Genomic DNA, 56,354 nt, shown 5'->3' on the forward strand with positions numbered 1-56,354 from the left:
GACCTGAAGCGCGACGGCGACTGGACCGGCTTTTCCGGCGGCGCCACCGTCAAGGACATTCCGGCCAAGGCCGCCGGGCGGGTGATGGTGGCGAATGGCACCACGACCATCGAACTCGCCTCCGGTCAGGCGACCGTGCAAGGCATCAAGGCGGCGATCGCGCAGGCCTCGACGGTCAGTATCGCCAACGGCACGACGAGCCTGGACAGGCTGGTGCTCAATCTCGGCGGCGGCACCGCGACTGTGACCGGCAAGGTCGGACAGGCGCTCGATATCAATGCCGCGCTGGCCAAGGTGCCGGCTTCGCTCGCCAACAGTTTTTCGCGCGGCCTCGATGCTGCAGGTTCCATCTCCGGTACGGTCAAGGTGACCGGCGCGCCGGCCAATCCGTCGGTTGCCTTCAAGATCGACGCCGGCGGCGTGCAGACCGCGCAGACGCGGAGCGCCGGCCTCGGCGGCATGAACATTTCCTCGTCGGGAACGTTCGCCGGCAAGAAACTCACCTTCGACGCCAACATCAGCGACGGCGCAGGGCTTGGCCTGAAGGGCGGCGGCTCGGTGACGACGGCGGGAACGCCGGCGCTGGTGCTCGACTTCTCCGGCAAGGTGCCGTTCTCCTTCCTTGCCGCCAAGCTCGCCGCGCAGGGCCTGTCGCTGAGCGGCACCGCCAACGTCAATGTCCAGGTGCGCGGCCCGGCGACTTCGCCGGTCATCGGCGGCACGGTCAGCACGTCGGGCGCCCGGCTGGTCGACGCGCGCTCCGGCCTTGCCGTCAACGATATCGCCGCCGACGTCTCGATCGGCTCCGGCGTGGCCAGGATCAATCGCCTGACCGGCACGCTGTCGACGCGCGGCAGCCTGTCGGCCAGCGGCACGGTCGGCATCAATCCGGCGCAAGGGTTCCCGGCCGATCTTTCGGTCAAGCTCACCGACGGCCGCTACACGGACGGCCGGGTGGTGACCGCCAATCTCGGCGGCGACCTGACCATCAAGGGGCCGCTCGTCTCGGCGCCGGTGGTCGCGGGCACCATCAACCTGGCCAAGACCGTCATCACCGTTCCCGAGAAGCTGCCGGGCTCGCTGGCGGCGCTCAACGTCAAGCACAAGGGCGCGCCGGCCGCGGTGCGCGCGCAGGACAAGGCGCTGCGCCCGGCGACGACGAGCGGCGGCGGAGGCGGCAGCGGCCTCACCCTGGACGTCACCGTCAACGCGCCGAACCAGATCTTCATCCAGGGGCGGGGCGTCGACGCCGAGCTTGGCGGCTCGCTCAAGCTGACCGGTCCGGCATCCTCGCCGCATGCGGTCGGCACCTTCACCTTGCAGCGCGGGCGGCTGTCGATCCTCGCCAAGCGGCTGACCTTCACCGAAGGCACGGTCGGCTTCTCCGGTTCGCTGGTGCCTTATCTCAACCTGACGGCGACCACGACGACGAGCAGCGCCACCGTCACCATCGTCGTGTCGGGCGAGGCGACCAACCCGAAATTCACCTTCTCCTCGGTTCCGGCGCTGCCGGAGGACGAGGTGCTGGCGCAGCTGATCTTCGGCCGCTCGATGTCGAACCTGTCGCCGCTGCAGATCGCGCAGTTGGCGGAGGCCGCCGCGCAACTGGCCGGCGTCGGCGGCTCGACCTCGCTGCTCGAAAACCTGCGCAGCGCGATCGGCGTCGACGACCTCGACGTGACCACCGACGAGAAGGGCGGCACCGCCGTCTCGGCGGGCAAATACCTCAACGACCGTACCTATGTGACGATCCAGAAGGGCGACAAGCCGGGTTCCGGCAAGGCGGCGATCGACCTCAATGTCGGGCGCGGCGTCAAGCTGCGTGGCGAGGCCACCGATGCCGGCGAAGCCAAGGGCGGCATCTTCTACGAGCGCGAATACTGAAGCCGGTCGCAGGAAGGGCAGGCTTTGGCGCTATCGCAACCGGCGGGCTGGCGCTGTCCTATGCCGCTTGAATGTCTCAGTTTATTCGTTTGCGCATATTCGAATGAAATCTGCGACGCAGTAGCAAATTTGCGTCAAGACTGTCGCTATCGCGCGAACCGGCCTCCTTCCAAAGTTGCACATTCGCCAACATGTTCCAGTCCAGACCGTCTTTGACATCACGGTCTGGATGCGGAATGTTACAAGGCGGAAAGCCAACAATGGGAGTTAATCATGGCAATCTACAAATCTAACGGTGACCGCGTTCCGGATCACATCCGGGCCATGGCCGAAGAAGCCAAGGCGGGCAAGGTGGACCGCCGCGAATTCCTGGCGCTCGCCAGCGTCTTCGGCGCGTCCACGGCGATGGCCTACGGCATGCTCGGTCTCGCCGATCCGACCCCGGCAAGGGCCGAGGACGTGCAGGGCAAGAAGGGCGGCACGCTGAAGGTCGCGCAGTGGGTCAAGGACCCGAAGGATCCGCGCAAGTCCGACTGGTCGGAAATCGCCAATGCCGAGCGCCAGGCGCTCGAGCCGCTGGTCAAGTACACCACCGAATATACGTTCCGTCCGTATCTGCTGGAAAGCTGGGACGTGAACGACGACGCCACCGAATACACGCTGCATGTGCGCAAGGGCGTGACCTGGTCGAACGGCGATGCCTTCACGGCGGACGACGTCATCTTCAACCTGAAGCGCTGGGCCGACAAGAAGGCCGAAGGCAATTCGATGCCTGGCCGTCTCGGCACCCTGGTCAAGGACGACAAGCTCGACGAGAGCGCCGTGACCAAGGTCGACGACATGACCGTCAAGCTGAAGCTCGGCAAGCCGGACATCGCGCTGATCCCGAACGTGTGCGACTATCCGAGTCTGCTGGTGCACAAGAGCTTCGACGAGAAGGGCGGCGACTTCAAGGCCTGCCCGATCGGCACCGGTCCGTTCGAGCTCGTCTCCTACGATGTCGGCCAGAAGGTGGTCTACAAGCGCCGCGAAGACAACAAGTGGTGGGACGGCGAGGTGTTCCTCGACGGCGTCGAGTTCATCGACTACGGCACCGACCCCGCCGCCATGGTCAGCGCCTTCGAGGCGGGTGAAGTGCACACCAATTTCGAGACCACGGCCGACTATGTGTCGATTCTCGACGGCATGGACCTGGTGAAGTCGGAGATCGTGACGGCGTCGACCATCGTGTGCCGCACCAACATCAACAACAAGCCTTACGACAACCAGAAGGTCCGCAACGCACTGCAGCTCGCGGTCGACAACAATGTCGTTCTCCAGCTTGGCTACGGCAATGCCGGCACGGTCGCCGAGAACCACCATGTCTGCCAGATCCATCCGGAATACTACGAACTGGCGAAGGTGGCTCGCGATCCAGCCAAGGCCAAGGCCCTGATGGCCGAAGCCGGCCAGGCCGACTTCGAACATGAGCTGATCACGGTCGACGAGGACTGGCACAAGAACACCGGCGATGCGATCGCCGCGCAGATGCGCGACGCCGGCATCAAGGTGAAGCGCACGGTGCTGCCGGGCTCGACCTTCTGGAACGACTGGACCAAATACCCTCTGTCCACGACGAACTGGAACATGCGTCCGCTGGGCGTCCAGGTGCTCGCGATCGGCTACCGCTCCGGCGAGGCCTGGAACGAGACGGGCTTTGCGAACGCCGACTGGGATGCCAAGCTCAATGCCGCGCTCGCCGTCGCCGACGCCGCCAAGCGCAAGGAGATGATGAAGGACATCGAGCAGATCCTGCAGGATTCCGGCGTCATCATCCAGCCGTACTGGCGCAAGCTCTACAGCCACTCGGTCAAGGCGGTGCAGAACTACAAGATGCACCCGACCTTCGAACGCGACTATGGCAAGGTCTGGCTCGACCAGGCGTGATCGGACCGATTGGGGAAGGGGCTTGCCCCTTCCCCTCACTCCCCGCACAATGCAGGAACCGGAAGCCGGCGCCTTGAGAAGGCGTGGATTCTTCCGGCAACGGCGTGCAACGAAAAACAGGGTTGATCGCATCCGAGGGTCCGTTTGAAAGGCAGCCCGGCCGCTAGTGGCCGATCTGGTTCGCAGACAGGCTCCAACCCCAACCAGACCGGCAGGGGGCCGCCATGCTTTCTTTCATCCTCAGGCGTCTTGGCACGATGGCATTGACGATGCTGTGCCTGACACTGATCGTCTTCTTCCTGATCAATCTCAACCCGAACCTGAAGAAGCTGGCGATCAGCCAGACCGAAATGCACACATCTGCCGAGCAGCTCGAGGACTGGCTGGTCAACCACGGCTACCGGCAGAATTTCTTCGCCCGCTATGGCCAGTGGCTGGGCCTGCTGCCCAAGCAGCCGGTGACCGACCCGGCGACGGGCAAGCCGACGCAGCGTTTCGCCTTCTGCAACGATCCGGTCGAGCCGACATTCTCCGGCGTGCTGCAGGGCGATTTCGGCTGTTCGACCAAGTTCAAGACGACCGTGGCCTCGAAGCTGTTCCCGGCGCTCAGCGCCACCGGCATCCTCATGTTATGCGTGCTTGCGGTGATGGTGCCGATCTCGCTCTTGATCGGCATCCTGGCTGGCATGCGCGAGGGCTCGCGCACCGACCGCACGCTGTCGGTCGCCTCGATCGCGTCGACGGCGACGCCGGAATATGTTTCCGGCGTCATCTTCACCGTCATCTTCGCGTCCTGGCTCGGCTGGCTGAACGGCTCCGCCGCTTCGGCGAGCCAGGGCATCACCTTCTATAATTTCACGCTGCCTGTGATGACGCTGGCGATCTACGGCATCGGTTACATTGCCCGCATGACCCGCGCCTCGATGGTCGAGGTGATGACGCAGCAATATATCCGCACGGCCCGCCTCAAGGGCCTCTCCTTCGGCAGCGTGGTGGTCAAGCACGCGCTGCGCAACGCGCTGATCGCGCCGTTCACCGTCATCATGCTGCAATTCCCCTGGCTGCTCACCGGCGTCGTCATCGTCGAGGTGATGTTCCGCTACCAGGGCTTCGGCTACACGCTGGTCGAGGCTGCCGGCAACAACGACATCGACCTTCTGCTCGGCTGTTCGCTGGTCTCGGTGTTCATCGTCTTGATCACGCAGCTCATCTCCGATGTCGGCTACGCGTTTCTCAATCCGCGCATCAGAGTTCAGTAGGGGGCGAAGCGGATGCAGCTCGAATATATCAGTGCCTTCAATGTCGTGCTCGGCGTCATCTCGCGGTTCTGGCCGGTCTGGATAGCGCTCGCCATCGTCCTGGGGGCGAGCTTCGTCTACAAGAAGAAGCTCGGCCTCTACGGCCAGCTCTTCGACAGCGGCGTCGGCATCGTGGGCGTCGGCATCTGCCTGTTCTGGCTGTTCACGGCGATCTTCGCTTCGACCATCTCGCCCTTCGATCCGCTGGCGCAGGTGCCGGTGATGAAGGACGCGCTGCCTGGCGCGATCGAGCCGACCTCGAAACTCATCTACTATTTCGGCGGCGACAAGCTCGCCCGCGACGTGTTCTCGCGCATGGTGTTCGGCAGCCAGATCGTGCTGATCATCGCGCCGGCGGCCACCGGCTTCGCGCTGATGGTCGGCATCACGCTCGGCCTGCCGGCCGGGTACTACGGCGGCAGGATCGACACATTCCTGTCCTTCCTCGCCAATCTGGTGCTCGCCTTCCCAGTGATCCTGCTGTTCTACCTGCTGGTGACGCCCGGCATCATGGACACGCCGATCCCCTATGCGATGGCCGGGCTGTTCTTCCTGTTCCCGATCATCTTCTTCAGCGTGCTGTTCTGGACCCGCTACAAGAACCGCCCCGATCGCCTCTATATCCTGCTCGGGCTGACGCTCGTCATCGGCGGCTGGATCTATGCCGGCCTTGTCTTCGACGCCGATCCGCTGAAGATCGTGCATATCGATCCCAACCAGCTCAACATCTTCGTGGCGGTGGTGTTCGCCTCCAGCCCCGGCGTGTTCCGCATCGTGCGCGGACTGACCATGGACATCAAGACGCGCGACTATGTGGCGGCGGCTCAGACGCGCGGTGAATCGCCGTGGTACATCATGCTGTGGGAAATCCTGCCCAATGCCCGCGGGCCGCTGATCGTCGATGCCTGCCTGCGCATCGGCTACACCACGATCCTGCTCGGCACGCTCGGCTATTTCGGCCTCGGGTTGGCGCCAGAGAGCCCGGACTGGGGCACGGCGATCAAGGACGCCAGCCGGCTGCTGCGATCCTTCATCCACCCGGCGCTGCCGCCGACGATCGCGCTGATGTCGTTCGTGCTGGGGCTGAACCTTCTGGCCGATTCCCTGCGCGAACAGTCGATGAAGGATTGATGGCGGGGTCGAAGGCCCCCAAGCATGATCCCGAAAAGTGGTACCCGGTTTTCGGATATGATCATGCTCAACTAGAGACCAAGGATTGGAGCGACCCATGAACGAGGCAGTTCGAAATCCCGGCAAGCCGACCCCTGGGCCGATCATCGAGATCGAGAACCTGTCGATCTCCTTCTTCACCCGCAAGGGCGAGATACCGGCCGTCATGGACTTTTCCTGCACGGTCATGCCCGGCGAGGCGATGGGCATCGTCGGCGAGTCCGGTTGCGGCAAGTCGACCGTGTCGCTCGGCATCATGCGCGACCTCTCCAACATCGGAAAGATCGTCGGCGGCAAGATCAAGTTCCAGGGCAAGGACATGGGCGAGTTGTCCGAGGATGAGCTGCGCGCCATCCGCGGCAACAAGATCGCCATGATCTACCAGGAGCCGATGGCGAGCCTTAACCCGGCGATGAAGATCGGCCAGCAGCTGATGGAAGTGCCGCTGATCCACGACAAGGTGTCGAAGGAGGAGGCCTACAGCAGAGCGCTGGAAATGGTGCGCGCGGTGAAGCTGCCGGATCCCGAGCGCATGATGCGCTCCTACCCGCACCAGCTCTCGGGCGGCCAGCAGCAGCGCATCGTCATTGCCATGGCGCTGTTGTCGAAGCCGGCGCTGCTTCTGCTCGACGAGCCGACCACGGCGCTCGACGTGACGGTGGAGGCGGGCATCGTCGACCTGGTCAAGGGGCTGGGCGAGAAGTTCGGCACCTCGATGATCTTCGTGTCGCACAATCTTGGCCTCATCCTGGAGACCTGCGACAAGATCACGGTGATGTATTCGGGCGAGGCGGTGGAGACCGGCAAGATCAAGGACGTGTTCGACCGGATGCGCCACCCCTATACGCAAGGCCTGTTCCGCTCGATCCCGCTGCCCGGTGCCGACAAGAATTCCCGGCCGCTGATCTCGATCCCCGGCCAGTTGCCGTTGCCGCACGAGCGGCCGAAGGGCTGCAACTTCGGCCCGCGCTGCCACCATTTCGTCGAGGGCGTCTGCAACGCCGCCGAAATCCCGATGATCGCAGTCGATGGCCATGAGGGCCATTTCTCGCGCTGCGTGCGCTTCAACGAGATCGACTGGGAGGCGCTGCCGCCGGGCGCCAAGAAGGTCAATGAGAAGGTCGAGCCCGGCGCGCCCGTGCTCAAGATCCAGGACCTCAAGAAATACTACAGGGTCGGCGGCAGCGAAGTGTTCGGCTCCAGCGAGGGCCGCGTCGTCAAGGCCAACGAGACGATCTCCTTCGAGGCGCGCGAATCCGAGACGGTGGCCATCGTCGGCGAATCCGGCTGCGGAAAGTCGACGCTGGCCAAGGTGCTGCTCGGCCTGGAGACCGCGAGCTCCGGCAGCGTGACGCTCGGCAACAAGGAGATCCAGTCGACCGGCATCGAGAGCCGCAACGTCGAGACGGTGTCGTCGATCCAGATGGTGTTCCAGAACCCGTTCGATACGCTGAACCCCAGCCACTCGGTCGGCTCGCAGATCATCCGCACGCTGGAAAAATTCAATGTCGGCAAGACGGTGGCCGAGCGCCGCAAGCGAATGCTGGAGCTGCTCGACCTGGTGAAGCTGCCGAGGGCCTTCGAGACCCGCAAGCCGCGCCAGCTTTCGGGCGGCCAAAAACAGCGCATCGGCGTGGCGCGCGCCTTTGCCGGTGACGCCAAGGTGGTGGTGGCCGACGAGCCGGTTTCGGCGCTCGACGTCTCGGTGCAGGCGGCGGTGACAGAGCTGCTGATGGACATCCAGCGCAAGAACAAGACGACGATGCTGTTCATCAGCCACGATCTGTCGGTGGTGCGCTACATCGCCGACCGCGTCGTCGTCATGTATCTCGGCTATATCGTCGAGCAGGGGACGACCGACCAGATCTTCTCGCCGCCCTACCATCCCTATACCGAGGCGCTGCTATCGGCGATCCCGATCGCCGATACCAGCGTGGTCAAGAAGCACATCGTGCTCGAGGGCGACATTCCGTCGGCGATGAACCCGCCGACCGGATGTCCGTTCCAGACGCGCTGCGGCTACAAGAAGCTGGTGCCGGACAATCTGTGCGAGACCAAGGTGCCGCCGGTGAAGAACCTCGGCGACGGCCATATGAGCCTGTGCTGGCTTGCCGATGACGTGCTGGCGAAGATGGATCAGGTGATCAAGTTCGACAAGGAGCACGCCGCGCATGAGGGCGTGCCGGAAGATGTGCACGGCGCGGGGCCGGGTTTGACAGGAACGGCTCCCAACCGGCCGCGTGGCAAATCGTCGACTCCCGAAGCGGACCAGATCGGCGAGGCCGTGGAGCAGGACCAGGCTGGAATGCGAGCCCGTCGCAACAAAGTGCGCGACGAGACTTCCGAAACCGGTGCCAAAAAGCCGAAAGATACGACAAGGCGGCACTAATACCGGAAGGGGCTAGTTTCCACATTGCCGTAGCTGCGCCGCATAGTCCCGCGCCATCTTCTCGGTGGCGCGGGCGTAGTTTTGCACGCCGGCATCGCCGCGATTGCCGCGACCGTACGCCGTCCAGCCAAGATAATAGGCGAGATAAAGATTGTAGGTGTCGGTGCGGGCGACGCCGTAGGTGTCGGCGGTCTTGGAATGATACCAGCCGACGAAGTCGACCGCGTCGGCAAAGCGGGTGCGGCGCGCCGCCCAGTTGCCGGTCTCGCTCTGGTACTGCGACCAGGTGCCGTCGAGCGCCTGCGAGAAGCCCGTGGCCGACGAGACGTGTTTCCACGGAATGAAGCCGAGCAGCTTGGTGCGTGGCGGCCTGGCGTTGCTCTTGAAGCCGGATTCCTTGCGCACCGTCGCCATCAGCACCGGCAACGGCACGCCATATTTCTGCTCGGCGCGCTCGGCCGCCGCCTGCCAGTTGTCGAACCAGCCGTCATTCTGGTCGAAGACGGCGCAGACGTCGTTGATATGGCTCGGCGGCGTCGCGCAGGCCGAAAGCGCCAACGCCAGCAGCACGGTGACGGCTACAATTTTACTAAAACTCGACCTACGCATCGGCAGACGAATAGGCCGAAAACATAAAGGGATTCTTGCGGCGTTTCTTAACGGCTGGCGAGCCACCGTCGCCGCTCCGCCCCGGTATTATGATTTCGACTCTCGATGTCGCTTTTGTCGCAATGGAATATCAGAAATGCCGCCTTGGCTAAAATCACGCCCGCAAATGGCGGATTTCTGACAGCCACGCTTTCGTGCCGGCGCTCTGATGTGCGGCATGACCGAACCAAGACGCAAGCGCGGCACTGAGCGAACCAGCAACCGGGGGCCGTCCGTCATCCCGCAATTGCCGGCAAGGCGGGTGACCAACCCCTATCCGCCGATGGCGCTGCTCTCGGCCGACCAGATCGAGGCGATCCATGAAGCCTCGATGCACATCCTTGAAAATTTCGGCATCGAGGTGATGAGCCCGCGGGCGCTGGCGCTGTTCGAAAAGGCGGGTGCCAGCGTCGATCAGGCGTCGATGAATGTCCGCATCGATCGCGGCATGGTCGCCGAGGCACTGAAGACGACGCGTGCCAGCTACGCGCTTACCCCACGCAACTCGGCCCACGCCATCCATCTCGGCGGCAACACGATCAATTTCACGCTCGTCGCCGGGCCGCCCAACGTGCACGACATGGAGCGTGGCCGCCGCGCCGGCAATTTGCGCGACTATCAGGACCTCGTGCGGCTGGCGCAGCATTTCAACTGCGTCCACATGCTCGGCAACCAGGTTTGCGCGCCGATCGAACTGCCGGCCAATTCGCGCCATCTCGACACCTACTTCACCAACCTGACGCTGACCGACAAATGCTTCCATGTCTCGGCGATCGGCCGAGGCAGGGCGCTCGACGGCATCGAGATGATGGCGATCGCGCGCGGGCTGACGCTTGATCAGATGCGCGACGACCCGGGCATCGCCACCATCATCTCGGTCAACTCGCCGCGCCGCTTCGACGAGATGATGGCCGAGGGTCTGATGACCATGGCCGAGTTCGGCCAGTCGGTGGCGGTGACGCCGTTCACGCTGATGGGGGCGATGAGCCCGGTGACGCTGGCCGGCGCGCTGGCGCAGCAGAACGCCGAGGCGCTGTTCGGCGTTGTGCTGACGCAGCTCGTCCGGCCCGGCGCGCCGGTCATGTATGGCGCCTTCACCTCCAATGTCGACATGAAGTCGGGGGCGCCGGCCTTCGGCACGCCGGAAAACACCAAGGCCAATATCGCCTCCGGGCAATTGGCGCGGCGCTATGATTTGCCGTACCGGACGACGCCGGGTTCGGCCTCCAATGCCGCCGACGCGCAAGGCGCCTACGAGACGCTGATGGCGCTATGGGGCGCGGTGCTCGGCCACGGCAACCTCGTCTACCACGCCGCCGGCTGGCAGGAGGGCGGGCTGACCGCATCGTTCGAGAAATTCATCATCGACGTCGAGATGATCCAGCACATGATGGAGTTTCTGCGCCCGATCGTTGTCGACGAAGGGGAGCTCGCGGTCGAGGCATTGGGCGCGGTGCCGACCGGCGGCCATTTCTTCGGCGAGCCGCACACGCTGGAGCGCTACGCCACCGCCTTCTACCAGCCGATGCTTTCCAACTGGCAGAATTACGAAGCCTGGCAGGAAGCCGGTGGCCTCGACGCGACCGCGCGCGCAACGCGGCTGTGGAAGAAGGCGCTGGAGGAGTATGCCGAGCCGGCGATGGATCCTGCCGTGCGCGAGGCGCTCGAAGCCTATATGGCGCGCCGCAAGGAAGCGATCGGGCAGGGCGAGCCGTGAGTTCCTTGGCGTCGGCGCGAGGCGCTGCCTTTCCGATTCGTCTTATCTTCCCAACTCACTGAAATAACGAGAAAACCCCATGAAATCGCATGCAAAGGTCGTGGTCATTGGCGGCGGTGTCGTCGGATGCTCGGTGCTGTTCCATCTGGCCCGGCACGGCTGGACCGATGTCGTGCTGCTGGAGCGCGACGAGCTGACCTCCGGCTCGACCTGGCACGCGGCCGGCGGCATGCACACCATCAATGGCGATCCCAACGTCGCCAAGCTGCAGAAATATACGATCTCGCTCTACAAGGAGATCGAGGAACTGTCCGGCCAGGCGACCGGCGTGCACCTGACCGGCGGCGTGCTCTTGGCTGCGACCGAGGCGCGGCTCGACTGGCTGCGCGGCGTGGTCGCCAAGGGCCGCTATCTCGGCATCGACCTTGAGGAGATCTCGCCCAATGAGGCGGCGGAACTGATGCCGCTGCTCGATCCAAAGCAGTTCGTCGGCGCGGTGCGCAACAAGGAGGATGGCCATCTCGATCCGTCCGGCGTGACGCATGCCTATGCCAAGGCGGCCCGGAAACTGGGTGCGGAGGTCGAGCGCTTCACCAAGGTCGAGGACATCGTGCGCCGGCCCGACGGCTCATGGCGCGTCATCACCAACAAGGGCGAGGTGGTAGCCGAGCATGTCGTCAATGCCGGCGGCCTGTGGGCGCGCGAGGTCGGCCGCATGGTCGGCCTCGAATTGCCGGTGCTCGCCATGGAGCACATGTACCTGATCACCGAGGACATGCCCGAGGTCGCCGCCTGGAACCAGAAGACCGGCACCGAGATCATCCATGCGGTCGATTTCGACGGCGAGCTCTATCTGCGCCAGGAGCGCGGCGGCATGCTGATGGGCACCTACGAGAAGGCCAACAAGCCGTGGTCCGAGTTCCAGACCCCGTGGAATTTCGGCCATGAACTGCTGGAGCCGGACATCGATCGCATCGCGCCGTCGCTGGAAGTCGGCTTTCGGCATTTCCCCGCCTTCCAGAACACCGGCATCAAGCAGATCATCAACGGCCCCTTCACCTTCGCGCCGGATGGCAATCCGCTGGTCGGGCCTGTGCGCGGCCTGCCGGGCTTCTGGGTCGCCTGCGGCGTCATGGCTGGTTTCTCGCAGGGTGGCGGCGTGGGACTGGCGCTGTCCAACTGGATGATCGAAGGCGATCCCGGCGCCGACATCTGGGCCATGGATGTCGCGCGCTACGGCGACTGGGCGACGATGGCCTACACCAATGCCAAGGTGCGCGAGAATTATTCGCGGCGCTTCTCGATCCGCTTCCCCAACGAGGAACTGCCGGCCGGACGGCCGCTGAAGACGACGCCGGTTTATGACGCCCTCTCGGCCAAGGGCGCGCAATGGGGCGTGTCCTACGGGCTGGAGGTGCCGCTCTGGTATGCCCCTGACGGCGTCAGGGACGAGTTCTCGTGGCGGCGCTCGAGCGATTTCGACCATGTCGCGAAGGAAGTGGCGGCGGTGCGCGGCGGCGTCGGCCTGGCGGAGATTTCCAACTTCGCCAAATATGCGGTGACGGGCGAGGGCGCAGCTGGCTGGCTCGACCGCATGCTGGCCTGCAAGCTGCCGAAGCGCGGCCGCATGACGCTGGCGCCGATGCTGAAGGATGACGGCAGGCTGATCGGCGATTTCACGCTGGCCAACATCGACGACGGCGAGTGGTTCATCGCCGGCTCCGGCATCGCCGAGCAATACCATATGCGCTGGTTCGAGGCGCATCTGCCGAAGAACGGTTCGGTGCGCATCGAGGCGCTGGGACAGAAGCTGGCCGGGCTGGCGATCGCCGGACCGAAGGCGCGGGATGTTCTGGCGAAAGTGACGCGCGCGGATGTCTCCAACGCCGCATTCCCCTTCATGGCGGTGGCCAGGATGGACATCGGCATGGCGCCGTGCCTGGTCGGCCGCGTCAGCTATACGGGCGATCTCGGCTACGAGATCTGGGTGGCGCCGGAGTATCAGCGCGCCGCCTTCGGGGCGTTGATGGCGGCGGGCGAGGAATTCGGCATCGGCCTGTTCGGGTCGCGCGCGCTCAATGCGCTGCGGCTGGAGAAAAACTATGGCTCATGGGCGCGCGAGTACCGGCCGACCTACGGGCCGCTGGAGGCCGGCCTCGACCGCTTCGTGGCCTACGGCAAGGAGGCGGACTTCATTGGCAAGGCGGCGGCACTGGCCGAACGCAAGCAGGGCGGCAAGCTACGACTGCGCGCCTTCATCGTCGAGGCGGATGATGCCGACGTCATCGGCGACGAGCCGATCTGGTTCGACGGCGCCGTGCGCGGCTGGGTCACCTCGGGCGGCTACGCGCATCACGCGAAAAGGTCGGTCGCCATGGGCTATGTGCCGAAGGAGATCGCCGACGAGGCCGACGGCTTCGAGATCGAGATTCTGGGCAAGCGCCATGGCGCGCGCATCCAATCGGCGCCGCTGTTCGACGCCAATTTCGAGCGGATGCGCGCCTGAAACCGTGTGGCAGGCTCACGCGTTGCGGCGGTTGTCCAGCGCGAAGGCGCCGGCGCCGGCAAACACCAGATAGAGGAAGATGAAGCAGAACGAGATCGCCGAGTCGCCGCCATTGTTGACCGGGAAGAAGTCGCGCGGCGCATGCGCCATGAAATAGGCGATCGCCATCTCGCCAGCCAGAAGGAACGCCACCGGCCTGGTGAACAACCCCAGGGCCAGAAGGATGCCGCCGGCGAATTCAAGGATGCCGGCAGCCAGAGGCAACCCGCTCAAGGCGCCGGCGTGCTCGCCGACGGGGAAATTGAACAGTTTCTGGGTGCCATGCTCGATGAATTGCAGCGCAGTCACGATGCGCAGCACGCCGAGCGCCTGTGGCCGGTACTGGGAAAGACCTTCGAAAAGCTTCATCTAAAACTCCATTTTGCCTCCCCGCCTGGCCATAAAATATCGCCCGGCAATGGACCACTCACTTCCGATGCCCTGCCTTCAACAATCGGTGAGTGAAAATGGTTTCATCTCCCAAAAATGTTTCCCTTCATGGTTGCATAAGTATCGCTATGGTTGTATTGATGCGGGTATGCCAACCATCCGAGTTCCCTTTGCCATGAAAACAATCGTCATCAGCCTGTTCGCAATCCTTGCAGGCACCAGCTTCGCCATGGCCGCCGACGGCGGCTGTGATGCCTTCAAATGGCCGGTGGCACGCGAGCAGGCATTGTTTGCGGCAGCGCCGGCCGCGCAGTCCGGCGCTGCCCTGACGGTCGGCCAGGCGATGGATTTCACGCTCGCAGCGGTCGACACGGTCAGCTTTGAAGTGCCACCGGACCGTGCCCCGGCAGCCGGCACGTTCGGCGCGACCGCAAGCATCGTCGTGCCGCCTGAAGGAGAGCTCCAGGTCAGCCTGTCGGATGAGGCCTGGATCGATATCGTGCAGGACGGCCATGCCGTGAAGTCGGCTGGGTTCAGCGGCGTGAAGACCTGCCCGGGCATTCGCAAGAGCGTGCGCTTCAAGCTGTCGGCCGGCCCGGCCACCGTTCAGCTCAGCGGCAGCAAGAAGGCCGACCTCAAAGTCGCCGTTCTGACGCCGGAGTAACGCACTAGGGTGAGGTCGGCGGGACGGCGCCCTCTCTGTCTTGCCCGTCCTCCGCAGTAGTTGCGGAGGAGGGCCGGACAATCCGCCCAAGCGGGAGATCGGCTGTTGCTGCCGCTTTCACCAATCGCAATGCGGTGGTTTTACCGCATCGGCGCGATGAGCGCGAAATGCGCGCCTTGCGGATCCGTGCATTGCACGATCCAATCGCCGCCGGGCACCTCCATTGGACCCATGATAGCCTTGCCGCCATTGTCGGTCACGCGCTTGGCCGCCGCGTCGATGGCGGCGACGTTGAAGTAGAACTGCCAGACCGGCACCGGGATCTGTTCGGGCTTGTTCATCATGCCGCCGACGGGCTCGCCGCCAAAAGCGAAGACCTGGTAGGTGCCCATCGCCGGACCCATGTCGAAGTCGCCGGCCTTTGTCCAGCCGAACTGCTCGGCATAGAAATCGAAGGCTGCCGTCCAGTCCGTCGTGTAGAGCTCATGCCAGCCGATGTGGCCTGGCGTTCGCGCCGGCACCGGCGGCTGATCGGGCTGGTTCGGCTGCAGGAACATGAAGGTCGCGCCTTGCGGATCGGCAACGACGGCGAAGCGCCCGACGCCCGGAATGTCGTCGGGTGCGCGGTGCACGGTGCCGCCCGCGTCCTTGAGCGACGCGGTCGCGCCATCGGCATCCTTGCTATGGATATAGCCGAGCCAGGCGGGCGGCATGCCCATCTTGGCGGCATCCTCGGGCAGCGTCATCAAGCCTGCGACGCCGCGCTCGCCGACATTCATGACGATGTAGCGCGGCATGCCGGGCGAGGTATCGAAGGGTTGCCCCTTCCAGCCGACAATGGCTGTGTAGAAGGCCTCGGCGGCGTCGAGGTCGGTGGTCATCAACTCGTACCAGAAGAACGGCATCGGGGATTTCGGCATCGTCATGCTCCTTCGGTTTCCTCGGTTGATCGTCTCGTGACCGATCTTAGGATGATCCGGCGACAGGAATCCGACATGGGCCGGAAATCGACGGCGGCAAGGCGCTGTGCCTGCAATCTTGCGCGCCATGCGGTTTTCGCCTTTGCTTGTCCGTCAATGAGGGGATCACCATCCATGCGGCAGATGTCGCTCACGCCGGAGCTTGTGGCGCTCTGTCATCGGGAGGAAGCCGATCCAGGTCCGGACGGCAGCTGGACGCAATTGAACGACGATGATTTCCGCGCGCTTGCCGAGCGTCTATCAGGCGAAGCCGACGAAGGGCCGCTGTGGGTGTTCGCCTATGGCTCGCTGATCTGGAAGCCGGCCTTCGATTCCGTCGAGCAGCAGCGCGCCTCGGCCCATGGCTGGCATCGGTCGTTCTGCCTCGACATGGTTCGCTGGCGCGGCAGCGCCGCGCAGCCCGGGCTGATGATGGCGCTGGAACGGGGCGGCCGCTGCGACGGCGTCATCTATCGCCTGCCGGACGGCGACAAGCCGGCCCAGATCGAAAGGCTGCTGCGGCGCGAGATCGATGATCACGAAAGCGTCGCCTCGGTCCGATGGGTGCCGGTGCGCACCGCGCAAGGGCCGCGCAAGGCGCTGGGCTTCTGGGTCGGGGTGACCGGCAGGGGTACCTCGCTCGGCCAGCCGCTGGAGAAGGTGGCGCATGTGCTGGCCCGTGCCTGCGGCCATGTCGGCTCCGGCGCCGAATATCTCTACAACACCGTCAGTCATCTCGAGACGTTCGGCATCCACGACCGCAATCTGTGGCGGCTCCAGGAACTGGTCGCGGAGGAGATCAGGTCGATCCATGGCCCGGGCAGCGAAAGCGCCGGGTCATTCGAGCCCTCCGTGCTTGCCATAACATGAGTATAATTATCATGTTTTTATAGAGCCTTTTCAGCGACTTGGCCGAAAATTGACCAATTGATAAAAAAATAAAACGTGCTAGCCTTCCCCAAAACAAAACAAGGGGAACCGGAATGGCGACTGGTCATTTCAAAGAGGGCATAGCCGGCGGCCGGCTGTCGTCCGAACAGTATGCCGACAATTTTTCCGATCTGCATCCACCGCTCGACCATCACGAGGCGCTGGTCGAAAGCGATCGCTGCTATTTCTGCTACGACGCGCCGTGCATGAATGCGTGCCCGACCTCGATCGACATCCCGCTGTTCATCCGCCAGATCTCGACCGGCAATCCCCTCGGCTCGGCCAAGACCATTTTCGACCAGAACATCCTTGGCGGCATGTGCGCCCGCGTCTGCCCGACCGAGACGCTGTGCGAGGAAGTCTGCGTGCGCGAGGTGGCCGAGGGCAAGCCGGTGCAGATCGGCCGGCTGCAGCGCTACGCCACCGATGTCGCAATGAGCGAGGACAAGCAGTTCTATGCGCGCGCCGAACCGACCGGAAAATCCGTCGCGGTGGTCGGCGCCGGGCCGGCCGGGCTTGCCGCCGCCCATCGGCTTGCCCGCCATGGCCATGACGTGACCATCCTTGAGGCGCGGCCGAAGGCCGGGGGCCTCAACGAATACGGCATCGCCGCCTACAAGAGCGTCGACAATTTCGCCCAGGCCGAGGTCGACTACGTCACCTCGATCGGCGGCATCGACATCCAGAACGGCAAGGCGCTCGGCCGCGACTACCAGCTCTCCGACCTGATCCGGAATTACGATGCCGTGTTCCTCGGCATGGGGCTCGGCGGCGTCAACGCGCTGCGCGCCGACGGCGAGGGCAGCGATGGCGTCACCAACGCGGTGGAGTTCATCGCGGAACTGCGTCAGGCCAGCGATCTTTCCGGCCTGCCGGTCGGCCGGCGCGTCGTCGTCATCGGCGGCGGCATGACGGCGATCGACGCCGCGGTGCAGTCGAAGCTGCTCGGCGCCGAGGAGGTGACGATCTGCTACCGGCGCGGCCAGGAGCACATGAATGCCTCCGGCTTCGAGCAGGATCTGGCCGCCGCCAACGGCGTCACCATCCGCCACTGGCTGCAGCCCAAGCGGGTCATCGCCGAGAACGGCAAGGTGTCGGCGATCGAGCTCGAATATACGGCGATGGACGGCGACAAGCTGGCCGGCACCGGCGAGCGGCTCACGCTCGCGGCCGACCAGGTGTTCAAGGCGATCGGCCAGAGCTTTGTTACGGCCGCGCTGAACGGCAGCGGCGCCGAGATCGAACTCGAAGGCGGCCGCATCAAGGTCGATGCCGAGGGCCGCACCTCGCTGGCCAAGGTTTGGGCCGGCGGCGACTGCATCTTCGGCGGCGACGACCTAACCGTTTCGGCGGTGGCGCAAGGCCGCGACGCGGCCGAAAGCATCAACCGGGCACTGACCTCTAACGGGAGGGCATGAGCATGGCAGATATCAGGAACAATTTCGTCGGCATCAAGTCGCCAAATCCGTTCTGGCTGGCCTCGGCGCCGCCGACCGACAAGGCCTACAACGTCATCCGCGCCTTCCAGGCGGGCTGGGGCGGCGTGGTCTGGAAGACGCTCGGCGAGGAGGGGCCGCCGGTGGTCAACGTCAACGGCCCGCGCTACGGCGCGATCTGGGGCGCCGACCGCCGCCTGCTCGGCCTCAACAACATCGAGCTGATCACCGACCGCGAGCTGCAGACCAATCTGCGCGAGATCAAGCAGGTCAAGCAGGACTGGCCGGACCGCGCCGTCGTCGTCTCGCTGATGGTGCCCTGCGTCGAGGAAAGCTGGAAGGCGATCCTGCCGGTGGTCGAGGAGACCGGAGCCGATGGTATCGAGCTCAATTTCGGCTGCCCGCACGGTATGTCGGAACGCGGCATGGGCTCGGCGGTCGGCCAGGTGCCGGAATATATCGAAATGGTGGTGCGCTGGTGCAAGGCAAACACCCGCATGCCGGTCATCACCAAGCTGACGCCCAACATCACCGACATCCGCAAGCCGGCGCGCGCGGCACATGCCGGCGGCACCGACGCGGTGTCGCTGATCAACACCATCAATTCGATCACGGGCGTCGATCTCGACAGTTTCGCGCCGCAGCCGACCATCGACGGCAAGGGCTCGCATGGCGGCTATTGCGGCCCGGCGGTGAAGCCGATCGCCATGAACATGGTGGCCGAGATCGCGCGCGATGCCGAGACACGCGGCCTGCCGATCTCCGGCATCGGCGGCATCACCACATGGCGCGACGCGGCGGAATTCATGGCGCTCGGCGCCGGCAATGTGCAGGTCTGCACGGCGGCGATGACCTACGGCTTCAAGATCGTGCAGGAGATGATCGCGGGCCTCGAGAACTGGATGGACGAGAAGGGCCACGCCTCGCTCGCCGACATCGTCGGCCGCGCCACGCCCAACGTCACCGACTGGCAGTATCTCAACCTCAACTATGTGGCCAAGGCGCATATCGACCAGGACGCCTGTATCAAATGCGGCCGCTGCCACATTGCCTGCGAGGACACCTCGCACCAGGCGATCACTGCCATGGTCGACGGCGTCAGGCATTTCGAGGTGATCGAGGCCGAGTGCGTCGGCTGCAATCTGTGCGTCAATGTCTGCCCGGTCGAGGGCTGCATCACCATGGAGCCGCTGGCCGTCGGCGCAATGGACGAGCGCACCGGCAAGCCGGTGTCGCCGGTCTATGCCAACTGGACGACGCACCCGAACAATCCGATGGCCAAGGCGGCTGCGGAATAGGGAAGGTACGCGACGAAAAGCGGCGTCTTCGGACGCCGTTTTTCATTTTGGTATTGCAGATAAAAAATATCCACGATAAAAGATATCCATGAACTGGAGCGTGGCATCATGAAACTGGGAGAAGGCATCGAGGCGGCGATCCACTGCGCCGCGATGCTCGCCGGGGTGGATGGCGCCGCGACCATGCCGGGCGCCGCCCTGGCGGAGGCCTTCGGTGTGTCGCCGAGCTATTTGCTCAAGCATCTCAACATGCTGACGGCCGCGGGCATTCTGGAATCGGTGCCGGGACCGGCCGGCGGCTACCGTCTGGCGAAGCCGTGCGAGCGCATCACGCTGCTCGACATCGTGCTCGCCGTCGAGGGCAGGGAACCTGCCTTCCGCTGCGGCGAGATCCGCCAGCGCGGCCCTGTGCGGCTCGATGCTTCGGCCTATGTGAAGCCATGCGGCATCAATGCCGCGATGCTCAAGGCCGAGCGCGCCTACCGGGCGGCTCTCGCCGAGGTCAGGCTGTCGGCGATCGTGGCTGACTATGTCAGCGAGGCCGATCCGCGCTCGGTCGCGGCGGGATGCGCCTTCGTTGCCCGCTATCAGCGGCCGCAGAAAGTTCATCCAAACCAAGTTCCCCCAAGCAAGAGTGAAAGGTAAGAACCATGAAACAGAGGCTGCAATTCTTCGCCAAGGCGCCCGAGATCATGAAGGCGGTGTCGGCGCTCAACAAGGCGGTCGACGAATGCGGGCTGGAGGTGAGCCTGCTGCATCTGATCAAGCTCAGGGCCTCGCAGATCAACGGCTGCTCCTTCTGCGTCGACATGCACAGCCGCGAAGCGCGGCAGGACGGCGAGAGCGAGCAGCGGCTCTATCTTGTCGCCGCCTGGAAGGAATCGCCGCTGTTTTCCGAACGCGAGCGTGCCGCGCTCGCCTGGACCGAAGCGGTGACGAAGATTTCCGAGAACGGCGTCTCGGAAGAACTCTATGCCCGTACGCTCGCGCATTTCTCGGAGGAGGAACTGGTCAAGCTGTCGGTCGCGATCGGCATGATCAACACCTGGAACCGGCTTTGCGTCCCGTTCCAGGCCATTCATCCGACGCAGGCGGCGAAAGCCGCTTGATCGGAAGGAGGACCGCGCGGGTCCGAGAGCGGACCCGCGCCTTTTTGTTTTAGGATCAATCACATGTTTGCAAATTTTCAGAACGAGATTCTGCTTGCCGCACGACTGCTGCTCGGTGGCGCCTTTGTCTTTGCCGGCTTGCGCAACATCCGGAACAGGGCGTTCCTGACCCAATTGATGACCGAACGCGGCGTGCCGCAGGCGGGGCTGGCGCTGTGGCTCGGCATCCTCCTGCAGGTCGTCGCCGGCGGCCTGATCGTGGCGGGCGTCTGGGCGGCACTTGGCGCTGCTTGCCTTATCCTGTTTCTGGTCGTCGCAACGATCATGTTCGACAATTTCTGGGATCATCAGGGGCCGGAGCGAGCGGCGCGGATCAACGGCTTTGTCGCCAATGTTGCGCTGGCCGGAGGGTTCCTGGCGCTGATGGCGCAGCCGCTTTGAGCGCGGCTGCGATTGTCTCCGTCACGCGGCGTATCGCAGGCCACCGTCGCAGGTCAGCACCTGGCCGGTCATGAAGCCGTTGGAGACCAGGAAAGCGATCGCGTCGGCGACGTCCTCGGCGCGGCCGATACGGCCGACGGGCGTCTTGCCGGCATATTCGGCAAAGACCGCTTGCCGCTGGTCCTCCGGCAGGAAATCCCACCACGGCGTGTCGATGACACCCGGAGCGACGACATTGACGCGCAGCGGCTTCAGCTCCACGGCGAGGATCGGCGCAACGGTCAGAAGCATGCCGTTGATGGCGCCGATGCCGGCGATGCCGGGCGCGGCGAGCTGCGCCGAAACGGCCGAAATGAAGGTCACTGATCCGTGTTTGCTCAACGTCGGCAGGGCCGCCTGCAGGCAGGAGAGCTGCGGCCGGATCTTTTCGTCGACGCCGCTGCCTATGTCGGCGAGGTCGAGGGTCGCGAACGGTCCAAGCCCCTTGCCGCCGCTGGCGGCCAGGACGAGGTGATCGAAATGCCCGAGGCCGTCGAAGAAATGCCGGACCTCATCGGGCCTGGTCGCGTCGAAGGCGGCCTTGCCGACGCTGCCGCCAAGGGTCCTCCAGGCGTCCTTGAGCTTGTCCTCGTTGCGGCCGGTGATCGTGACTTTCATGGCGGGACCGACCAGCCGCCTGGCCGTGGCCAAGCCGATGCCGGATGAGCCGCCGATAATGACGCAATGCTCGATTTTCTCACTCATGACTGTCTTTCCCTGGTTGTGGCTGAGGCGCGCTCGATCAGTCCGAGGCTCAATGAGTGCAACTGCCGGCGGACCTTTTCGTCGTAGGCCTGGGCGTCGGCGCGGGATTCGCGCTGGCCGTCGAAATAGAGGCCACTGCGGCCCTCGAGCGCCGGCGACGTCGCAAGATTGAGGATGGCCTCGGCGCCGGTCTCGACCGAGCTCCACGGCGTGACGCCCGCCTGCCGGACCATGGTCGTGTCCATGTAGCTTGCCGGATGCAGCGCGTTGACGGTGACGCCGCTGCCTTTCAGCTCTCCGGCCAGATCGACGCTGAACAGGATCTGCGCCAGCTTGCTCTGGCAGTAGGCGCGCACGCCGCTGTAGCCTTGGGTCAGCATGACGTCGTCGAAATCGATCGCCTGCTGGCCGGCCGAGGCGACATTGACGATGCGCGCCGGCGCGCTCGCCCTGAGCAGCGGCAGCAGCTCAGAGGTCAGCAGGAAGCCGGCGAGATAATTGACGGCGAAGCGCAGCTCGTAGCCGTCGGCGCTGACCTGCCTTTTCGACGCTTCGCCGGCAGTGCCGATACCGGCATTGTTGATCAAAATGTCGAGCCGGTTTGTTCTGGCGCGCACGGCTTCGGCGAGGCGCCTGACCTCGGCAAGCGACGAGAGATCGGCGACGACAAGCTCGGCCTTGCCGCCCGCGGCCTCGATGGCGGAAGCGACTGTCTTGCCTCGGCCTTCATCGCGGCCGTGCACCAGCACGCGGGCGCCGCTTGCGCCGAGCCTCTCCGCGACGACGCGGCCGACGCCGTCGGTCGATCCGGTGATGAGGACGGTCTTGTCTTTCAAATCCATGTTCAGAGCCTCCATCTTTTGCCCTGAACGCAAGATGGGGCGCGGCGCGCATCCCAAACAGTTCAAACTTTATCCTGGTATCAATACTGCTATAATAAGCCCCATGGATACGATCTCCCATTCGCCGGAAGACAGCCGCCGGCGTGAGCTTGGCGCCTTCCTGCGCTCGCGCCGTGAAAGGCTTTCACCCGGGACCGCCGGCATCGCCTGCGGCGCGCGCCGGCGCACGCCGGGGCTGCGGCGCGAGGAGGTAGCGATGATCGCGGGCGTCGGCACGACCTGGTACACCTGGCTTGAACAGGGCAGGGACGTCCGCCCCTCGGTGGAAGTGCTGACGGCGCTGTCGGAGGCGTTGCGCCTCGATGCAGTCGAGAAGCGTCATCTGTTCATCCTTGCCGGCCGCCAGCAGCCGGAGCGGCGCATTGTGGTGCCGGAAAAGATCGACGGCGCGCTTCTGCACATGCTGCAAAGCCTCGTCCTGCAGCCGGCCTATGTCGTCGGCCGGCGCTGGGACGTGCTGGCCTGGAACCCGGCGGCGGTGGCCGTGTTCGGTGATTATGGCCTGCTGGAGGGCGATGCCCGCAACATCGTCCACATGGTGTTCACCAGCCCGCATCATCGCCGCCTGTTGGTCGACTGGGAGGAACTCGCACGCGTGGTGCTGGCTTCGTTTCGGGCGGAGAGCGCCAAATATGTCGGCGATCCGGATTTCGACCGGCTGATCGCGTTGATGATGCGCTCAAGCCCCGAGTTCCGCGACTGGTGGCCGCGGCGCGACGTGGCGCGAAAGCTGACCGGCGTGAAGCACGTCCGGCATCCGACCGCGGGCGCGATGGTGTTCGAGCATATGAGCCTGTCGATCGATGACGGTTCCGACATGCGGCTGATCGTCTACACGCCGCTTGCCGAGCAGAACTCGATCGCCAAGCTGCAAGAGCTGCTCGACGCACTCCCGGCCGAACGGCGCAGCGCCTGACGCCATCCGACGTTCAGCCCTTCGGCTTCAGCCCATCGATGAACAATTGCTCGAGGAACCGGGCGGCATCTTCGAAGCGGCCGTCGCCGCCGCGGTCGGGGCCGAGCACGGCGCGCACCTGGACGTCGAAATCGGCATAGTGCTGCGTCGTCGCCCAGATCGAGAAGATCAGGTGCCAGGGGTCGGTGCGGGCGATCTTGCCGGCGCGCATCCAGCCCTTGATGACGGCGGCCTTCTCGTCGACCAGCGTTTTCAGCTCGCCTTCCAGCAGGGGCATGATGCGCGGCGCGCCCTGCAGGATCTCGTTGGCGAAGAGCCGGCTTTCGCGCGGGAAATCGCGCGCCATTTCGAGCTTGCGCCTGATGTAGCTGCGCAGCTCGGTGAGAGGGTCGCCGATGTCGTCGAGTTCCCTGAGCGGCGCCAGCCACGTCTCGAGCAGCCGCTCCATCAGCGTTTCGTGAATGTCTTCCTTGCGGCGGAAGTAGTAGAGCAGGTTCGGCTTCGACATGCCGGCCGCTTCGGCGATCTGGTCGATGGTCGAGCCGCGAAAGCCGTTGGTGGAGAAGACCTCGAGCGCTGCTTCCAGGATCAGCTCGCGCTTTTCCTGCTGGATGCGGGTGCGGCGGGGGGCGGAACCTTCCATGGCGGCCGTCACCCCTGCAAACCTTCGCCGCGAGCGCCATCTGGACCAATTCTCTGGACCAGTTTTTCCTTGGCCTGTGGAGCGCGCTTCGGATGCGGCATTTCCGTTAGTAATCCCTTGACCGCCGACATGGCGGTGCTAACGTTTGTCCAATCGGTCAAAATTTGCGTAGCACGAAAACGCAGCTGAGACCAAGTGCTGGGAAGACCAAGCGTTAGCCGCACCGAAACAGGTTACAAGGGGAAGTCTTGGTCATGTCCAACCGGCTGAAAGTCACGCCGAACGATCTCAGCGCATTCTGGATGCCGTTCACGGCGAACCGGCAGTTCAAGCAAGCGCCTCGCATGTTCGTGTCCGCCAAGGACATGCATTACACGACCAGCGACGGCCGCAAGGTGCTCGACGGCACCGCCGGTCTCTGGTGCGTCAATGCCGGCCACTGCCGGCCGAAGATCACCGAAGCGATCCAGCACCAGGCGGCCGAGCTCGACTATGCGCCGGCCTTCCAGATGGGCCACCCGATCGTCTTCGAACTGGCGAACCGCCTGGTCGACATCGCACCGAAGGGCATGGACCATGTCTTCTTCACCAATTCGGGTTCGGAATCGGTCGATACCGCGCTGAAGATGGCGATCGCCTACCACCGCGCCAGGGGCGAAGGCTCGCGCACCCGCCTGATCGGCCGCGAGCGCGGCTATCACGGCGTCAATTTCGGCGGCATCTCGGTCGGCGGCATCGTCAACAACCGCAAGATGTTCGGCACGCTGCTCGGCGGCGTCGACCATATGCCGCACACGCATCTGCCGGAAAAGAACGCCTTCTCGAAGGGCGTGCCGGAACACGGCGCGGAACTCGCCAACGAGTTGGAGCGCATCGTCGCGCTGCACGACGCCTCGACCATCGCGGCCGTCATCGTCGAGCCGGTGGCCGGCTCGACCGGCGTCATCCTGCCGCCGAAGGGCTATCTGCAGAAGCTGCGCGAGATCTGCACCAAGCACGGCATCCTGTTGATCTTCGACGAGGTCATCACCGGCTTCGGACGCCTCGGCACGCCGTTCGCCGCCGACTATTTCGGTGTGACGCCTGACATCATGACGACCGCCAAGGGCGTCTCCAACGGCGTCATCCCGATGGGCGCGGTATTCGTGACGAAGGAGATTCACGACGCCTTCATGACCGGACCCGATCACATGATCGAGTTCTTCCACGGCTACACCTATTCGGGCAATCCGATCGCCTGTGCCGCCGCGCTCGGCACGCTCGACACCTACAAGGAAGAGGGCCTGTTGACCCGCGGCGAAGAACTGGCGCCTTACTGGGAAGACGCGCTGCATTCGCTGAAGGGCGAGCCGAACGTGATCGACGTCAGGAACATCGGCCTGATCGGTGCGATCGAGCTGGCGCCGATCGCCGGGCAGCCGACGAAGCGGGCCTTCTCGGCCTTCGTCAAGGCGTTCGAGCACGGCTTGCTGATCCGCACCACCGGCGACATCATCGCACTGTCGCCGCCGCTGATCATCACCAAGGGCCAGATCAACGAATTGATCGACCATCTGCGGGATGTGCTGAGGTCGATCGACTAGACCTGCTTTGTCCGGTGTGGCGGCGTCGGGAACCGCCGCCCCACCGGGTAGTGAAATGAGAGGACTTTGAATGGCCGCCCCCGGCGAGAATCTGCGAATCAATTCAGACCGTTTGTGGGATTCCATCATGGAGATGGCGAAGATCGGCCCCGGCATTGCCGGCGGCAACAATCGCCAGACCGTGACCGACGAGGATGGCGAGGGCCGGCATCTGTTCAAGCGCTGGTGCGAGGCCGCCGGCCTCGAAATGGGGCTCGACGAGATGGGCACCATGTTTGCCCGCCGTGAGGGCACCGATCCCAGTCTGCCGCCAGTCTATGTGGGCAGCCATCTCGACACCCAGCCGACCGGCGGCAAGTATGACGGCGTGCTCGGCGTGCTCGGCGGGCTGGAAGTCGTGCGCTCGCTCAACGATCTCGGCATCAAGACCAAACACCCGATCGTCGTCACCAACTGGACGAACGAGGAAGGCGCGCGCTTCGCGCCGGCGATGATGGCGTCCGGCGTCTTTGCCGGCGTGCTCGACCAGGCCGATGTCTACGAACATGTCGACAAGGACGGCAAGAAGTTCGGCGAGGAATTGGAGCGCATCGGCTGGAAAGGCGCCGAGAAGATCGGCGAGCGCAAGATCCACGCCTTCTTCGAACTGCATATCGAGCAGGGGCCCATTCTTGAAGATGAAGGCATCGACATCGGGGTTGTCACCCACGGCCAGGGCCTGAAGTGGCTGCAGGTGACGCTGACCGGCAAGGAGGCGCATACCGGTTCGACGCCGATGCCGAAGCGACGCAATGCCGGCCTCGGCATGGCGCGGGTGATCGAGCTGGTACACGAGATCGCCATGGACTACCAGCCGGACGCGGTCGGCGCGGTCGGCCACATGCAGGCCTATCCGAACTCGCGCAACATCATTGCCGGGCGCACCGTCTTCACCATCGACATCCGCTCACCGGAAAAGGAGGTGCTCGACGCCATGGACGCGCGCGTGCGCGAAGGCATCGACACGATCTGCGATGCGCTCGACATCAAATACCAGATCGAGCAGGTCGGCCATTTCGATCCGGTGACCTTCGACAAGAACTGCGTCAAGGCGATCCGCGATGCCGCCGAACGGTTGGGCTACACGCATCGCAACATCGTCTCGGGTGCCGGCCACGACGCCTGCTGGATCAACCGCGTTGCCCCTACGGCGATGGTGATGTGCCCCTGCGTCGACGGGCTCAGCCACAACGAGGCTGAGGAGATATCCAAGGAATGGGCGGGCGCCGGCGCCGACGTTTTGTTCCATGCGGTGGTGGAGACGGCTGTCATCGTCGAGTGAGGTCCGGAATCTAGAATTCAACGCTGCTCGCAAAGAAGCGCGATTAGAACAGGGGAACATGAAAATGACCAAAGTCATCAGGAACGGCACGATCGTCACGGCCGACCGCACCTGGAAGGCCGACGTGCTGATGCAGCACGGCAAGATCGTCGCCATCGGCTCGAACCTGCACGGCGACCATGAGTTCGACGCCACCGGCTGCTACGTCATGCCGGGCGGCATCGATCCGCACACCCATCTCGAAATGCCGTTCATGGGCACCTATTCGGCCGACGATTTCGAATCCGGCACCCGCGCGGCACTTTCCGGCGGAACGACGATGGTGGTCGATTTCTGCCTGCCGGCGCCGAAACAGTCGCTGCTCGAAGCGTTGCAGATGTGGGACAACAAGACCTCGAAGGCGGCCTGCGACTATTCATTCCACATGGCGGTCACCTGGTGGGGAAAGCAGGTGTTCGACGAGATGGCGACCGTCGTCGACAGGGGCATCACCTCGTTCAAGCACTTCATGGCCTACAAGGGCGCCCTGATGGTCGACGACGACGAGATGTACGCGTCGTTCCAGCGCTGCGCCGATCTCGGCGCTCTGCCGCTGGTGCATGCCGAGAATGGCGACGTGGTTGCAGCCCTTTCTCAGAAGCTGCTCGCCGCCGGCAACAACGGCCCCGAGGGGCATGCCTATTCGCGGCCGCCGGAAGTGGAAGGCGAGGCGACCAACCGCGCCATCATGATCGCCGACATGGCCGGCGTGCCGCTCTATGTCGTGCATGTCTCCTGCGAGCAGGCGCATGAGGCCATCCGCCGCGCGCGCCAGAAGGGCATGCGGGTGTTCGGCGAGCCGCTGATCCAGCATTTGACGCTCGACGAGAGCGAATATTTCAACAAGGACTGGGACCACGCCGCGCGCCGCGTGATGAGCCCGCCCTTCCGCAACAAGCTGCACCAGGATTCGCTGTGGGCGGGCCTGCAGGCGGGATCGCTGCAAGTGGTGGCGACCGACCATTGCTCGTTCACCACCCAGCAAAAGCGCAACGGCGTCGGCGACTTCACCAAGATTCCGAACGGCACGGGCGGGCTCGAGGACCGGCTGCCGGTGCTGTGGACGACCGGCGTCAACACCGGACGGCTGACGATGAACGAATTCGTCGCGGTGACCTCGACCAACATCGCCAAGATCCTCAACATGTACCCGAAGAAGGGCGCCATCGTCGAAGGCGCGGACGCCGACATCCTGGTCTGGGATCCGAAGCGCAAGAAGACGATCACCTCGAAGAAGCAGCAGTCGGTGATCGACTACAATGTGTTCGAAGGCTTCGAGGTGACCGGCCTGCCGCGCTTCGTCTTCTCGCGCGGCGAATTGTCGATCGAGGAGGCGGAGGTCAAGGCCAAGGTCGGCCATGGCGAATTCGTCGCCCGCGAGCCGAACGCCGCGGTCAACCGGGCGCTGTCGACCTGGAAGGAGATCAGCGCGCCGCGCAAGGTGGAACGCACCGGCATTCCGGCGACCGGGGTCTGAGCGTGCGCGTTTCTCATTTTGCGTTTGCGGCCGCAGCGCTGCTCGTCGCCGGTCAGGCTTCCGCGGCTGCGATCGACCTGTCGAAACCCTATGGCAACAAATCCGGCTGCATCAACAAGAACGGCCAGGAAATCTATGCCGAGGACATGCTGCTGTTGACCGACGAGGCATTCGTCACGGTGGCGAGTGCCTGCACCTTTACCGAAAAGAAGGCACAGGCCGACGGCTCGCTGCTGGTCAAGGCGCAATGCCAGGCGGAAGGCGAGGAGGGTGAGTCACCCGCCCAGTTCACCATCAAGCGCAGCGCCAAGAACGCCAAAAAGCTGGTGATCGCCGACGAGGACGGCAATGTCATGGGAGAAGTCTCCCGGTGCAAATGACGCTTGGAGTTTTTCCTTCGGTTCCGAAGCAAGACAGCATTTGTGCGACGCCAAGCGATCCCGCTTGGCTGCAAAATGCCTTAGGCAACCAGCGCATCCAGTTCCGGCAGCAGGACGACGCTTTCCTGCTCGTTGGGGTCGGTGCGGGCGATGACCGCCGACGAGGGCGCGCCGCTCAGATTGGCGGGCAGATGCGGCACGCCGGCGGGGATATAGAACAGGTCGCCGGCCTTGACGACGATGTGATGCTCAAGGCGGTCGCCATACCAGGTGTGGACCTCGCCGGAGAGCACGTAGATCGCCGTCTCATGGTTCTCATGCATATGCGCCTTGGCGCGGGCACCGGGCGGCATGGTGAGCACGTGCATGCAGATGCCGGACGAGCCGACCGACTCGGTGGCAATGCCGGCGAAATAGGTCAAACCCTGCTTGCCTTCATAAGTGCTTTCGGGGCGGATAAGATGACAAGTCGGTTTGAGCGACATCGGGGAAACTCCGGGCGTCGGGCTGGCGGGACAAGGCCAATGGGGCAGGGTGAGTGGAAAACAACGTCGCGATAAAAGCAATCGGAATCCAGCCGGCGCCGCAGGCACGGGAACGGGCAGGCGCCAGCCAATGACCGGACAGTCGCCAGCCGTCGTTTCGGCAAGCAAGCTAGGCCTCACCTTCCAGACCAATGACGGTCCGGTGCAGGCGCTGTCCAATGTCGACCTCACCATCGGCAAGGGCGAATTCGTCTCCTTCATCGGCCCGTCTGGTTGCGGCAAGACGACCTTGCTCAGGGTCATCGCCGACCTGGAGAAGCCGACATCGGGGACCATTTCGGTCAACGGCCTGACGCCGGAGCAGGCGCGCGAGAAACGCGCCTATGGCTATGTCTTCCAGGCGGCCGCCCTTTTCCCGTGGCGCACGATCGAGCGCAATGTGGCGCTGCCCCTGGAGATCATCGGCCTCTCAAAGGCAGAGCAGGCGGAGCGCATCAAGCGCACGCTGGAACTGGTCAACCTCGCCGGCTTCGAGAAGAAATATCCCTGGCAGCTTTCCGGCGGCATGCAGCAGCGCGCCTCGATCGCCCGTGCGCTCGCTTTCGACGCCGACTTGCTCCTGATGGACGAACCGTTCGGCGCGCTCGACGAGATCGTGCGCGACCATTTGAATGAACAGCTTCTGGAATTGTGGGAGCGGACCAACAAGACGATCTGCTTCGTCACCCACTCCATTCCCGAGGCGGTGTACCTCTCGACGCGCATCGTCGTGATGTCGCCGCGGCCGGGCCGCGTCAGCGACGTTATCGAATCGACGCTGCCAAGAAAGCGGCCGCTCGACATCCGCGAGACGCCGGAGTTTTTGGCGATCGCCGCGCGCGTGCGCGACGGCCTCCGGGCAGGGCACAGCTATGATGATTGAGCGCCGTCAGGAGCGAGCGCCTGCCCGCGCCTTCGTCATCCCAGGGCGAGGCGCCCGCGATGCGGCGTGCGTGAAGGGAGCGGCCAACCACGCCTTCGGCCTTCGCTTCGCTCCGGCTACCCTCCCCCCGGCGGGAAGAGGAGAGGGGCAGCGCTGATGGACTCCTTCCGCTCGAAAATCATCCCCGTCACAACCATCCTCGCAGCCGTGGTGGTCGCCTGGTATGTCTTTGCCGTTGTCCTCAACGCGCCGTTCCAGCGCGATCTCGACCAACGCGCCAATGAGACGCCCGGCACCGCCGAATTCATCGGCAAGACGCTGTCGCAGCCGAAGCCGACGCTGCCGGCGCCGCATCAGGTGGCGGTGAATTTCTTCGAGAACACCTTCCTGCGGTCAGTCACCTCGAACCGCAGCCTGGTCTACAACGCCTGGGTGACGCTGTCCTCGACGCTGCTCGGCTTTGCCTTCGGCACCGCGCTCGGCATCGTCATTGCCGTCGGCATCGTGCATGTCGCGACGCTCGACCGTAGCCTGATGCCGTGGGTCATTGCCTCGCAGACGATCCCCATCCTGGCCGTTGCGCCTATGATCATCGTGGTGCTGGCGGCGGTCGGCATCACCGGGCTGATCCCGAAGGCGCTGATCTCGACCTACCTGTCGTTCTTCCCGGTGACTGTCGGCATGGTGAAGGGGCTGCGCTCGCCCGAGCTTATGCATCTCGACCTGATGCATACCTACAATGCCAGCCGTGCGCAGACTTTCTGGAAGCTGAGGGTGCCGGCATCGGTGCCGTTCCTGTTCACCTCGATGAAGGTGGCGGTGGCGGCGAGCCTGGTTGGCGCCATCGTCGGCGAACTGCCGACCGGCGCTGTCGCCGGCATCGGCGCCAAGCTGCTGGCGGGCGCCTACTACAGCCAGTCCATCGATATCTGGTCGGCGCTGGTCGCCGGTTCGGTCGTGGCAGCACTTCTGGTGATGGTGGTCGGCGTTGCCGGCCGCCTCGTCGACCGCGCCATGGGCGGGAGGCCGGCATGAGTTGGCTAAAACCATCCTGGCAAGGGCTGCTGGCGATCCTGCTATGCCTGATCGCCTTGGCACTCGGCGCGATGTCGAAGCCGGAAGCGGCGGCGCTGGCGCAACCTGAAGCGTCTTTCGACTATCCCTACCTTGCGACGAAGGGGCTGATGTTCGGCCTGCTGCTGCTGGCAACTCTTGCCTCGATGGCCAGGCTGTCCACGATCGTCGAAGCCCTGGTGCTATTCATCGGCGCGCATCTCGCCGCCTGGCTGCTGATCACGGGCATAAACGGCTATGAAGGCACGGCGCTGGCGCCATTCTTCCTGCTGCTCGCCGCCGCCTGGCTGCTGGGATGGCGCTGCGTGGCGGTGCTGTCTTCGCTGCGCCCGGTGGCGAACTGGGTGCGGACCGCCCTGCGGCTGATTATCCCGGCGATCTTCGGCGCCTGGATCCTGATCATCTGGGAAGCGGTGACCCGGGGAGCCGGCATTCCCTTCATCCTGTTGCCGCCGCCAAGCGCCATCGGCGCGCGCATCGCCGGTTCGCTGCCGGTACTCGGCGCCGATGTCCGGCAGACCATCTTCAAGGCGGTGATCTTCGGCTATGTTGTCGGCAGCGGCGCCGGCTTCCTCGCGGCGATCGCGGCCGACCGCGTGCCGTTCCTCAGGCGCGGGCTCTTGCCGATCGGCAACATGGTCTCGGCGCTGCCGATCATCGGCGTGGCGCCGATCATGGTGATGTGGTTCGGCTTCGACTGGCAGTCAAAGGCGGCGGTCGTCATCATCATGACCTTCTTCCCGATGCTGGTGAACACGGTCGCCGGGCTTGCCGCTTCCGGCCATATGGAGCGCGACTTGATGCGCACCTATGCGTCGGGCTATTGGCCGACGCTCATCAAGCTCAGGTTGCCCGCCGCCGCTCCCTTCATCTTCAACGCGCTGAAGATCAACTCGACGCTGGCGCTGATCGGCGCCATCGTCGCGGAGTTCTTCGGCACGCCCGTCGTCGGCATGGGATTCCGCATTTCGACCGAGGTCGGGCGGATGAACATCGACATGGTCTGGGCCGAAATCGCAGTTGCAGCACTGGCGGGTTCGGTCTTTTATGGCGTGGTCGCTCTTGTCGAAAGAGCCGTCACGTTTTGGCATCCCTCTGTCCGTGGTGGATAGGGGCGGTGGGTTTAAGGGTGCTAACTTCAGAGGGTAAAAACATGAAAAGACTGATTATTCCTGTCCTGGCCGGCGCGATGTCGCTGGCCGCTTTCCAGGCGATGGCCGCCGACAAGGTGACGCTGCAGCTGAAGTGGGTCACGCAGGCCCAGTTCGCCGGCTACTATGTCGCCAAGGCCAAGGGCTTCTACGAAGCCGAGGGCCTCGACGTCGACATCAAGCCGGGCGGCCCCGATATCGCGCCCGAGCAGGTGATCGCCGGCGGCGGCGCCGACGTCATCGTCGACTGGATGGGCGGCGCGCTTGCCGCGCGCGAGAAGGGCGTGCCGCTGGTCAACATCGCCCAGCCGTTCAAGAAGGCCGGCATGGAGTTGGTCTGCCCGAAGGATGGCCCGATCAAGACCGAAGCCGACTTCAAGGGCCACACGCTCGGCGTCTGGTTCTTCGGCAACGAGTATCCGTTCTACGCCTGGATGAACAAGCTCGGCCTCAAGACCGAGGGCGGCCCGGACGGCGTCACCGTGCTGAAGCAGAGCTTCGACGTGCAGCCGCTGATCCAGAAGCAGGCGGACTGCATCTCGGTCATGACCTACAACGAGTACTGGCAGCTGATCGACGCCGGCTACAAGCCGGAACAGCTCACCGTGTTCAACTACTCGGCCATGGGCAACGATTTGCTCGAAGACGGGCTCTATGCGTTGGGAGACAAGCTCAAGGATCCGGCCTTCGAGGACAAGATGGTGCGTTTCGTGCGCGCTTCGATGAAGGGCTGGAAATATGCCGTGGACAACTCCGACGAGGCAGCCGGCATCGTCATGGACAATGGCGGCCAGGACGAGAACCACCAGAAGCGGATGATGGGCGAAGTCGCCAAGCTGATCGACAATGCCGATGGCAAGCTGATTCCGGAAGCCTATGAGCGCACCGCCAAGGCGCTGCTCGACCAGAAGATCATCACCAAGCAGCCGGAAGGCGCGTACACCACGGCGATCACCGACAAGGCGATCAAGTAGGCCGGCTGAACGCTGACATGCTGATCTGGGAACGGCGCCTCAGAGGCGCCGTTCCTTTATGGTGTTCATGACGAAGCTGGTCTCGATCGAGGCGACGCATTTCAGCCGCGCGATCTTTTCCTTGATGAAGCGCTCGTACTGCTCGAGGCTTCCTGCCACCACCTTCAGCACATAGTCGCGCGAACCGGTGACGAGGTGGCATTCCAGCACCTCTTCCCAGCCGCGGATCGCCTCCTCGAACATGACGATCTCGTCCTCGTTCTGGCGGCTGAGCCTGATGGTGGCGATGGCGACCATGCCCCAGCCGAACGCGGCCGGATCGACCAAGGCGGTATAGCCTCTGATGACGCCGGCTTCCTCCAAACGCCGCACGCGCCGCAGGCAGGGCGACGGCGACAGACCGATCCGCTCGGCAAGCTCGTTGTTGGTGATGCGGGCGTCGGCTTGCAGTTCACGCAGGATCTTGCGGTCGAAATCGTCGGCTATCTTCTGCTGCACTTTTGGGCTCTCCAGGCAATTCATTGCGGGAACGCAGCCATGGGAGCCCAAAAATAGCAAGGACTGCATGATGGGGATGGCATAAATTGCGAGGCAACACTCCTCGAAAAGCAGGAAAAAGCCATGACCGCGCCGCGCCCGTCGAAAACCCACATCGGCAACCACAAGCTCCATCCGGAGACGCTGATGCTGAGCTATGGCTTCGATCCGCAGCTTTCGGAGGGCGCGGTCAAGCCGCCGGTGTTCCTCACCTCGACCTTCGTGTTCAAATCGGCGGAAGAGGGACGCGACTTCTTCGACTACACCTCCGGTCGCAAGGAACCTCCGAGCGGCACGGCTTCCGGTCTCGTCTATTCGCGCTTCAACCATCCCAACAGCGAGATCGTCGAGGACCGGCTGGCGGTCTATGAGGGCACGGACGCCTGTATCCTGTTCTCGTCCGGCATGTCGGCGATCGCAACGACCCTTCTCGCCTATGCCCGCCCGGGTGACGTCATCCTGCATTCGCAGCCGCTCTATGGCGGCACCGAGACGCTCCTGACGCGCACGCTCGCCGGCTTCGGCATAGAGGCCGTCGGCTTCGCGGACGGCGTCGACGAGGTGGCGGTTCGCGCGGCTGCCAATGCTGCCACGGCCAAGGGCCGCGTGTCGGTCATCCTGATCGAGACGCCGTCAAATCCCACCAACAGCCTTGTCGACATCGCGCTGATGCGCAGGATCGCCGACGAAATCGGCGCCGGGCAAGGGACGAAGCCGATCATCGTCTGCGACAACACGCTGCTCGGTCCGGTGTTCCAGCGGCCGATCGAACACGGCGCCGATGTCTCCGTCTATTCGCTGACCAAATATGTCGGCGGCCATTCCGACCTGATCGCCGGCGCGGCGATGGGCAGCAAGGCGGTCACCAAGCCGATCAAGGCGCTGCGCGGCGCGATCGGCACGCAGCTCGACCCGCATTCCTGCTGGATGCTCGGCCGCTCGCTGGAGACGCTGTCGATCCGCATGGAACGCGCAAACGACAATGCGCGCCTGGTCGCCGAATTCCTGCGCGACCATGCCAAGGTCGAGAAGGTGCATTATCTGCCGTTCCTGGGCGAGGGTACGCCTTCGGGCCGCACCTATCGCGCGCAGTGCAGTGGCGCCGGCTCGACCTTCTCCTTCGACATTCGCGGCGGGCAGAAGGCGGCGTTCGCCTTTCTCAACGCCCTGCAGATCTTCAAGCTGGCGGTAAGCCTCGGCGGAACGGAATCGCTCGCCAGCCACCCGGCGGCCATGACCCATTCGGGCATTCCCTTCGAGGTGCGCCAGCGCATCGGCGTGCTCGAGACCACGGTCAGGCTGTCGATCGGCGTCGAGCATCCGGACGACCTGATCGCCGACCTGACGCAGGCGTTGGCAGCCGTCTGATCACCGCCTTCGTGGACTCCAAAAAGGGGCGGGTAACCGCCCCTTTTCGGCGCGATGTCAAATCGGCGTTACCGGGCGGAAACATCGGCTCCTCAAGCCGTTGTGCCGGTGCATCCATTTCGGGATGTCACAACGGAGGTTTCCATGCGCATTCAACCCCTCGCGCCGATGCTCTCGGCGCTGGCCATTTCCGCGTCGGTCCTGCTTGCCTTTCCTGCCTTGGCCGAAACGGTGAAATACACGGCGACGCTCGATGGCAGCCAGCAGAGCCCGCCTGTCACCACCAAGGGCAAGGGAACCGCCACATTCACCTTCGACACCGCCAAGAAGAAGCTGAGCTGGAACGTCAAATATTCCGGCCTCAGCGGACCGGCGATTGCGGCCCACATCCACGGCCCGGCTGCGATGGGCGCGAATGCGGGACCCGTCATCCCGTTCAAGAAGCTCAAGAGCCCGATCAAGGGATCGGCGACGCTGACCGATGCGCAGGCGGCCGATCTGGAAGCCGGCAAATACTATGTCAACGTCCACACCGCCGCCAACAAGGACGGCGAGATCCGCGGCCAGATCGAGAAGGCGATGTAAGGCGCAAAGGGGCGGTTCATCGCCCCTTTGTCGCCAGCCGACAGAAAGGGCGGTTTGCCGCCCTTTCGCAGTTGAGCGCAGAAAGGCAGGAGGCTGCCTTTCGCCTTAGCTCTTGTCGCGGATCTGCGTCAGCGTGCGGGTCGGCGTGATCGCCTCGGGATCGAGCCTTATCTCGACGATAGCCGGCCTGCCGCTGGCGCGCGCGCGCTCGAAGGCCGGCGCGAAGTCGGCGGTCTTCTCGACCATCTCGCCATGGCCGCCATAGGAACGGGCAAGGGCGGCGAAGTCCGGGTTTTTCAGACTGGTGGCGACGACGCGGCTCGGGTATTCGCGCTCCTGATGCATGCGGATCGTGCCGTAAATGCCGTTGTTGACGACGATGACGATGATCGGCAGATCGTACTGGACTGCGGTGGCGAACTCCTGCCCGTTCATCAGGAAGCAGCCGTCGCCGGCGAAGGCGATGACTTCGCGGTTCGGGTGCAGCGCCTTGGCGGCGACGGCCGCCGGCGTGCCGTAGCCCATCGAACCTGAGGTCGGTGCCGCCTGCGTGCCGAAGCGGCGGGAGCGGTAGAAGCGATGCACCCAGGTGGCGTAGTTGCCGGCGCCGTTGGTGAGGATGGCGTCTTCCGGCAAGACCTTTCCGAGATGCTCGATGATCGGCCCCATCTGAACTGAGCCCGGGCCGGTCTGCGGCGGCGTCGACCATTCGAGATAGGCGGCATGCGCCTTTTCCGTCTCGGCCGCCCAGGAGGGCTTGGCCGAAGGCTTGCGCCTGGCGAAAGCCTCGACGAAGGCGGCGGGCGAAGCGTTGATGGCTATGGTCGGCCGGTAGACGCGGCCGAGCTCGCCGGCATCGGCGTGGACGTGCACCAGCGCCTGGTCGGGGTAGGGGCTTTTCAGCAACGTGTAGTCGGAGGACGGCATCTCACCCAGGCGGCCGCCAAGCATGAGCACGACATCGGCTGCCTTGATCTGCGCCGCCAGCTTCGGATTGATGCCGATCCCGACATCGCCGGCGTAGTTCGGATGCAAATGGTCGAACAGCATCTGGCGGCGGAAGGAGCATCCTACGGGCAATGACCATGCCTCGGCGATGGCGTGCATCCGCGCCACCGCTTGCTCGTCCCAGCGCGTGCCTCCGAGGATGACGAACGGGCGCTTGGCGCCGGCGAGAAGCTTTTCCAGCGCGTCGAGCTCAACCTCGCCGGGGCGTGACTCGACCGGCGTGTGGGGCAGTGCTGCAGGCGCCTCGACGACACTGGTCAGCATGTCCTCGGGCAGCGAGATGACGACCGGGCCGGGACGGCCGGACGTCGCCACCGCGAAGGCGCGGGTGACGAATTCGGGAATGCGCGAGGCATCGTCGATCTCGACCACCCATTTGGCAATGTCGCCGAAGAAACGCTTGTAATCGACCTCCTGGAAGGCCTCGCGCTCCTTGGCATGGCTGGCGACCTGGCCGATGAACAGGATCACCGGGACCGAATCCTGCATGGCGATGTGGATGCCGGCCGAGGCGTTGGTGGCGCCGGGGCCGCGGGTAACGAAACAGATGCCGGGCTTGCCGGTCAGGCGGCCCTGGCAGTCGGCCATCATCGCGGCGCCGCCTTCCTGGCGGCAGACGATGGTGCGGATCGGCGAGTCATGCAGCGCGTCGAGCACCGCGAGATAGGATTCGCCGGGCACGCAGAAGATGCGGTCGGTGCCGTTGGCTTCAAGCGCCTCGACGATCAGTTGTCCGCCGGTTTTCATTTCGCTGATCTCTCCAGTTCGGCCAGGATTTCCTCGGTGTGTTCGCCAAGACGCGGCGAGGGGCGCTCATAGACGAGCGGCGTGCCGGACATCACCATCGGCGCGCGCACCGAGGGCAGGCGATTGCCGTGGCCGTCGTCGAGATCGAGCCGCATGCCGCGCGCGATGGTCTGCGGATCATCGAACATCTGGCCGATCGTGTTGATCGGGCTCGCCGGCACGCTTGCCGCTTCGAGCTTCGCCAGCAGCGGATCGCGATCAAAGGTCTTGAGCGCCTCGATGATGCGCTCGCGCAGTCTCGCGCGGTTGGCGACGCGAGCAGGATTGGTGGCGAAGTCGGGATTCGACGGCAGATCGTCGAGGCCGACCGCCGCGCAGAATTTTTGGAACTGGCCGTCATTGCCGACCGCCAGGATGATGTGGCCGTCCTTCACCGGCAGCACCTCATAGGGCGCAATGTTCATATGCGCGTTGCCCATCTGTACCGGCGACCTGCCGGAAACCAGATAGTTGAGGTTCTGGTTGCTGAGCGCCGAGATCTGGCTGTCGTAGAGCGCCATGTCGATGTGCTGGCCCTCGCCGGTCGTTTCGGCATGGCGAAGCGCGGCCTGGATGGCGATCACCGAATAGAGGCCGGTGAACAGGTCGGAAATGGCGACCCCGGCCTTCTGCGGCTCGCGGCCGGCCTCGCCGGTGATCGACATCATGCCAGCCATGGCCTGGATGATGAAATCATAGCCCGCGCGTGGCGCGTAGGGTCCGTCCTGGCCGAAACCAGTGATCGAGCAATAGACGAGACGCGGGTTGATCTTCTTCAGGCTCTCGTAGTCGAGCCCGTATTTCTTCAGCCCGCCGAGCTTGAAGTTCTCGATCAGCACGTCGGCGTTGGCGACCAGCCGGCGCAGCGTATCGGCGCCCTCGGGCTTTGAGAAGTCGATGGCGATGGAGCGTTTGCCGCGATTGCAGGAGTGATAATAGGCGGCGGACAGGTTCTCGCCGTCATGGCTCATGACGAAGGGAGGACCCCATTTGCGGGTGTCATCGCCGCCGTCCGGGCTCTCGACCTTGATGACATCGGCGCCGAGATCGGCGAGCAACTGCCCCGCCCAGGGCCCGGCGAGGATGCGGGCGAGTTCGATAACGCGTATGCCTTTCAGCGGAGGCTCGGCCATGGATCACCGTGTTGGGTCGAAAGCGCAGCCTCTATCAATCCCCGCCGCTGCTGTCACGGCCCTTGCGATGGGCCAACCGCCTCACGCTTTGAGAACTTTGTCCGCCCATGCGGCAAAATCGGCCATGACGATGTCCCGGTTCACCTCGTTCAGGCTTTCGTGGCGGGTCTCCGGGTAAACCTTTGAAACCAGATTCGAAAAGCCCATCCCCCGCATGCGCCCGGCGAGGTGGTTGACCGCCTTGCCGTAATCCGAGGCGGGATCTTTCTCGCCGCCGAGCAGATTGATGGGAAGGGTGCGGCGCACGCCGGAAAAATTGCCGTCGCTGCCGCCGTAGATCGCCATCTTGACGACGTCCCGCCACATCGACACCGAGGCATCCCAGCCGCAGAGCGGATCGGCGACGTATTTCGCGACCTCGTCCTCGTCGCGCGACAGCCAGTCGAACAGCGTCTTGTGGTTGGGCACGGCCTTGCCCCAGGCCTGGAAGGTCAGCCTCGGCAGCAGCCTTGACGGCACGTCGGAACCCAGCCGCATCCTTTCCCAGCCGAGGATGGCGAGCGCCAGCTGGCCTAGCAGGCCTTGGGAGAAATTGCCGTTCCAGATCGCGGCGGCATGGACGCGCGCCGAATGACGCAGAAGGAAGTTCAGCGCCACCGACGCGCCCATCGAATGGCCGACGAGGATGACCGGCAGGCCCGGCTGCTCGCCGGCGATCAGGTCATGAATGGCGGCGACATCGGCGATGACCTTGGCGCCGCCATCCGCATCGGCGAACTTGCCGAGCGGTGCGTCGGGCGCTCTGGTCGCGCCATGGCCACGGTGGTCATGCACGTAGACATGAAAGCCGCGCTCGGCGAGGAAATCGGCGAAGCGGGCATAGCGCGCCGCGTGCTCGGCCAGTCCGTGGTTGATCTGGACGACGGCGCGCGGCTGGGCGGTCGCCTGCTTCACATAGAGGTTGAGGTCGGCGCCGGTCGGCGACTTGACCATGCGCTGCTGGCCGAATGGCATTTCGCTTCGTCCCCCCGACGCCCTTCTCGTGCTCACGAGAGTGTTGTTTGCGCTGGCGCCGGTTTTAGGTCAATGCGGCCCGGCTGATTTGGCGCTGTGGGCTTCTTCTCCTGCGGCGCGAGCCATCGCAATTCTGACATGGAGACAGCGGCAGTGTGTGCCGCGACATTTTGAGCCGAGGTGCGGGGAATGCGGACAGGTTTTGCTTTTTTGTTGGCTGCAGCCGTCACGGCGCTCGCCGGAGCAGCGCGGGCCGATGTGAAGATGAGCGGCAGCTTCGTGGCCGATGCCGCCTGTCCGGCGACGCAGGCGATCAAGAGCGGCAAGAACCCCGGGAACATATCGACCGCGGCCGGGCAAAGCTACCAGCTGCTGGCGGGCAACAAGGACGAGCCGACGCATTACCTCATCCTCTTGCCGGGCGCCGATCCGGACCGCCGCTGGGTGAAGATCGGCTGCGGCCATGTCACCGGCGGCAGTGCTGCGGCGACGCCGGCGCCCGCCGAGCAGAACAAGCCGGCGCAGCCTGGCTCCGGCAAGCCGGAATATGTCTTCGCGCTGAGCTGGCAACCTGCCTTCTGCGAGACCAAGTCCAGCAAGCCCGAATGCCAGGCGCAGTCGAAGGCCGGTTTCGACGCCAGGCATTTCACCTTGCATGGGCTGTGGCCGCAGCCGAACGGCAACTTCTATTGCCAGGTGTCGGCAAGCGACAAGGCGAACGACAATCCCGCTCATTGGCAGGACCTGCCGAAGGTCGACCTCGATGCGAGTACCCGTGCCGAGCTCGATCAGGTGATGCCGGGCACCGCCTCCAAGCTGGAGCGCCATGAATGGATCAAGCACGGCACCTGCTACGGCAAGAGCCAGCAAGAGTATTTCTCGGATGCGTTGAACCTGATGCGGGCGGTGAACGCGTCGCCGGTGCGCGATCTCTTCACCAAGCATATCGGCAAGCAGCTGACGTCGGATCAGATCCGCAATGCTTTCGACAGCGCCTTCGGCGCCGGCGCCGGCAACCGGGTCCGCGTCTCCTGCCTGGTCGACCCCTCGAGCGGCAGGCGCATGATCGGCGAGCTGACGCTCGGGCTGTCGGGCACTATCGGCCCCGACAGCACGCTGGGCAGCCTGATGCTGGCTGCCGCGCCGACCTCCAAGGCGGGCTGCCCGAAGGGCACAGTCGACCCGACCGGTTTCCAGTAAGCCTGGCGGGGACGCTTCGCTCCGCCACCGGCGCCTTACGCCGATCTCGTCCAGATGCCGGGATTTTCGGCCTCGTCGTCGCCCAGTTCGCCGATGACGCGGTCGCGCCCCGCCGATTTGGCCTTGTAGAGACGTTCGTCGGCCAGCGCGAAGATATCGGCCAGCGAGTTGCTGGCATCGCCAAGGGTGCAAACGCCGACGCTGACGGTCAGCTCGAACCTGCTGGTGCTGGCGGATGCCTTGACCGCGTGCCTGATGCTTTCGCCGAGCAGCCTTGCGACGGCATGCGGCTGCTCGGTCAGGATGGCGAATTCCTCGCCGCCTATCCGGAATACCTTTTGCTCGGCGCCGGCGACCTCGGTCAGCACGGTGGCGATCGACTTCAGCACCTTGTCGCCCTCGGCATGGCCGAAGCGATCGTTGATCGATTTGAAATGGTCGACGTCGACGATCAGCAAGCTGAGCGGCTTTAAGGTGCTCCGGCTGCGGGCGACCGCGGTCTGGCCGTCGGTCTCGAAGCTGCCGCGATGCAGCAGGCCGGTCAGGCCGTCGCGTCCCACATGCTTGACCAGCGCTTCGTAACGCTCGCGATAGGTCAGCGTGTCGAAAATGTCCGAGAGGCCGCGCGGCAGCGCAATGTCGTGGTCCTCGACCCATCTGAGATAGGCGACGAGCATGCCGCTATAGGCCAGCGCCGCCGCCATCTTGGCGAACCAGCCGCCGAAGAAGACCTCGATCGGCGCGCCGGCGACGAAATGGAGTGCGGTAAAGAAGCCGGCCTGATCGAAGGTCAGGACGCAGGCGACAGACACCAGGATGCGGGCGAAGGGTCGAGCGCGAAGATAGCGGCCGAGCTTTTCGTAGAGCAGGATGATCAGAATGGCGTCGATGAAAAGCAGCGACGTGCCCCACACCATCAGCCAGCCCATCTGGTCGATGAAACCGATGTCGGGAAGCTTGCCGTCGGGAAGCGGCGAGATCGAATGCAAGCGCAGGATCAACACCAGACCGATCATCAGGCTATTGCCGAGCAGCAGGCCATAGATCGGCTGGCGCACCGTCGCCGCGTCTTCCTTGATGTAAAGCAGGAGCAGCATCACCAGCTTGCCCGAGAACAGCACCGCCGAGCCCGGCGAGACCATGCCGAAGGGCAGGGCGACATAGAAGACGCTGGCAAGATAGGTTTCCAGGAAATGCATGACGCCGAGCGCGCAGACGAAGACGCCGAGCCCGATGCGCGCCCTGAAGCGGAACAGCGTGACCATGACGCCGAAATAGAGAACCGCTTCGGCAAGGAGCAGGAAACCGTTCAACACGCCGTCGATCCGTCCTTTTCGCTGAAATCGCCAGCAACCGGCGATTGTCATCCACCTCCGTTTTGCCGGGAAATGATTAATCGGTGCTTGCGCATCGACGCTTGGCGCGCCGAAAAAGGGCGAGGGCAACCGAATGCTTGCAGGCAGACGAGCGTTTCCTGATCGGGCCGCGGCGCCGAAAGCGATTGCCGATCGGCACGGCATCGCCTACATAGCGCGCAATCCCATTCATTCCGACATCCAGCAACTCTCAGGGAAAGCGCGCGTGGCTCGCCAGTTCATCTATCACATGTCCGGCCTGTCGAAGGCCTATGGCACCAAGAAGGTGCTCGATAACGTTCATCTGTCCTTCTACCCGGACGCCAAGATCGGCATTCTCGGGCCCAACGGCTCGGGCAAGTCGACCATCCTGCGCATCATGGCCGGGCTCGACAAGGAGTTCCAGGGCGAAGCGTGGCTGGCCGAAGGCGCGACCGTCGGCTACCTCGCGCAGGAGCCGCACCTCGACAACAGCAAGACCGTGCGTGAAAACGTCATGGACGGCGTCGCCAGGAAGACCGCCATCATCGAGCGCTACAACGAGCTGATGATGAACTATTCCGACGAGACGGCGGACGAGTCCGCCAAGCTCCAGGACGAGATGGACAGGCTGAACCTGTGGGACCTCGAGCAGCAGGTCGAGATGGCGATGGACGCGCTGCAGTGCCCGCCGGCCGATTCCGAGGTGACCAACCTGTCGGGCGGCGAGCGCCGCCGCGTGGCGCTGTGCCGGCTGCTGCTGGAGCAGCCCGACCTGCTGCTGCTCGACGAGCCGACCAACCACCTCGACGCCGAGACCACGCAATGGCTGGAAAAGCATCTGCGCGACTATCCGGGCTCGGTGCTGATCATCACCCACGACCGCTACTTCCTCGACAACGTCACCGGCTGGATCCTGGAGCTCGATCGCGGCCGCGGCATTCCCTACGAGGGCAACTACACCAAATATCTCGACGCCAAGGCCAAGCGCCTGATCCAGGAAGGCCGCGAAGACGACGCGCGTCAGAAGTCGATCTGGCGCGAACGCGAGTGGATCCAGTCCTCGCCGAAGGCGCGCCAGACCAAGTCGAAGGCGCGTATCAAGGCCTATGAGGAACTGGTCGAGCAGTCGCAGAACCGCAAGCCGACCGACACCCAGATCGTCATTCCGTCGAGCGAGCGGCTCGGCAATGTCGTCATCGAGGTCGAAGGCCTGAACAAGGGCTTTGGCGACGAGCTTTTGATCGAGGACCTGTCGTTCAGGCTGCCGCCGGGCGGCATCGTCGGCGTCATCGGCCCGAACGGCGCCGGCAAGACAACGCTGTTCAAGACCTTCACCGGCCAGGAAAAACCGGATGCGGGTACGGTCCGCATCGGCGAGACGGTCAAGCTCGGCTATGTCGACCAGAGCCGCGATGCGCTCGATGGGAACAAGACGGTGTGGGAAGAAATCTCCGGCGGCGCCGAGGTGATCAAGCTCGGCAAGCACGAGGTCAACAGCCGCGCCTACTGCTCGTCCTTCAACTTCCGCGGCGGCGACCAGCAGCAGAAGGTCGGCAACCTTTCGGGCGGCCAGCGCAACCGCGTGCATCTGGCCAAGATGCTGAAGGGCGGCGGCAACGTGCTTCTGCTCGACGAACCGACCAACGACCTCGACACCGAAACGCTGGCCGCGCTGGAAGACGCGCTGGAAGCCTATGCCGGCTGCGCCGTCATCATCAGCCACGACCGCATGTTCCTCGACCGCATGGCGACGCACATGCTCGCCTTCGAGGGCGATGCGCATGTCGAATGGTTCGAGGGCAACTTCGAGGAATATGAGAAGGACAAGCTGCGTCGCCTCGGCGCCGAAGCGGCAACCCCGCACCGCATGACGCACAAGCGGCTGACGCGGTGATATTGGCCGAGGGCGGCGAACGAAGAGGTTCCGAAATGGCCGACTGGTCCGCCGCCCAATATCTGAAATTCGAGGACGAGCGCACGCGGCCCGCGCGCGATCTCGTCGCGCAGGTGCCGGTGGACTTCCCGCGCCGCGTCGTCGACATCGGCTGCGGGCCGGGCAACTCGACCGAGCTTCTGGTCCAGCGCTGGCCGGATGCCGAGGTGAGCGGCTTCGACACTTCGCCCGACATGATCGAGAAGGCGAGGGCGCGGCTGCCGAACGTGACCTTCGGGCTCGCCGACGCTTCCGCCTGGCAGCCGGAGAAGCCGGTCGACGTCATCTTCGCCAATGCGGTGTTCCAATGGCTGCCGGAACATCCCGCGGTGTTCCAGCGGCTGATGGGGTTCTTGAGTCCGCACGGCACGCTGGCCGTGCAGATGCCCGACAATCTCGGCGAGCCGTCGCACCGGTTAATGCGCGAGACGGCGGCCGAGATGCCGTTCGCCGAAAAGCTGAAAGGTGCCGCGCGCGAGCCGCTGCCGCCGGTGTCGTTCTACTACGATCTGTTGTCGCCCCACTCCGACCGGCTCGACATCTGGCACACCGTCTACAACCACCCGCTCGCCGATGCCGAGGCGATCGTCGAATGGGTGAAGTCGACGGGGCTGAAGCCGTTTCTCGATCCGCTCGACGCCGACGAGCGCAAGCTGTTCCTCGACCGCTACACGGCAAGGATCGCGAAGGCCTATCCGAAGACGGCGAACGGCAAGGTGCTGCTGCGCTTTCCCCGCATCTTCATCGCCGCGCGCCGTCCCGGTTAAGAAGCGTTAGCCAGCGCGCCGCGCTCATCACGAGTGCTTGACCGGATTTCGCCGCCATGCGCAGTCTTTCGGCCTGGATCGTGACCGGTGGTCCAGGTGGCGGGGGGTAGACTATGGCACTGGGGAAGATTGTCCTGGGCGGTTGCGTGGGCGTAGCCGCGCTGCTTGCCTTCTCGATGTCGGCAGAGGCCAAGCGGGCGCGCTGCTACACCACGGATGACGGCTATTTCTCCTGCAATTACAGGGCGATCGCCAGCGACGGCAGCTTCCGCATCTCGGCGCCCGGCTATCCGACCTATGTGCTTGAAATCGACGGCCCGGGCTTTGCCTATGGCTATATCAATTTCGGCCGCCGCAACGTGTCGCTGCCGGGCCAGTTCGTGCGCAGCCGCGACGACGGCGCCTGCTGGAACAATCCGCAGACCAACACCAAGCTCTGCGCCTGGTAATTCAAAGCATTCGATTTAAGCTGGCATAAACCGGCCAAATGCGACAAGTGTTGCGCCGGGAGCCCTGGCGCTCACATCAAGCCGCAACGCCCGCGCAGGGGACGGATTGGAAATGCATCGCGTCATCATCAGCGGCATCGGCGCTGAAATCCCTAGACCTGTCATCACCAATGAAGAGCTGGTGGCCAGCTTCAACGCCTGGGTCGACACGGAGAATGCGCGCCGCGAGGTCGCCGGCGAGGCGCTGCTGCAGAAGTCGGACAGCGACTTCATCGTCCATGCCTCGGGCGTCCGGACCCGTCATGTGGTCGAGCGCGAAGGCATTCTCGACCCGGCGCGCATGGCGCCGCGCATTCCGGCGCGGCCGGACGATGCGCTGTCGCTGCAGGCCGAGTTCGGCATCGCCTCGGCGAGGAAGGCGCTGGATCATGCCGGCCTGCAACCATCCGACATCGACCTTGTCATCTGCTCGGCCTCGCACCAGCAGCGGCCCTATCCGGCGATCGCCATCGAGATGCAGCAGGCGCTGGGCACGAAGGGCGCCGGCTTCGACATGGGGCTCGGCTGCTCTTCCGCCGCGGCCGCGCTGCACATAGCGGCCAACCTCGTGCGGGCGGGCGCGCACAAGCGGGTGCTGGTCTCGACGCCGGAGATCATCACCGGCCATCTCAACTTCCGCGACCGGCAGACGCATTTCATCTTCGGCGATGCCTCGGTCGCCATGGTCGTCGAGGGACTGGAGCAGGGCGAGAAGCGGCCGGGACGCTTCGAGGTGCTGGACACCCGCACCTGGACGCAGATGTCGAACAACATTCGCACCAATCTCGGCTACCACACCCGCACCGCCCAGGACGATCCCTACAGGATCGATCTCGAGGGCAATCTGATCAAGCAGGTCGGCAACAAGGTGTTCAAGGAAGTCACCGTCGCCGGCCACAAATTCATCGTCGAGTTCCTGGCCGAGCACGGGCTGACGCCGCAGGGCATCCGGCGGTTCTGGCTGCACCAGGCCAATGCGCGCATGAACGCGATGATCCTCAAGCTCGCCTTCGGCCATGAGGTCGACCACGACCGTGCGCCGATGGTGCTGGAGCGGCTCGGCAACACCGCCGGCGCCGGCGCCATCGTCGCGCTGTCGGAGAACCATGCCGACATGAAGGCCGGCGATTTCGGCCTGATCTGCGCTTTCGGCGCCGGCTATTCGATCGGCGGCGCCTTGCTCAAGATGCTCTGAGGTGAGGCCGACCTGAAAACGGCGGCTTCAAACACACTTTGGCGCCTAGTTTGGTGCAAACGGCACCAGCATCGGCACGCGCCTGGCATAGTCGTCATAGGCCGTACCGAGTTCGCCGCGCAGGAAGCTCTCCTCAAGCCTGGCCTTCACGACGATGCCCACGATGAGGAAGGCGGCGCCGGCCACGCCCCAGACCGTGCCCTTCGCCGCCATGGTGGCGAGTATCGCCACAAGCAGGCCGGTGTAGATCGGATGCCGGACCAGCCCATAGGGGCCGGAATCGACGACGCGGTGATCGGCCTTGGCGGTGACGGTGCCCGACCACAGCCGGCCGAGATGCAGCCTCGCCCACCAGGAGAAGGCGAGGCCGACCGCGACCAGGCCGACGCAGATCCAGGCTTCGGCGAGGGTCGGCATCCAGAGCCGAAGCCTGCCGACATAACCATGCGCCGGCACGAACAGCAGGATCGCGCCGATCGTCCACAGGGCGCGGTAGCGCGCTTCCTCCCGAAAGCCGGCGCGTTTTGCCGCCGGGTCGGCCCAGAAGGCGGCCGCCAGCCATGACACGACCCAGAACAGCCAGAGCGCCGCGATTGCGGGTGCGGGATGCATGGTAGCCTCCTCCGTGACATCACTATCGGAGCCTCATGGCGCGGCGGCAATGCGGCGCAAGGCGAAAATCGGGTAAGAAGACCGTGATCGGCGACAATGGGCATCAAGGCGCCTGATTGGATCATCAGTGCTTTCGACTGGACCCTGTCCGGCGATATCGGCTAAGCCAAGGCATGCAAGAGACGGCAAGCACAATGGATCTGTTCCCCGCGGCGGAGAGCCCTGCCGAGATCGTCCCCGCACGCAAGCTCGCGGCGAAGGTTTCGGCACTTTACGTCGCGCCGTTCGATCATTTCGAGACGCGGGCGGTTGAGGAGCTGCGGCTCGGCTTCGACGGCATTGACGGCGACTTTCATGCCGGCGCCACGCGCCGCTCCGGCGGCCGCGAGCCCTGGTATCCGCGCGGCACCGAGATGCGCAACGAGCGGCAGTTGTCGATCGTGGCGGCGGACGAATTGGCCATCGTCTCGGAGCGGATGGGCCTGGCCGAGATCAAGGCGGAATGGATCGGCGCCAATCTGATGATCGAAGGGCTGCCGCATCTCTCCATGCTGCCGTCCGGCACGCTGCTATTCTTCAAGGGCGGCGTCACGATCAAGGTCGACGCCCAGAACGGGCCATGCCGCATCGCCGGACGCTCGGTCGCCGAGAATGCCGGCATGGCCGACCACGAGGCCGGCGCGCTGTTATTCCCGAAAGCGGCGAAGCGGATGCGTGGTATCGTCGCCTGGGTCGAGAAGCCGGGCACGATCCGGACCGGCGAGGAGATCTCGGTGCGGGTGCCGGAGCAGTGGATCTATCGAGCCTAGCATCCACTGAGACTCAGGTGAGGCCAGCCTGACCTCAATCGCAGCGCACCTTGGGCGGCGAGCTAGCGATATCGCACCGGGCTCGACCAGGCCGGGTCCTGGTGCTTCTTCCAGTAGAGCCCCATCAGCCGGCTGGTGATCGGGCCGACCTTGCCGTCGGCGACCGGGGCGTCGTCGATCACCGTCACCGGGATGACGCCGCCAGCGGTCGAGGTGATGAAAACCTCGTCGGCTGCTTTCAGGGCGGCGACGCCGACATCGACCGCTGCAGCGGAAAGGCCGGCCTCGGCGCAGAGGTCGAAGACGGTGCGGCGGGTGATGCCGGGCAGCACGCCGACCGCCGGCGTCGACAATTTGCCGTCCTTGACCAGGAACACGTTGAAGCCCGGGCCTTCGGCGACATTGCCGTTGAAATCGAGGATCAGGGCGGTCTCGGCGCCGCGGTCATAGGCGTCGTAGAGGCCACGCACCAGGTCGAGCCAATGGTAGTTCTTGATCGCCGGGTCGATCGAGGCCGGCGGGATGCGCACCTTGTCGCTGATCGCGACATGCAGGCCGCGGCGCAACTGTTCGGCATTGGCGACCGAGCCGAACGGCACGGCGAAGGCCATGAAGCGGTTCACCGCCTGGCGCGGGTCGCGGCTGAAGGTCGGCGAGGCGCCGCGCGTGCACAGCATCTCGACATAGGCGGCGCGATGACCCGACAGCGCGACGCAATTGTGCAGGATCTCGGTGACACCGTCGCGGTCGAACGGGATCGTCATGCGCAGCTTCTCCAGTCCGCCGAAGAAGCGGTCGAGATGCAGGTCCAGCCGGAAGAAGCTGCCGTCCCAGACATGGACGGTGTCGTAAGTGGCATCCGAATGCAGGAAGCCCCAGTCGAGCACCGAGATCTTGGCCTGCGACATCGGCAGATACTGGCCGTCGAGGAAGGCAACGCCCTGGGGATAGGCATGCGGATCGACGTGGCGATCGGACAGCAAGGGCAGGGCTCCGGTGGGTGTCCTTGCAGCGTTCTGGCTCATCGCATTCGTCCCCGCTCGATAGTCGAGGGCAGGCTAGCGCGCCGCCCCGAATGAAATAGGGCCAGCCAACCGGTGCTGTTTGGCCTCGTCAGAGGCTCAAGTGGCGCCGACAGTGCGCCCGTGGCGCTGCTTCATTCGTCGTCCTCGTCTTCCGACTCGAGCAGGCGCGTGGCGCGCCAGCGGGTCAGCACGATGTTGGTCTGCTCGATGACGAAGAAGCGCGCGGAGTCGCGGTCATAGCCCTCGGCCAAGAGCTTCTCGTAGTCGGTGTGGACGTGGCGGATATGGGCGATCGTCGCCAGCCAGACGGAGATCGACGCCGGCAGATTGTGCAGACGCGCCGAGCCGGCGTCGGCGCGGATCTTCTCGACGTCGGCGTAGGGTGCCAGCGGCAACAGGGTGGTCAGCGCCTTGGCGATGGCGCGGCGGCGGTTTGTCGGCGCTTTCATCGCTCGTCGCGTCCGGCAATGACCGCCTCGGCAAACGCATCGGTCGAGGCGAAATAGGGTTTGACGTCGATGACCGGCGTGCCGTCGAGCACGTCGATGGCATCGAGGTCGAGACGTCCGGCTTCGATGTCGAGAGCGACGAGCTTCGCCACATGCAGCCCGATCGGATTCGGCCGGGCAGGGGAGCGCAGCGAAAAAACGCCTTTCGGCTCAGCCGCATGGCGAGGTTTCTGCACAATCAGATTCCGTGGCGCCTGATCGAACCAGGACAGGATGATGACATGGCTGGCGCGATCCAGCCCGGCAAGGCCCTCGCGATAGGCCGGGTCGATCGTCAGCACTGCGGGCTGTCCCGCCTCCCGCGCGGCCAGCATGTTCTTCGGGCAGGTCTCGCGGCTCGTCCATGGCGAGGCGATGCGGCCGATGAAGACGACATGGCCGTCCGACGACATGGCGGCTGGATCGGCTTCCAGTTGCCTTTCGCCCTCGCGTGTCTCGAACATGGCTCTGGCCTCGCTCATCCGAAAACCGGTTTCCGCCCGTGGATCATGCATGCGCCATTTTCTTGTCAGGAAGCGACATTGGCCTTGCATGGTTGTCAAAATCGACATAAACATATGTTTATATCTTTTTCAAAGAGAAACACGCATGCACGTCGCGCTCGATACGATGGTGGATACATTGAAGGCAGCGGCCGAATCCAGCCGGCTGCGCATCCTCGCGCTCCTGTCGCGCGGCGACCTTACCGTTTCCGATCTTACCGAAATTCTCGGCCAGTCGCAGCCACGCGTGTCGCGCCACCTCAAGCTGTTGCTGGAGGCGGGGCTGATCGGGCGCTACCAGGAGGGGTCGTGGGCGTTCTTCCGGCTTTCCGACACGGACGCCGCGCGCGATTTTGTCCTCAGGCTCGTTTCCGGCATCCGCGGCGCCGACCCGCAGGTGGAGCGCGACCTGGAGCGGCTGGCGGCGGTCAAGCGCAAGCGGCAGGACCGCGCCGCCGAATATTTCTCCGAGAATGCCGCGAGTTGGGATCACATCCGCTCGCTGCATGTGCCGGACCGCGCGGTGGAGGCCGCTCTGCTCAAGCTCGTCGGCAAGCGGCCGTTCCAGTCGATGCTCGACCTCGGCACCGGCACCGGGCGGCTGCTCGAGATCTTTTCGCCGCTCTACCGGCGCGGCGTCGGCATCGACATGTCGCGCGAGATGCTGACGGTGGCGCGCGCCAATCTGGACAAGGCGGGCATCGCCAACGCGCAGGTGCGGCAGGGCGACATCTTCGCGCCGCCGGTCGAGCGCGACGCCTTCGATCTCGTCACCATCCATCAGGTGTTGCATTATCTCGACGATCCCGCCCGCGCCATCCGCGAGGCGGCGCGGCTGCTGCGCCCGGCGGGCCGGCTGGTGATCGTCGATTTCGCGCCGCATGCGCTGGAGTTTCTGCGCGACCAGCACGCGCATATGCGGCTCGGCTTTTCCGACCGGCAGATCGCCGAGTGGTTCGCCGAGGCGGGCCTCGCGCTCGAAGACAGCCAGGAGTTCGAGCCGCGCGGCCAGGCCGAGGCCCGGCTGACCGTCAAGCTGTGGCTCGGCCGCGACCGCCGCATGCTGATCGCCGATCCTTCCAATGACACTCTTCCGGCAAGGGAAACCGCCTGATGAACCAGTTCCGCTTTTCCCGCCGCCCCGACATTGGCGACAAGGTCCGGGTTTCGTTCGAGTTCTTCCCGCCGAAGACCGACGAGATGGAAGCCAGGCTTTGGGACACCGTCACCCGGCTGGAGCCGCTCAAGCCGAAATTCGTCTCGGTGACCTATGGCGCCGGCGGCTCGACGCGCGAACGCACCGCCCGCACCGTCAAGCGCATCCTCAATGAGACGACGCTGACGCCGGCGGCGCACATGACCTGCGTCGACGCCGCGCGCGATCAGGTCGACGCCGTGGTGCGCGAATTCGCCGATATGGGCGTCACCCGCTTCGTCGCGCTGCGCGGCGATCCGGCGGCGGGCGTCGGCACCGCCTACAGGCCGCATCCGGACGGCTATGCCAATGGCGCCGAACTGGTCGGCGCGATGAAGAGCGCCGGCGATTTCGACATCTCCGTCTCCGCCTACCCGGAAAAGCACCCGGAAAGCCCCGACTTCGCCACCGACTTCGACATGCTGAAGCGCAAGGCCGACAATGGCGCGACCCGCGCCATCACCCAGTTCTTCTTCGACAACGATCTCTACGAGCGCTATGTCGAGCGGGCGCGGCGGGCAGGCATCTATATTCCGATCGTGCCGGGCATCCTGCCGGTGCACAATTTCACCCAGGTCGCCAATTTCTCGGCGCGCTGCGGCGCGCTGGTGCCGGCATGGCTGGCCGAGCGTTTCGAGGGGCTTCAGAACGACCCGCAGACGCATGCGCTGGTGGCCTCGGCGGTGGCGGCCGAGCAGGTGCTCGACCTCGTCGAACGTGGCGTTAGCGACTTCCACTTCTACACGATGAACCGCGCCGACCTGGTCTTTGCCATCTGCCACATGATCGGCATCCGCTCGCATGAAACGGAAGCGGCGGGCTCTGCCGCGGCCTGATCTGTCGTCGTGACGTGAAACGCAAAAGGCCGGGTGAAAACCCGGCCTTTCGAAATGGATTGACTGTCAGCTGCTGATTTCTTCCGCTCTGGCGGTTACGGAAGAACGCCTATGATTAGGGCGCCGATGAATGCGAACGCTGCACAAATCATCAATGCGTTGATTGGCCTCGTCAGTCCCATGTCATAGCCTCCTCTTAAGAGCTATGGCAGGAGTCTAGGGTCATTTGTGCCACAGGCAAGCGGAAAATGTGCTGCAATGCGACGTGAATGTGGAATTTGCGACCTGGCTTTTGCCGTTAGGCATTGAAACTCTTCGGCAAAAGCGAGCTCAGGGCTTGTGAATAAATTATGGCGGCCCTGCGGCGGAAGCTAGGCATGGCAGCGCTACCAGGGTCGACTCGGACGGCCTTGCAGCATCGACGTCCGGTAGGAATGCGCGATGCGGGAGCCAATCAAAGGATCTAGATCGCCGTTTCGTTCTACCGAACAACGCGCCCTCAGCGTTGGCCGAACAAGCGCCCGTCTATGGTGATCAGGCCAAGTCCGATCAATGCCATGCCGCCCATTTCGAACAGTTCGAGTCGCTCGCCAAGGAACAGGAAGCCGAGCAGCATGGCGCTGACCGGCACGATGAGCGTGACCAGCGAGGCGTTGGTGGCGCCGGCCGAGGCGACGAGGTTGAAATAGAGAATGTAGGCGAAGGCGGTTGAGAGCAGAGCCAGCCCCAGCACCGCCGCCCAGACTGGCGGCGAGGCCGAGAACAGACCGGCAGGGCCATGGGCGATGAGCACGACCGGGATCATGATGATGGTTGAGGCGGTCAATTGTCCGGTGGCGATCACCGGCGAGGGCACGCCCTTGAAGCGACGGGCAATCATCAGCGCGACGGCGTAGGAAAGCGAGGCGCCGATCAGCGCGAACTTCGCCCAGACCGGACCGCCAAGCCCGGCGAGCAGGCCGGGACCGATCATCACTGCCGTGCCGGCAATGCCGAGCGCAATGCCGGCAAGCTTGTTCCAGGACAGTTTCTCGTCCGATGTCAGCGCATTGGCGAGGACCAGGGTCCAGAACGGCGTGGTGGCGTTGAGCACCGAGGCGATACCGGCGCCAAGTTCTGTCTGGCCGGCGAAGATCAGCGAGAAGGGGACGACGTTGTTGGCGAGCGCCAGCAGGAAGAACAGGCCTGCATGCGGGAAGGCGAGGCGGAACGAAGGGCCGCGCACGGCGAGATAGAGCTGGAGCGCTGTCGCCGCGATGGCGACGCGAAACAGCACCAGAACAAGGGGCGAAAGCTCCGAGACGGCAATGCGGGCGAAGAAGAACGAACCGCCCCAGATCGCGCCGAGCAAAAGCAACTGTCCCCAGTCAGCGAGCGTCATCGGACCGCGTGCCGTGGCGGTGGCTGCTGCTGCTGTTGCCATATGCCTGCCCTCCCGGACCGTCGGAATGCCGGTCCTGTCGAATGTCCTTCAAGCCATATGCGGTTCCGAAGCAAGGGCCACCCGAAACCTGACGGCTGGCCTAGCTCCTCCCGCAACAGGCGTAACCCGGCAGCGGTAACAAGCCGAGACACAGAATTGTTTTCTTTAGCCGCTAGCTTGGATTAATTGTGCGCAGCCTAGTTCGAAGGATTCGTCCATGCAGCGATTCGAGAATGCCCGCGAGGCGGCGTTGGCGCTTCGCCCGGACGATCCGGTCTATTGCTTTCGCCCTCAGGTGTTGAAGGCCGACGCCCTGCAGTTCATGGGCATGTTTCCCGGCAAGACGGCCTATGCGGTCAAGACCAATGGCGAGCAGATCGTGCTGAAGGCGCTGGTCGAGGCCGGCGTCACCGCTTTCGACGTGGCTTCGCCCGGCGAGTTCGCCGCCGTGCGTGCCGTCTCGCCCGATGCCGAGATGCTCTACATGCATCCGATCAAGGCGCAGTCGGACATCAAGTTGGCGCTGGAGAAATACGGCATTCGCGTCATCTCGCTCGACCATGAGGACGAGATCACCAAGCTGACCAGGGTGGTGCGCGCGCTCGACATCGATCCCGGCGCAATCACCGTCTTCGTGCGCATCCAGACGAAGGGGTCGGCGGCCTACGAACTGTCGAAGAAGTTCGGCGCCGGTCCGGCCTATGCGGTGGAACTCGCAGAGCGGCTCAACCGCACCGGCTACAAGGTCGGCCTCTGCTTCCATGTCGGCAGCCAGATCGAGGATCCCGACACCTATGAGCGGGCGCTGGCCTCGGCCGACTGGGTGCGCAACCGGCTGACCTTCGACATTGCCGGGCTCGATGTCGGTGGCGGCTTTCCGGCCGAGTATGGCCATGATCCCAACCGCAAGCAGGTCGAAATGCCATCGCTCGGCCAGATCATGTCGCGGCTGTCGGGAGACATCAAAGAATACCAGTTCGACGAGATGCCGCTGGTAGCGGAGCCGGGACGGGTGATCGTGGCGCGCTGCCTGTCGCTGATCGTGCGCGTGCTCTTGCGCAAGGGCAAGCGGCTCTACATCAATGACGGCATCTGGGCGTCGCTGTCGGATTCATGGACCGGCAAGATCACACTGCCGGCGCGTTTCATTCCGGACCCCGCGATCCGTTCGCGCAATGGCGAGGAGAAGAACATCGTGCCGTTCAAGGTCTGCGGCGCGACCTGCGATTCCGTCGATATCCTGTCCAGGCCGTTCTGGCTGCCGGAGACGGTCGACACCGGCGACTGGATCGAGATCGGCCATATCGGCGCCTACTCGCTGTCGCTGAGGACACGCTTCAACGGCTTCTTCCCCGACACTTTCGTCGAGGTGACGACACCGTTCGACGAGGGCGACGCGCCGCAGGGATTTGCGAGTTTGGAGACGATGGCGAGTTAGGCAGTAGGCAGTAGGCAGTAGGAGGTTCTCCAGTCTCTGCTTCAGTTCCTATTGCCTATTGCCTACTGCCTAATCCCTCATCTTACAATCTCGCCAGAAGCTCCGGCGTCGGCCAGCCGTCCACCGGCAGGCCAAGCCGCATCTGTTCCTTGCGGATTGCCTCGCGGGTGTTGGTGCCAAGGATGCCGTCGACGGTGCCGACGTCATAGCCCTTGGCTTCAAGCTTCGTCTGCAGCGCCTTCATCTGATCGCCGCTGAGGCCGGGTTCGGGATTGCGTGGATTGAGCTGCGGGGCGCCCGCCAGCCGGGCGGCGAGGTTGGCCGCGGTCAGCGCGTAGGTGAAGGACTGGTTCCATTCGAGATAGACATCGAAATTGTCGTAGGTGAGGAAGGCCGGTCCCTTGCGGCCCATCGGCAGGGCCAGGCCGGCCTTGAGGCCATTGTCGACAAGCGGGGAGCCGTCCGGGTTGGTGACGCCCCATTGCGTCCATTGCGATAAAGGCAGCTTGTTGGTGCGGCCGGTCTGGTCCCAGGGCATGTCGTCGGGCGCCCGGACTTCCTCGATCCAGGGCTGGTCGCGCTTCCAGCCGCGCGACAGCACCTTGTTGGCCGTGGTCATGATCACGTCCGGTACGCTGTGGCGCAGGTCGACGATGCCGTCGCCATCGCCGTCGACGCCGCGGGCAAGGTAGTCGGTCGGCAGGATCTGCGTCTGGCCGATCTCGCCGGCCCAGGCGCCGGTCACGTCGGCCGGCAGCACGCCGCGATCGATCAGCGTCAGCAAAGGCACGAGCTGGGGGCGGAAAAGCTGCGGCCGGCGGCAGTCATGCGAGAGCGTCACCAGCGCGCTCAGCGTGTGGAAATCGCCCTGGACGGCGCCGAAGTCGGTCTCGAGCGCCCAGAAGGCGGCGATGACGGGCGCCTGGACGCCGAATTCCTGGTCGGCGCGGGCGAAGACGTCGGCGTATTTCTTCAGATTGGCCGCGCCCTGCTTCAGGCGGTAGGTCGAGATCATGCGGTTGGAGAATTCGGTGAAGGTCTGAGTGAAGACGCCCTGGGCGCGGTCGCGCGCCAGGACCTTGTCGTCGAGGCTCGCCTGTTCCAGCGCGCTCAGGCCGACGGCGCCGACGCCGGCCGCCTTGGCTTCCGCCGCCACGCCCTGTTTCCAGGTGTTGAAATCGTCCCCGCACTCCTGCGCCGCCGCCGGCCAGGCAAGAGCGCCGACAAACAGCGCCGCCAAGATTTCAACACGCAATCGC

The 56,354-nt window shown here is 64.4% G+C and carries 52 protein-coding genes (2 of these 52 cut by a window edge); 34 read left to right on the plus strand and 18 right to left on the minus strand.

The features are described 5' to 3' along the window. From PU724_RS21550 to PU724_RS21570, 5 genes are all read left to right on the plus strand, one after another. On the plus strand, positions 1–1,884 hold the end of the coding sequence (locus PU724_RS21550; protein ID WP_354423768.1) for a translocation/assembly module TamB domain-containing protein. Its footprint begins 4,167 nt before the window's first position; 1,884 of the gene's 6,051 nt are visible here — the last part of the coding sequence; the start codon falls outside the window, past its left edge; it ends in the stop codon at positions 1,882–1,884. A 273-nt stretch (positions 1,885–2,157) separates the two neighbouring features. Further along, positions 2,158–3,810 carry an ABC transporter substrate-binding protein gene (locus PU724_RS21555; protein WP_354423766.1) on the plus strand — a complete coding sequence of 551 codons (1,653 nt, stop codon included), beginning with the start codon at positions 2,158–2,160 and terminating at the stop codon, positions 3,808–3,810. A gap of 224 nt (positions 3,811–4,034) precedes the next feature. Beyond that, the gene (locus PU724_RS21560) at positions 4,035–5,069 is read left to right on the plus strand and encodes an ABC transporter permease (protein ID WP_354423764.1); all 1,035 of its coding nucleotides are present in this window, start codon (positions 4,035–4,037) and stop codon (positions 5,067–5,069) included. A 12-nt stretch (positions 5,070–5,081) separates the two neighbouring features. Continuing rightward, positions 5,082–6,239 (plus strand): ABC transporter permease, encoded by a 1,158-nt coding sequence (locus PU724_RS21565; protein WP_127284821.1) that lies wholly within the window; start codon positions 5,082–5,084, stop codon positions 6,237–6,239. A 97-nt stretch (positions 6,240–6,336) separates the two neighbouring features. Continuing rightward, complete coding sequence (locus PU724_RS21570; RefSeq protein ID WP_127391207.1) at positions 6,337–8,667, plus strand: dipeptide ABC transporter ATP-binding protein; 2,331 nt, start codon at positions 6,337–6,339, stop codon at positions 8,665–8,667. Positions 8,668–8,679: 12 nt separating this feature from the next. On the opposite strand, the gene PU724_RS21575 is transcribed toward PU724_RS21570, so the two are convergent. After that, positions 8,680–9,276, minus strand: coding sequence for a transglycosylase SLT domain-containing protein (locus tag PU724_RS21575; protein ID WP_127284823.1), 597 nt, complete (start codon positions 9,274–9,276; stop codon positions 8,680–8,682). 217 nt (positions 9,277–9,493) lie between these two features. Here PU724_RS21575 and PU724_RS21580 point away from each other — a divergent pair, with 217 nt between their 5' ends. Then, the gene (locus tag PU724_RS21580; RefSeq protein WP_354423761.1) at positions 9,494–11,032 is read left to right on the plus strand and encodes a trimethylamine methyltransferase family protein; all 1,539 of its coding nucleotides are present in this window, start codon (positions 9,494–9,496) and stop codon (positions 11,030–11,032) included. A 79-nt stretch (positions 11,033–11,111) separates the two neighbouring features. Continuing rightward, positions 11,112–13,538 (plus strand): GcvT family protein, encoded by a 2,427-nt coding sequence (locus PU724_RS21585; protein WP_354423759.1) that lies wholly within the window; start codon positions 11,112–11,114, stop codon positions 13,536–13,538. 15 nt (positions 13,539–13,553) lie between these two features. On the opposite strand, the gene PU724_RS21590 is transcribed toward PU724_RS21585, so the two are convergent. After that, the gene (locus PU724_RS21590) at positions 13,554–13,946 is read right to left on the minus strand and encodes a DoxX family protein (protein ID WP_127311135.1); all 393 of its coding nucleotides are present in this window, start codon (positions 13,944–13,946) and stop codon (positions 13,554–13,556) included. Between the two features lie 196 nt (positions 13,947–14,142). Here PU724_RS21590 and PU724_RS21595 point away from each other — a divergent pair, with 196 nt between their 5' ends. Beyond that, complete coding sequence (locus PU724_RS21595; RefSeq protein WP_354423819.1) at positions 14,143–14,631, plus strand: hypothetical protein; 489 nt, start codon at positions 14,143–14,145, stop codon at positions 14,629–14,631. A gap of 140 nt (positions 14,632–14,771) precedes the next feature. Here PU724_RS21595 and PU724_RS21600 read toward each other — a convergent pair whose 3' ends face one another. After that, positions 14,772–15,551, minus strand: coding sequence for a VOC family protein (locus PU724_RS21600; protein ID WP_354423757.1), 780 nt, complete (start codon positions 15,549–15,551; stop codon positions 14,772–14,774). 174 nt (positions 15,552–15,725) lie between these two features. Between PU724_RS21600 and PU724_RS21605 the strand changes: the two genes are divergently transcribed. The 6 genes from PU724_RS21605 (at position 15,726) to PU724_RS21630 (ending at position 20,804) form a co-directional block, all read left to right on the plus strand. Next, a complete protein-coding gene (locus PU724_RS21605) occupies positions 15,726–16,460 on the plus strand; it encodes a gamma-glutamylcyclotransferase (protein WP_354423755.1) in 735 nt (244 codons plus the stop codon). A 113-nt stretch (positions 16,461–16,573) separates the two neighbouring features. Continuing rightward, entirely contained in the window at positions 16,574–17,938 is a 1,365-nt protein-coding gene (locus tag PU724_RS21610) for an NAD(P)-dependent oxidoreductase (RefSeq protein WP_354423754.1), read from the plus strand. 2 nt (positions 17,939–17,940) lie between these two features. Then, complete coding sequence (gene preA, locus PU724_RS21615) at positions 17,941–19,254, plus strand: NAD-dependent dihydropyrimidine dehydrogenase subunit PreA (RefSeq protein ID WP_127391214.1); 1,314 nt, start codon at positions 17,941–17,943, stop codon at positions 19,252–19,254. Between the two features lie 108 nt (positions 19,255–19,362). Then, on the plus strand, positions 19,363–19,899 hold the full coding sequence (locus PU724_RS21620; RefSeq protein ID WP_292348213.1) for an RrF2 family transcriptional regulator: 537 nt from the start codon (positions 19,363–19,365) through the stop codon (positions 19,897–19,899). 5 nt (positions 19,900–19,904) lie between these two features. Beyond that, the gene (locus PU724_RS21625; protein ID WP_292348211.1) at positions 19,905–20,363 is read left to right on the plus strand and encodes a carboxymuconolactone decarboxylase family protein; all 459 of its coding nucleotides are present in this window, start codon (positions 19,905–19,907) and stop codon (positions 20,361–20,363) included. 63 nt (positions 20,364–20,426) lie between these two features. Further along, positions 20,427–20,804, plus strand: a complete 378-nt coding sequence (locus PU724_RS21630) for a DoxX family protein (protein WP_354423751.1) — start codon at positions 20,427–20,429, stop codon at positions 20,802–20,804. 21 nt (positions 20,805–20,825) lie between these two features. Here the strand turns inward: PU724_RS21630 and PU724_RS21635 are convergent, their stop codons facing one another. Together PU724_RS21635 and PU724_RS21640 are read right to left on the minus strand one after the other, a co-directional pair. Then, on the minus strand, positions 20,826–21,548 hold the full coding sequence (locus PU724_RS21635) for an SDR family oxidoreductase (protein ID WP_354423749.1): 723 nt from the start codon (positions 21,546–21,548) through the stop codon (positions 20,826–20,828). Further along, positions 21,545–22,390: an SDR family NAD(P)-dependent oxidoreductase gene (locus tag PU724_RS21640; RefSeq protein WP_354423747.1), complete on the minus strand. Its 846-nt coding sequence runs from the start codon at positions 22,388–22,390 to the stop codon at positions 21,545–21,547. Before PU724_RS21640 ends, PU724_RS21635 begins: the two co-directional genes overlap by 4 nt. 103 nt (positions 22,391–22,493) lie before the next feature. Here PU724_RS21640 and PU724_RS21645 point away from each other — a divergent pair, with 103 nt between their 5' ends. Continuing rightward, positions 22,494–23,366 (plus strand): helix-turn-helix transcriptional regulator, encoded by an 873-nt coding sequence (locus tag PU724_RS21645; protein ID WP_354423745.1) that lies wholly within the window; start codon positions 22,494–22,496, stop codon positions 23,364–23,366. Between the two features lie 13 nt (positions 23,367–23,379). Here PU724_RS21645 and PU724_RS21650 read toward each other — a convergent pair whose 3' ends face one another. Further along, entirely contained in the window at positions 23,380–24,009 is a 630-nt protein-coding gene (locus PU724_RS21650) for a TetR family transcriptional regulator C-terminal domain-containing protein (protein WP_127311434.1), read from the minus strand. Positions 24,010–24,263: 254 nt separating this feature from the next. Between PU724_RS21650 and aptA the strand changes: the two genes are divergently transcribed. From aptA to PU724_RS21670, 4 genes are all read left to right on the plus strand, one after another. Continuing rightward, entirely contained in the window at positions 24,264–25,592 is a 1,329-nt protein-coding gene (aptA, locus tag PU724_RS21655; protein WP_127283263.1) for an omega-aminotransferase AptA, read from the plus strand. 70 nt (positions 25,593–25,662) lie between these two features. Next, positions 25,663–26,913 carry a Zn-dependent hydrolase gene (locus tag PU724_RS21660; protein WP_354423743.1) on the plus strand — a complete coding sequence of 417 codons (1,251 nt, stop codon included), beginning with the start codon at positions 25,663–25,665 and terminating at the stop codon, positions 26,911–26,913. 64 nt (positions 26,914–26,977) lie between these two features. Next, positions 26,978–28,429 (plus strand): dihydropyrimidinase, encoded by a 1,452-nt coding sequence (hydA, locus tag PU724_RS21665; RefSeq protein ID WP_292105871.1) that lies wholly within the window; start codon positions 26,978–26,980, stop codon positions 28,427–28,429. A 2-nt stretch (positions 28,430–28,431) separates the two neighbouring features. Next, positions 28,432–28,809, plus strand: a complete 378-nt coding sequence (locus tag PU724_RS21670) for a hypothetical protein (RefSeq protein WP_189340688.1) — start codon at positions 28,432–28,434, stop codon at positions 28,807–28,809. 80 nt (positions 28,810–28,889) lie between these two features. Here PU724_RS21670 and PU724_RS21675 read toward each other — a convergent pair whose 3' ends face one another. Then, complete coding sequence (locus tag PU724_RS21675) at positions 28,890–29,294, minus strand: cupin domain-containing protein (RefSeq protein WP_127283266.1); 405 nt, start codon at positions 29,292–29,294, stop codon at positions 28,890–28,892. A gap of 130 nt (positions 29,295–29,424) precedes the next feature. Between PU724_RS21675 and PU724_RS21680 the strand changes: the two genes are divergently transcribed. The 4 genes from PU724_RS21680 (at position 29,425) to PU724_RS21695 (ending at position 33,415) form a co-directional block, all read left to right on the plus strand. After that, the gene (locus PU724_RS21680) at positions 29,425–30,216 is read left to right on the plus strand and encodes an ABC transporter ATP-binding protein (RefSeq protein ID WP_127283267.1); all 792 of its coding nucleotides are present in this window, start codon (positions 29,425–29,427) and stop codon (positions 30,214–30,216) included. A 156-nt stretch (positions 30,217–30,372) separates the two neighbouring features. After that, positions 30,373–31,251 carry an ABC transporter permease gene (locus PU724_RS21685; protein ID WP_292105865.1) on the plus strand — a complete coding sequence of 293 codons (879 nt, stop codon included), beginning with the start codon at positions 30,373–30,375 and terminating at the stop codon, positions 31,249–31,251. Next, a complete protein-coding gene (locus tag PU724_RS21690) occupies positions 31,248–32,402 on the plus strand; it encodes an ABC transporter permease (protein WP_354423739.1) in 1,155 nt (384 codons plus the stop codon). Before PU724_RS21685 ends, PU724_RS21690 begins: the two co-directional genes overlap by 4 nt. A 41-nt stretch (positions 32,403–32,443) precedes the next feature. Beyond that, positions 32,444–33,415 (plus strand): ABC transporter substrate-binding protein, encoded by a 972-nt coding sequence (locus PU724_RS21695; protein ID WP_126053856.1) that lies wholly within the window; start codon positions 32,444–32,446, stop codon positions 33,413–33,415. A 39-nt stretch (positions 33,416–33,454) separates the two neighbouring features. Here PU724_RS21695 and PU724_RS21700 read toward each other — a convergent pair whose 3' ends face one another. Continuing rightward, positions 33,455–33,913 carry an Lrp/AsnC family transcriptional regulator gene (locus PU724_RS21700; RefSeq protein ID WP_126093047.1) on the minus strand — a complete coding sequence of 153 codons (459 nt, stop codon included), beginning with the start codon at positions 33,911–33,913 and terminating at the stop codon, positions 33,455–33,457. A 123-nt stretch (positions 33,914–34,036) separates the two neighbouring features. Here PU724_RS21700 and PU724_RS21705 point away from each other — a divergent pair, with 123 nt between their 5' ends. Beyond that, positions 34,037–35,320, plus strand: a complete 1,284-nt coding sequence (locus PU724_RS21705; protein ID WP_354423736.1) for a cystathionine gamma-synthase family protein — start codon at positions 34,037–34,039, stop codon at positions 35,318–35,320. A 144-nt stretch (positions 35,321–35,464) separates the two neighbouring features. Continuing rightward, positions 35,465–35,905, plus strand: a complete 441-nt coding sequence (locus tag PU724_RS21710; protein WP_127283270.1) for a CHRD domain-containing protein — start codon at positions 35,465–35,467, stop codon at positions 35,903–35,905. Positions 35,906–36,010: 105 nt separating this feature from the next. Here the strand turns inward: PU724_RS21710 and PU724_RS21715 are convergent, their stop codons facing one another. From PU724_RS21715 to PU724_RS21725, 3 genes are all read right to left on the minus strand, one after another. Beyond that, entirely contained in the window at positions 36,011–37,660 is a 1,650-nt protein-coding gene (locus PU724_RS21715; protein ID WP_354423734.1) for a thiamine pyrophosphate-binding protein, read from the minus strand. Then, positions 37,657–38,832, minus strand: a complete 1,176-nt coding sequence (locus tag PU724_RS21720) for a CaiB/BaiF CoA transferase family protein (protein ID WP_354423732.1) — start codon at positions 38,830–38,832, stop codon at positions 37,657–37,659. The genes PU724_RS21715 and PU724_RS21720 overlap by 4 nt, the downstream gene beginning before the upstream one ends. 81 nt (positions 38,833–38,913) lie before the next feature. Next, positions 38,914–39,846 carry an alpha/beta fold hydrolase gene (locus PU724_RS21725; protein WP_354423730.1) on the minus strand — a complete coding sequence of 311 codons (933 nt, stop codon included), beginning with the start codon at positions 39,844–39,846 and terminating at the stop codon, positions 38,914–38,916. Between the two features lie 189 nt (positions 39,847–40,035). Here PU724_RS21725 and PU724_RS21730 point away from each other — a divergent pair, with 189 nt between their 5' ends. After that, positions 40,036–41,046: a ribonuclease T2 family protein gene (locus PU724_RS21730; RefSeq protein ID WP_354423728.1), complete on the plus strand. Its 1,011-nt coding sequence runs from the start codon at positions 40,036–40,038 to the stop codon at positions 41,044–41,046. A gap of 35 nt (positions 41,047–41,081) precedes the next feature. Here PU724_RS21730 and PU724_RS21735 read toward each other — a convergent pair whose 3' ends face one another. After that, entirely contained in the window at positions 41,082–42,362 is a 1,281-nt protein-coding gene (locus PU724_RS21735) for a GGDEF domain-containing protein (RefSeq protein ID WP_354423726.1), read from the minus strand. Between the two features lie 265 nt (positions 42,363–42,627). Here PU724_RS21735 and ettA point away from each other — a divergent pair, with 265 nt between their 5' ends. The 4 genes from ettA to PU724_RS21755 all read left to right on the plus strand — a co-directional run bounded on the left by ettA (position 42,628) and on the right by PU724_RS21755 (position 46,766). Then, a complete protein-coding gene (ettA, locus tag PU724_RS21740) occupies positions 42,628–44,277 on the plus strand; it encodes an energy-dependent translational throttle protein EttA (RefSeq protein ID WP_127283276.1) in 1,650 nt (549 codons plus the stop codon). 35 nt (positions 44,278–44,312) lie between these two features. Then, on the plus strand, positions 44,313–45,083 hold the full coding sequence (gene tam / locus PU724_RS21745; protein ID WP_127283277.1) for a trans-aconitate 2-methyltransferase: 771 nt from the start codon (positions 44,313–44,315) through the stop codon (positions 45,081–45,083). A 113-nt stretch (positions 45,084–45,196) separates the two neighbouring features. Next, complete coding sequence (locus tag PU724_RS21750; protein ID WP_127283278.1) at positions 45,197–45,532, plus strand: hypothetical protein; 336 nt, start codon at positions 45,197–45,199, stop codon at positions 45,530–45,532. A 112-nt stretch (positions 45,533–45,644) separates the two neighbouring features. Then, positions 45,645–46,766 (plus strand): beta-ketoacyl-ACP synthase III, encoded by a 1,122-nt coding sequence (locus tag PU724_RS21755; protein WP_354423724.1) that lies wholly within the window; start codon positions 45,645–45,647, stop codon positions 46,764–46,766. Positions 46,767–46,811: 45 nt separating this feature from the next. Here PU724_RS21755 and PU724_RS21760 read toward each other — a convergent pair whose 3' ends face one another. Further along, entirely contained in the window at positions 46,812–47,378 is a 567-nt protein-coding gene (locus tag PU724_RS21760) for a methyltransferase family protein (RefSeq protein ID WP_354423722.1), read from the minus strand. A gap of 173 nt (positions 47,379–47,551) precedes the next feature. Here PU724_RS21760 and PU724_RS21765 point away from each other — a divergent pair, with 173 nt between their 5' ends. After that, entirely contained in the window at positions 47,552–48,187 is a 636-nt protein-coding gene (locus PU724_RS21765; RefSeq protein WP_426213642.1) for an MOSC domain-containing protein, read from the plus strand. A gap of 62 nt (positions 48,188–48,249) precedes the next feature. On the opposite strand, the gene PU724_RS21770 is transcribed toward PU724_RS21765, so the two are convergent. The 3 genes from PU724_RS21770 to tsaA form a co-directional block, all read right to left on the minus strand. Further along, entirely contained in the window at positions 48,250–49,212 is a 963-nt protein-coding gene (locus PU724_RS21770; protein ID WP_354423718.1) for a D-amino acid aminotransferase, read from the minus strand. A gap of 131 nt (positions 49,213–49,343) precedes the next feature. Continuing rightward, positions 49,344–49,661, minus strand: a complete 318-nt coding sequence (locus PU724_RS21775) for a DUF2293 domain-containing protein (protein WP_354423716.1) — start codon at positions 49,659–49,661, stop codon at positions 49,344–49,346. Further along, the gene (gene tsaA, locus PU724_RS21780) at positions 49,658–50,182 is read right to left on the minus strand and encodes a tRNA (N6-threonylcarbamoyladenosine(37)-N6)-methyltransferase TrmO (protein WP_354423714.1); all 525 of its coding nucleotides are present in this window, start codon (positions 50,180–50,182) and stop codon (positions 49,658–49,660) included. Before tsaA ends, PU724_RS21775 begins: the two co-directional genes overlap by 4 nt. Before the next feature lie 127 nt (positions 50,183–50,309). On the opposite strand from tsaA, the gene PU724_RS21785 reads away from it, so the two are divergent. Further along, positions 50,310–51,317 carry an ArsR/SmtB family transcription factor gene (locus PU724_RS21785; protein WP_127283285.1) on the plus strand — a complete coding sequence of 336 codons (1,008 nt, stop codon included), beginning with the start codon at positions 50,310–50,312 and terminating at the stop codon, positions 51,315–51,317. Continuing rightward, a complete protein-coding gene (gene metF, locus PU724_RS21790) occupies positions 51,317–52,234 on the plus strand; it encodes a methylenetetrahydrofolate reductase [NAD(P)H] (RefSeq protein WP_127283286.1) in 918 nt (305 codons plus the stop codon). The genes PU724_RS21785 and metF overlap by 1 nt, the downstream gene beginning before the upstream one ends. A 499-nt stretch (positions 52,235–52,733) precedes the next feature. Here the strand turns inward: metF and PU724_RS21795 are convergent, their stop codons facing one another. Continuing rightward, positions 52,734–53,657 (minus strand): DMT family transporter, encoded by a 924-nt coding sequence (locus PU724_RS21795; RefSeq protein WP_127309671.1) that lies wholly within the window; start codon positions 53,655–53,657, stop codon positions 52,734–52,736. 217 nt (positions 53,658–53,874) lie between these two features. Between PU724_RS21795 and PU724_RS21800 the strand changes: the two genes are divergently transcribed. Next, a complete protein-coding gene (locus PU724_RS21800; RefSeq protein WP_127393957.1) occupies positions 53,875–55,095 on the plus strand; it encodes an alanine racemase in 1,221 nt (406 codons plus the stop codon). An 82-nt stretch (positions 55,096–55,177) separates the two neighbouring features. On the opposite strand, the gene PU724_RS21805 is transcribed toward PU724_RS21800, so the two are convergent. Then, positions 55,178–56,354: the 3' portion of a lytic murein transglycosylase gene (locus PU724_RS21805; RefSeq protein ID WP_127309669.1), read on the minus strand. 2 nt of this gene lie beyond the right edge of the window; the window shows 1,177 of its 1,179 coding nt (coding positions 3–1,179); the start codon is cut by the window's right edge — 1 of its three bases falls inside, at position 56,354; it ends in the stop codon at positions 55,178–55,180.

This window comes from Mesorhizobium abyssinicae, assembly GCF_049887195.1.
GTDB classification, from domain to species: Bacteria; Pseudomonadota; Alphaproteobacteria; order Rhizobiales; family Rhizobiaceae; genus Mesorhizobium; species Mesorhizobium abyssinicae.

Bases quoted from the DNA above. Each gene is read 5' to 3' on its own strand.
- PU724_RS21555 (WP_354423766.1), top strand. From the start codon at position 2,158: ATGGCAATCTACAAATCTAACGGTGACCGCGTTCCGGATCACATCCGG.
- PU724_RS21560 (WP_354423764.1), top strand. From the start codon at position 4,035: ATGCTTTCTTTCATCCTCAGGCGTCTTGGCACGATGGCATTGACGATG.
- PU724_RS21565 (WP_127284821.1), top strand. From the start codon at position 5,082: ATGCAGCTCGAATATATCAGTGCCTTCAATGTCGTGCTCGGCGTCATC.
- PU724_RS21570 (WP_127391207.1), top strand. From the start codon at position 6,337: ATGAACGAGGCAGTTCGAAATCCCGGCAAGCCGACCCCTGGGCCGATC.
- PU724_RS21575 (WP_127284823.1), bottom strand. From the start codon at position 9,276: ATGCGTAGGTCGAGTTTTAGTAAAATTGTAGCCGTCACCGTGCTGCTG.
- PU724_RS21580 (WP_354423761.1), top strand. From the start codon at position 9,494: ATGACCGAACCAAGACGCAAGCGCGGCACTGAGCGAACCAGCAACCGG.
- PU724_RS21585 (WP_354423759.1), top strand. From the start codon at position 11,112: ATGAAATCGCATGCAAAGGTCGTGGTCATTGGCGGCGGTGTCGTCGGA.
- PU724_RS21590 (WP_127311135.1), bottom strand. From the start codon at position 13,946: ATGAAGCTTTTCGAAGGTCTTTCCCAGTACCGGCCACAGGCGCTCGGC.
- PU724_RS21595 (WP_354423819.1), top strand. From the start codon at position 14,143: ATGAAAACAATCGTCATCAGCCTGTTCGCAATCCTTGCAGGCACCAGC.
- PU724_RS21600 (WP_354423757.1), bottom strand. From the start codon at position 15,551: ATGCCGAAATCCCCGATGCCGTTCTTCTGGTACGAGTTGATGACCACC.
- PU724_RS21605 (WP_354423755.1), top strand. From the start codon at position 15,726: ATGCGGCAGATGTCGCTCACGCCGGAGCTTGTGGCGCTCTGTCATCGG.
- PU724_RS21610 (WP_354423754.1), top strand. From the start codon at position 16,574: ATGGCGACTGGTCATTTCAAAGAGGGCATAGCCGGCGGCCGGCTGTCG.
- preA (WP_127391214.1), top strand. From the start codon at position 17,941: ATGGCAGATATCAGGAACAATTTCGTCGGCATCAAGTCGCCAAATCCG.
- PU724_RS21620 (WP_292348213.1), top strand. From the start codon at position 19,363: ATGAAACTGGGAGAAGGCATCGAGGCGGCGATCCACTGCGCCGCGATG.
- PU724_RS21625 (WP_292348211.1), top strand. From the start codon at position 19,905: ATGAAACAGAGGCTGCAATTCTTCGCCAAGGCGCCCGAGATCATGAAG.
- PU724_RS21630 (WP_354423751.1), top strand. From the start codon at position 20,427: ATGTTTGCAAATTTTCAGAACGAGATTCTGCTTGCCGCACGACTGCTG.
- PU724_RS21635 (WP_354423749.1), bottom strand. From the start codon at position 21,548: ATGAGTGAGAAAATCGAGCATTGCGTCATTATCGGCGGCTCATCCGGC.
- PU724_RS21640 (WP_354423747.1), bottom strand. From the start codon at position 22,390: ATGGATTTGAAAGACAAGACCGTCCTCATCACCGGATCGACCGACGGC.
- PU724_RS21645 (WP_354423745.1), top strand. From the start codon at position 22,494: ATGGATACGATCTCCCATTCGCCGGAAGACAGCCGCCGGCGTGAGCTT.
- PU724_RS21650 (WP_127311434.1), bottom strand. From the start codon at position 24,009: ATGGAAGGTTCCGCCCCCCGCCGCACCCGCATCCAGCAGGAAAAGCGC.
- aptA (WP_127283263.1), top strand. From the start codon at position 24,264: ATGTCCAACCGGCTGAAAGTCACGCCGAACGATCTCAGCGCATTCTGG.
- PU724_RS21660 (WP_354423743.1), top strand. From the start codon at position 25,663: ATGGCCGCCCCCGGCGAGAATCTGCGAATCAATTCAGACCGTTTGTGG.
- hydA (WP_292105871.1), top strand. From the start codon at position 26,978: ATGACCAAAGTCATCAGGAACGGCACGATCGTCACGGCCGACCGCACC.
- PU724_RS21675 (WP_127283266.1), bottom strand. From the start codon at position 29,294: ATGTCGCTCAAACCGACTTGTCATCTTATCCGCCCCGAAAGCACTTAT.
- PU724_RS21680 (WP_127283267.1), top strand. From the start codon at position 29,425: ATGACCGGACAGTCGCCAGCCGTCGTTTCGGCAAGCAAGCTAGGCCTC.
- PU724_RS21685 (WP_292105865.1), top strand. From the start codon at position 30,373: ATGGACTCCTTCCGCTCGAAAATCATCCCCGTCACAACCATCCTCGCA.
- PU724_RS21690 (WP_354423739.1), top strand. From the start codon at position 31,248: ATGAGTTGGCTAAAACCATCCTGGCAAGGGCTGCTGGCGATCCTGCTA.
- PU724_RS21695 (WP_126053856.1), top strand. From the start codon at position 32,444: ATGAAAAGACTGATTATTCCTGTCCTGGCCGGCGCGATGTCGCTGGCC.
- PU724_RS21705 (WP_354423736.1), top strand. From the start codon at position 34,037: ATGACCGCGCCGCGCCCGTCGAAAACCCACATCGGCAACCACAAGCTC.
- PU724_RS21710 (WP_127283270.1), top strand. From the start codon at position 35,465: ATGCGCATTCAACCCCTCGCGCCGATGCTCTCGGCGCTGGCCATTTCC.
- PU724_RS21715 (WP_354423734.1), bottom strand. From the start codon at position 37,660: ATGAAAACCGGCGGACAACTGATCGTCGAGGCGCTTGAAGCCAACGGC.
- PU724_RS21720 (WP_354423732.1), bottom strand. From the start codon at position 38,832: ATGGCCGAGCCTCCGCTGAAAGGCATACGCGTTATCGAACTCGCCCGC.
- PU724_RS21725 (WP_354423730.1), bottom strand. From the start codon at position 39,846: ATGCCATTCGGCCAGCAGCGCATGGTCAAGTCGCCGACCGGCGCCGAC.
- PU724_RS21730 (WP_354423728.1), top strand. From the start codon at position 40,036: ATGCGGACAGGTTTTGCTTTTTTGTTGGCTGCAGCCGTCACGGCGCTC.
- tam (WP_127283277.1), top strand. From the start codon at position 44,313: ATGGCCGACTGGTCCGCCGCCCAATATCTGAAATTCGAGGACGAGCGC.
- PU724_RS21750 (WP_127283278.1), top strand. From the start codon at position 45,197: ATGGCACTGGGGAAGATTGTCCTGGGCGGTTGCGTGGGCGTAGCCGCG.
- PU724_RS21755 (WP_354423724.1), top strand. From the start codon at position 45,645: ATGCATCGCGTCATCATCAGCGGCATCGGCGCTGAAATCCCTAGACCT.
- PU724_RS21760 (WP_354423722.1), bottom strand. From the start codon at position 47,378: ATGCATCCCGCACCCGCAATCGCGGCGCTCTGGCTGTTCTGGGTCGTG.
- PU724_RS21765 (WP_426213642.1), top strand. From the start codon at position 47,552: ATGCAAGAGACGGCAAGCACAATGGATCTGTTCCCCGCGGCGGAGAGC.
- PU724_RS21770 (WP_354423718.1), bottom strand. From the start codon at position 49,212: ATGAGCCAGAACGCTGCAAGGACACCCACCGGAGCCCTGCCCTTGCTG.
- PU724_RS21775 (WP_354423716.1), bottom strand. From the start codon at position 49,661: ATGAAAGCGCCGACAAACCGCCGCCGCGCCATCGCCAAGGCGCTGACC.
- tsaA (WP_354423714.1), bottom strand. From the start codon at position 50,182: ATGAGCGAGGCCAGAGCCATGTTCGAGACACGCGAGGGCGAAAGGCAA.
- PU724_RS21785 (WP_127283285.1), top strand. From the start codon at position 50,310: ATGCACGTCGCGCTCGATACGATGGTGGATACATTGAAGGCAGCGGCC.
- metF (WP_127283286.1), top strand. From the start codon at position 51,317: ATGAACCAGTTCCGCTTTTCCCGCCGCCCCGACATTGGCGACAAGGTC.
- PU724_RS21795 (WP_127309671.1), bottom strand. From the start codon at position 53,657: ATGGCAACAGCAGCAGCAGCCACCGCCACGGCACGCGGTCCGATGACG.
- PU724_RS21800 (WP_127393957.1), top strand. From the start codon at position 53,875: ATGCAGCGATTCGAGAATGCCCGCGAGGCGGCGTTGGCGCTTCGCCCG.